The 54,733-nt window shown below is 69.5% G+C and carries 54 protein-coding genes (1 of these 54 only partly in view); 21 read left to right on the plus strand and 33 right to left on the minus strand.

Annotation, left to right across the window (positions count from 1 at the left end):
* Positions 1-160: 160 nt before the first annotated feature.
* The 4 genes from rplM to mdtD all read left to right on the plus strand — a co-directional run bounded on the left by rplM (position 161) and on the right by mdtD (position 3,076).
* A complete protein-coding gene (gene rplM / locus FHY06_RS27705; protein ID WP_019656360.1) occupies positions 161-592 on the plus strand; it encodes a 50S ribosomal protein L13 in 432 nt (143 codons plus the stop codon).
* 12 nt (positions 593-604) lie between these two features.
* Complete coding sequence (gene rpsI / locus FHY06_RS27710; protein ID WP_019656359.1) at positions 605-997, plus strand: 30S ribosomal protein S9; 393 nt, start codon at positions 605-607, stop codon at positions 995-997.
* Positions 998-1,186: 189 nt separating this feature from the next.
* Positions 1,187-1,552 (plus strand): iron-sulfur cluster insertion protein ErpA, encoded by a 366-nt coding sequence (gene erpA / locus FHY06_RS27715; protein WP_019656358.1) that lies wholly within the window; start codon positions 1,187-1,189, stop codon positions 1,550-1,552.
* Positions 1,553-1,651: 99 nt separating this feature from the next.
* Positions 1,652-3,076 (plus strand): multidrug transporter subunit MdtD, encoded by a 1,425-nt coding sequence (mdtD, locus tag FHY06_RS27720; RefSeq protein ID WP_019656357.1) that lies wholly within the window; start codon positions 1,652-1,654, stop codon positions 3,074-3,076.
* Between the two features lie 7 nt (positions 3,077-3,083).
* Here the strand turns inward: mdtD and FHY06_RS27725 are convergent, their stop codons facing one another.
* Both FHY06_RS27725 and FHY06_RS27730 read right to left on the minus strand, forming a co-directional pair.
* Positions 3,084-4,211 (minus strand): anhydro-N-acetylmuramic acid kinase, encoded by a 1,128-nt coding sequence (locus FHY06_RS27725; RefSeq protein ID WP_184607006.1) that lies wholly within the window; start codon positions 4,209-4,211, stop codon positions 3,084-3,086.
* Positions 4,212-4,221: 10 nt separating this feature from the next.
* Positions 4,222-5,568 carry a M23 family metallopeptidase gene (locus FHY06_RS27730; RefSeq protein ID WP_126184777.1) on the minus strand — a complete coding sequence of 449 codons (1,347 nt, stop codon included), beginning with the start codon at positions 5,566-5,568 and terminating at the stop codon, positions 4,222-4,224.
* 185 nt (positions 5,569-5,753) lie between these two features.
* Between FHY06_RS27730 and tyrS the strand changes: the two genes are divergently transcribed.
* Positions 5,754-6,962, plus strand: coding sequence for a tyrosine--tRNA ligase (gene tyrS / locus FHY06_RS27735; protein ID WP_184607007.1), 1,209 nt, complete (start codon positions 5,754-5,756; stop codon positions 6,960-6,962).
* Positions 6,963-7,006: 44 nt separating this feature from the next.
* Here the strand turns inward: tyrS and FHY06_RS27740 are convergent, their stop codons facing one another.
* The gene (locus FHY06_RS27740; protein ID WP_051127628.1) at positions 7,007-7,630 is read right to left on the minus strand and encodes an OmpA family protein; all 624 of its coding nucleotides are present in this window, start codon (positions 7,628-7,630) and stop codon (positions 7,007-7,009) included.
* A gap of 5 nt (positions 7,631-7,635) precedes the next feature.
* Positions 7,636-8,178, minus strand: coding sequence for a FecR family protein (locus tag FHY06_RS27745; protein ID WP_240650067.1), 543 nt, complete (start codon positions 8,176-8,178; stop codon positions 7,636-7,638).
* Positions 8,179-8,333: 155 nt separating this feature from the next.
* On the opposite strand from FHY06_RS27745, the gene FHY06_RS27750 reads away from it, so the two are divergent.
* On the plus strand, positions 8,334-9,251 hold the full coding sequence (locus FHY06_RS27750; RefSeq protein ID WP_132753450.1) for a cation diffusion facilitator family transporter: 918 nt from the start codon (positions 8,334-8,336) through the stop codon (positions 9,249-9,251).
* Complete coding sequence (dtd, locus tag FHY06_RS27755; RefSeq protein WP_126184774.1) at positions 9,248-9,691, plus strand: D-aminoacyl-tRNA deacylase; 444 nt, start codon at positions 9,248-9,250, stop codon at positions 9,689-9,691. The genes FHY06_RS27750 and dtd overlap by 4 nt, the downstream gene beginning before the upstream one ends.
* A gap of 18 nt (positions 9,692-9,709) precedes the next feature.
* Here the strand turns inward: dtd and ybeY are convergent, their stop codons facing one another.
* Entirely contained in the window at positions 9,710-10,177 is a 468-nt protein-coding gene (gene ybeY, locus FHY06_RS27760) for an rRNA maturation RNase YbeY (RefSeq protein ID WP_019656349.1), read from the minus strand.
* A 1-nt stretch (position 10,178) separates the two neighbouring features.
* Positions 10,179-11,126 (minus strand): PhoH family protein, encoded by a 948-nt coding sequence (locus FHY06_RS27765; RefSeq protein ID WP_019656348.1) that lies wholly within the window; start codon positions 11,124-11,126, stop codon positions 10,179-10,181.
* A gap of 168 nt (positions 11,127-11,294) precedes the next feature.
* Here FHY06_RS27765 and ruvA point away from each other — a divergent pair, with 168 nt between their 5' ends.
* Positions 11,295-11,867 carry a Holliday junction branch migration protein RuvA gene (gene ruvA / locus FHY06_RS27770; protein ID WP_019656347.1) on the plus strand — a complete coding sequence of 191 codons (573 nt, stop codon included), beginning with the start codon at positions 11,295-11,297 and terminating at the stop codon, positions 11,865-11,867.
* Positions 11,868-11,891: 24 nt separating this feature from the next.
* Here the strand turns inward: ruvA and FHY06_RS27775 are convergent, their stop codons facing one another.
* The 8 genes from FHY06_RS27775 to FHY06_RS27810 all read right to left on the minus strand — a co-directional run bounded on the left by FHY06_RS27775 (position 11,892) and on the right by FHY06_RS27810 (position 21,455).
* Positions 11,892-12,890 carry a Bug family tripartite tricarboxylate transporter substrate binding protein gene (locus tag FHY06_RS27775; protein WP_184607009.1) on the minus strand — a complete coding sequence of 333 codons (999 nt, stop codon included), beginning with the start codon at positions 12,888-12,890 and terminating at the stop codon, positions 11,892-11,894.
* A 24-nt stretch (positions 12,891-12,914) separates the two neighbouring features.
* A complete protein-coding gene (locus FHY06_RS27780; protein ID WP_184607010.1) occupies positions 12,915-14,192 on the minus strand; it encodes an alkyl sulfatase dimerization domain-containing protein in 1,278 nt (425 codons plus the stop codon).
* Complete coding sequence (locus FHY06_RS27785; RefSeq protein WP_184607011.1) at positions 14,189-15,532, minus strand: DUF1254 domain-containing protein; 1,344 nt, start codon at positions 15,530-15,532, stop codon at positions 14,189-14,191. Before FHY06_RS27785 ends, FHY06_RS27780 begins: the two co-directional genes overlap by 4 nt.
* Positions 15,533-15,534: 2 nt before the next feature.
* The gene (locus FHY06_RS27790; protein ID WP_260310727.1) at positions 15,535-16,923 is read right to left on the minus strand and encodes a DUF1254 domain-containing protein; all 1,389 of its coding nucleotides are present in this window, start codon (positions 16,921-16,923) and stop codon (positions 15,535-15,537) included.
* A 35-nt stretch (positions 16,924-16,958) separates the two neighbouring features.
* A complete protein-coding gene (locus FHY06_RS27795; RefSeq protein ID WP_409327472.1) occupies positions 16,959-17,942 on the minus strand; it encodes a Bug family tripartite tricarboxylate transporter substrate binding protein in 984 nt (327 codons plus the stop codon).
* Between the two features lie 22 nt (positions 17,943-17,964).
* Positions 17,965-20,076 carry an acetate--CoA ligase family protein gene (locus FHY06_RS27800; protein WP_184607013.1) on the minus strand — a complete coding sequence of 704 codons (2,112 nt, stop codon included), beginning with the start codon at positions 20,074-20,076 and terminating at the stop codon, positions 17,965-17,967.
* Positions 20,077-20,099: 23 nt separating this feature from the next.
* Positions 20,100-21,164 carry a porin gene (locus FHY06_RS27805; RefSeq protein WP_020723221.1) on the minus strand — a complete coding sequence of 355 codons (1,065 nt, stop codon included), beginning with the start codon at positions 21,162-21,164 and terminating at the stop codon, positions 20,100-20,102.
* A 135-nt stretch (positions 21,165-21,299) separates the two neighbouring features.
* A complete protein-coding gene (locus tag FHY06_RS27810) occupies positions 21,300-21,455 on the minus strand; it encodes a hypothetical protein (RefSeq protein WP_019656339.1) in 156 nt (51 codons plus the stop codon).
* Between FHY06_RS27810 and FHY06_RS27815 the strand changes: the two genes are divergently transcribed.
* A complete protein-coding gene (locus FHY06_RS27815; protein ID WP_126184766.1) occupies positions 21,454-22,065 on the plus strand; it encodes a Crp/Fnr family transcriptional regulator in 612 nt (203 codons plus the stop codon). The genes FHY06_RS27810 and FHY06_RS27815 overlap by 2 nt on opposite strands.
* A 20-nt stretch (positions 22,066-22,085) precedes the next feature.
* Here the strand turns inward: FHY06_RS27815 and FHY06_RS27820 are convergent, their stop codons facing one another.
* The 7 genes from FHY06_RS27820 to FHY06_RS27850 all read right to left on the minus strand — a co-directional run bounded on the left by FHY06_RS27820 (position 22,086) and on the right by FHY06_RS27850 (position 28,644).
* Positions 22,086-22,679, minus strand: a complete 594-nt coding sequence (locus FHY06_RS27820; RefSeq protein WP_184607014.1) for a YdeI/OmpD-associated family protein — start codon at positions 22,677-22,679, stop codon at positions 22,086-22,088.
* Complete coding sequence (locus FHY06_RS27825) at positions 22,676-23,632, minus strand: phosphatidate cytidylyltransferase (RefSeq protein ID WP_184607016.1); 957 nt, start codon at positions 23,630-23,632, stop codon at positions 22,676-22,678. The genes FHY06_RS27820 and FHY06_RS27825 overlap by 4 nt, the downstream gene beginning before the upstream one ends.
* Complete coding sequence (locus tag FHY06_RS27830) at positions 23,629-24,354, minus strand: lysophospholipid acyltransferase family protein (protein ID WP_019656335.1); 726 nt, start codon at positions 24,352-24,354, stop codon at positions 23,629-23,631. Before FHY06_RS27830 ends, FHY06_RS27825 begins: the two co-directional genes overlap by 4 nt.
* A gap of 124 nt (positions 24,355-24,478) precedes the next feature.
* Positions 24,479-24,925 (minus strand): hypothetical protein, encoded by a 447-nt coding sequence (locus tag FHY06_RS27835; RefSeq protein ID WP_019656334.1) that lies wholly within the window; start codon positions 24,923-24,925, stop codon positions 24,479-24,481.
* Positions 24,915-26,258, minus strand: a complete 1,344-nt coding sequence (locus tag FHY06_RS27840) for a phosphatase PAP2/dual specificity phosphatase family protein (RefSeq protein ID WP_184607017.1) — start codon at positions 26,256-26,258, stop codon at positions 24,915-24,917. The genes FHY06_RS27835 and FHY06_RS27840 overlap by 11 nt, the downstream gene beginning before the upstream one ends.
* The gene (locus FHY06_RS27845) at positions 26,255-28,021 is read right to left on the minus strand and encodes a bifunctional alpha/beta hydrolase/class I SAM-dependent methyltransferase (RefSeq protein ID WP_184607018.1); all 1,767 of its coding nucleotides are present in this window, start codon (positions 28,019-28,021) and stop codon (positions 26,255-26,257) included. Before FHY06_RS27845 ends, FHY06_RS27840 begins: the two co-directional genes overlap by 4 nt.
* Complete coding sequence (locus FHY06_RS27850) at positions 28,018-28,644, minus strand: CDP-alcohol phosphatidyltransferase family protein (RefSeq protein ID WP_184607019.1); 627 nt, start codon at positions 28,642-28,644, stop codon at positions 28,018-28,020. Before FHY06_RS27850 ends, FHY06_RS27845 begins: the two co-directional genes overlap by 4 nt.
* Before the next feature lie 169 nt (positions 28,645-28,813).
* On the opposite strand from FHY06_RS27850, the gene ruvB reads away from it, so the two are divergent.
* Together ruvB and dmeF are read left to right on the plus strand one after the other, a co-directional pair.
* On the plus strand, positions 28,814-29,878 hold the full coding sequence (gene ruvB / locus FHY06_RS27855) for a Holliday junction branch migration DNA helicase RuvB (protein WP_019656330.1): 1,065 nt from the start codon (positions 28,814-28,816) through the stop codon (positions 29,876-29,878).
* 5 nt (positions 29,879-29,883) lie between these two features.
* Positions 29,884-30,858 carry a CDF family Co(II)/Ni(II) efflux transporter DmeF gene (gene dmeF / locus FHY06_RS27860; RefSeq protein WP_132753472.1) on the plus strand — a complete coding sequence of 325 codons (975 nt, stop codon included), beginning with the start codon at positions 29,884-29,886 and terminating at the stop codon, positions 30,856-30,858.
* Positions 30,859-31,107: 249 nt separating this feature from the next.
* Here the strand turns inward: dmeF and FHY06_RS27865 are convergent, their stop codons facing one another.
* Entirely contained in the window at positions 31,108-32,856 is a 1,749-nt protein-coding gene (locus FHY06_RS27865; protein WP_184607021.1) for a lysoplasmalogenase family protein, read from the minus strand.
* Positions 32,857-32,950: 94 nt separating this feature from the next.
* On the opposite strand from FHY06_RS27865, the gene FHY06_RS27870 reads away from it, so the two are divergent.
* Complete coding sequence (locus FHY06_RS27870) at positions 32,951-33,820, plus strand: UDP-2,3-diacylglucosamine diphosphatase (protein ID WP_019656327.1); 870 nt, start codon at positions 32,951-32,953, stop codon at positions 33,818-33,820.
* A 31-nt stretch (positions 33,821-33,851) separates the two neighbouring features.
* On the opposite strand, the gene FHY06_RS27875 is transcribed toward FHY06_RS27870, so the two are convergent.
* On the minus strand, positions 33,852-34,097 hold the full coding sequence (locus tag FHY06_RS27875; RefSeq protein ID WP_126184758.1) for a hypothetical protein: 246 nt from the start codon (positions 34,095-34,097) through the stop codon (positions 33,852-33,854).
* Between the two features lie 250 nt (positions 34,098-34,347).
* Between FHY06_RS27875 and FHY06_RS27880 the strand changes: the two genes are divergently transcribed.
* The 5 genes from FHY06_RS27880 to FHY06_RS27900 all read left to right on the plus strand — a co-directional run bounded on the left by FHY06_RS27880 (position 34,348) and on the right by FHY06_RS27900 (position 40,666).
* Entirely contained in the window at positions 34,348-35,544 is a 1,197-nt protein-coding gene (locus FHY06_RS27880) for an acyl-CoA dehydrogenase family protein (RefSeq protein ID WP_184607022.1), read from the plus strand.
* A 10-nt stretch (positions 35,545-35,554) separates the two neighbouring features.
* A complete protein-coding gene (locus FHY06_RS27885; protein WP_184607024.1) occupies positions 35,555-36,697 on the plus strand; it encodes an acyl-CoA dehydrogenase family protein in 1,143 nt (380 codons plus the stop codon).
* A gap of 73 nt (positions 36,698-36,770) precedes the next feature.
* A complete protein-coding gene (locus FHY06_RS27890; protein WP_184607025.1) occupies positions 36,771-37,883 on the plus strand; it encodes a CaiB/BaiF CoA transferase family protein in 1,113 nt (370 codons plus the stop codon).
* A gap of 31 nt (positions 37,884-37,914) precedes the next feature.
* On the plus strand, positions 37,915-39,474 hold the full coding sequence (locus tag FHY06_RS27895) for a long-chain-fatty-acid--CoA ligase (protein WP_132753486.1): 1,560 nt from the start codon (positions 37,915-37,917) through the stop codon (positions 39,472-39,474).
* A gap of 43 nt (positions 39,475-39,517) precedes the next feature.
* Positions 39,518-40,666 carry an acyl-CoA dehydrogenase family protein gene (locus FHY06_RS27900; RefSeq protein WP_126184753.1) on the plus strand — a complete coding sequence of 383 codons (1,149 nt, stop codon included), beginning with the start codon at positions 39,518-39,520 and terminating at the stop codon, positions 40,664-40,666.
* A gap of 21 nt (positions 40,667-40,687) precedes the next feature.
* Here FHY06_RS27900 and FHY06_RS27905 read toward each other — a convergent pair whose 3' ends face one another.
* The 4 genes from FHY06_RS27905 to FHY06_RS27920 all read right to left on the minus strand — a co-directional run bounded on the left by FHY06_RS27905 (position 40,688) and on the right by FHY06_RS27920 (position 45,953).
* A complete protein-coding gene (locus FHY06_RS27905) occupies positions 40,688-41,065 on the minus strand; it encodes a hypothetical protein (protein ID WP_019656320.1) in 378 nt (125 codons plus the stop codon).
* Between the two features lie 73 nt (positions 41,066-41,138).
* On the minus strand, positions 41,139-41,945 hold the full coding sequence (locus FHY06_RS27910) for an AP2 domain-containing protein (RefSeq protein WP_260310728.1): 807 nt from the start codon (positions 41,943-41,945) through the stop codon (positions 41,139-41,141).
* 254 nt (positions 41,946-42,199) lie between these two features.
* A complete protein-coding gene (locus tag FHY06_RS27915) occupies positions 42,200-43,051 on the minus strand; it encodes an AP2 domain-containing protein (protein WP_260310729.1) in 852 nt (283 codons plus the stop codon).
* A gap of 220 nt (positions 43,052-43,271) precedes the next feature.
* The gene (locus FHY06_RS27920; RefSeq protein ID WP_184607026.1) at positions 43,272-45,953 is read right to left on the minus strand and encodes a winged helix-turn-helix domain-containing protein; all 2,682 of its coding nucleotides are present in this window, start codon (positions 45,951-45,953) and stop codon (positions 43,272-43,274) included.
* A gap of 102 nt (positions 45,954-46,055) precedes the next feature.
* Here FHY06_RS27920 and FHY06_RS27925 point away from each other — a divergent pair, with 102 nt between their 5' ends.
* The 3 genes from FHY06_RS27925 (at position 46,056) to FHY06_RS27935 (ending at position 49,306) form a co-directional block, all read left to right on the plus strand.
* Entirely contained in the window at positions 46,056-46,838 is a 783-nt protein-coding gene (locus FHY06_RS27925) for an SDR family NAD(P)-dependent oxidoreductase (RefSeq protein ID WP_019656316.1), read from the plus strand.
* Between the two features lie 48 nt (positions 46,839-46,886).
* Positions 46,887-48,065 (plus strand): acetyl-CoA C-acetyltransferase, encoded by a 1,179-nt coding sequence (locus FHY06_RS27930; RefSeq protein ID WP_184607028.1) that lies wholly within the window; start codon positions 46,887-46,889, stop codon positions 48,063-48,065.
* Between the two features lie 71 nt (positions 48,066-48,136).
* Positions 48,137-49,306 carry a GGDEF domain-containing protein gene (locus FHY06_RS27935; RefSeq protein WP_126184750.1) on the plus strand — a complete coding sequence of 390 codons (1,170 nt, stop codon included), beginning with the start codon at positions 48,137-48,139 and terminating at the stop codon, positions 49,304-49,306.
* Positions 49,307-49,339: 33 nt separating this feature from the next.
* Here FHY06_RS27935 and FHY06_RS27940 read toward each other — a convergent pair whose 3' ends face one another.
* The 6 genes from FHY06_RS27940 to FHY06_RS27965 form a co-directional block, all read right to left on the minus strand.
* The gene (locus FHY06_RS27940; protein ID WP_184607029.1) at positions 49,340-49,690 is read right to left on the minus strand and encodes a hypothetical protein; all 351 of its coding nucleotides are present in this window, start codon (positions 49,688-49,690) and stop codon (positions 49,340-49,342) included.
* 29 nt (positions 49,691-49,719) lie between these two features.
* The gene (locus FHY06_RS27945) at positions 49,720-50,559 is read right to left on the minus strand and encodes a dienelactone hydrolase family protein (RefSeq protein ID WP_184607030.1); all 840 of its coding nucleotides are present in this window, start codon (positions 50,557-50,559) and stop codon (positions 49,720-49,722) included.
* A gap of 51 nt (positions 50,560-50,610) precedes the next feature.
* Positions 50,611-51,528 (minus strand): DMT family transporter, encoded by a 918-nt coding sequence (locus FHY06_RS27950; protein ID WP_184607031.1) that lies wholly within the window; start codon positions 51,526-51,528, stop codon positions 50,611-50,613.
* A 56-nt stretch (positions 51,529-51,584) separates the two neighbouring features.
* Positions 51,585-52,349 (minus strand): helix-turn-helix domain-containing protein, encoded by a 765-nt coding sequence (locus FHY06_RS27955; RefSeq protein ID WP_184607032.1) that lies wholly within the window; start codon positions 52,347-52,349, stop codon positions 51,585-51,587.
* A gap of 37 nt (positions 52,350-52,386) precedes the next feature.
* Complete coding sequence (locus FHY06_RS27960; RefSeq protein ID WP_184607034.1) at positions 52,387-52,656, minus strand: hypothetical protein; 270 nt, start codon at positions 52,654-52,656, stop codon at positions 52,387-52,389.
* A gap of 138 nt (positions 52,657-52,794) precedes the next feature.
* Positions 52,795-53,466 (minus strand): nitroreductase, encoded by a 672-nt coding sequence (locus tag FHY06_RS27965; RefSeq protein ID WP_184607035.1) that lies wholly within the window; start codon positions 53,464-53,466, stop codon positions 52,795-52,797.
* A 120-nt stretch (positions 53,467-53,586) separates the two neighbouring features.
* Between FHY06_RS27965 and FHY06_RS27970 the strand changes: the two genes are divergently transcribed.
* Positions 53,587-54,733, plus strand: partial view of a long-chain-fatty-acid--CoA ligase gene (locus FHY06_RS27970; protein WP_184607037.1) — the 5' portion only. It continues 494 nt past the right edge of the window; only the first 1,147 of its 1,641 coding nucleotides appear in the window; it begins with the start codon at positions 53,587-53,589; its stop codon lies beyond the right edge, outside the window.

Consider the following 54,733-nt stretch of genomic DNA (forward strand, 5'->3'; position numbering starts at 1 on the left):
ATGAATTTGCCTGCGCGGGGCCATTCTTCGTATAATCGTGGGCTTCGCAGCGTTTTTGTGGCCCCGCGGCGAAGACTTCGAAACCCACCTAAGAGATTCCCGTCAGAGGAACGCCGACCGTGGAAAAGGGCCCGCCAAACCTTCTTGCAAGAGAAAACTCATGACCAAAACGTTCAGCGCCAAGCCCGCTGACGTGACGCACGAGTGGTTTGTGATTGACGCGACCGACAAGGTCCTCGGACGAGTAGCCAGCGAAGTTGCTCTCCGTCTGCGCGGCAAACACAAGGCCATTTATACGCCTCACGTCGACACCGGTGACTTCATCGTCATCATCAACGCATCGCAACTGCGCGTCACCGGCGCCAAGTCGATCGACAAGGTGTACTACCGTCACTCGGGCTACCCGGGCGGTATCACGGCGACCAACTTCCGCGACATGCAATCCAAGCATCCGGGCCGCGCCCTGGAAAAGGCCGTCAAGGGCATGCTGCCCAAGGGTCCGCTCGGTTACGCGATGATCAAGAAACTCAAGGTGTACGGTGGTGCTGAGCACCCGCACGCCGCCCAGCAGCCCAAGACGCTGGAAATCTAAGGAGCCTTGAGAATGATTGGTGAATGGAACAACGGCACCGGCCGTCGCAAATCGAGCGTCGCCCGCGTGTTTCTGAAAAAGGGCTCGGGCAAGATCACGGTCAACGGCAAGGACATCCAGGATTTCTTCGGCCGTGAAACCTCGATCATGATCGCGAAGCAACCCCTCGCGCTGACCAACAACCTCGAAACCTTCGACGTGATGGTCAACGTGCACGGCGGCGGCGAATCCGGCCAGGCCGGCGCGACCCGCCACGGCATCACCCGCGCGCTGATCGACTACGACGCAGGTCTGAAGTCGGTGCTGAGCCAGGCTGGCTACGTGACCCGCGACGCTCGTGAAGTCGAGCGTAAGAAGGTCGGTCTGCACTCCGCCCGTCGCCGCAAGCAGTTCAGCAAGCGCTGATCCGCTTCCTGCAAGCGAACAAGAAGCCGCCTTCGGGCGGCTTTTTCATTGGAGGCCCTGGTGCCAGGTTGCTCCGACCCCACTTGCAATGGGGTGCGAGCCGGCCATGGCCTGCCGAGATCGCCTCATTGCAGTAGGATTCGTACCATTGGCCGCACATCCGGCCCCCTCCCAAGGAGTTATCAGTCCATGAGCGCCGTAGCCGAAAACATCCAGACCCAGATGCCCGAGCCGATCATCTTCACCGACAGCGCGGCAGCCAAGGTGGCCGACCTGATCGCCGAAGAAGGCAACCCCGACCTCAAGCTGCGCGTGTTCGTGCAGGGCGGCGGCTGCTCCGGCTTCCAGTACGGCTTCACCTTCGATGAGATCACCAACGAAGACGACACCACCATGACCAAGAACGGTGTGTCGCTGCTGATCGACGCGATGAGCTACCAGTACCTGGTCGGCGCCGAGATCGACTACAAGGAAGACCTGCAGGGCGCCCAGTTCGTGATCAAGAACCCGAACGCCACCAGCACCTGCGGCTGCGGCTCGAGCTTCTCGGCCTGATCCGCCGGATGCCGTTGAACCCCCAGCCCGCCTGAAGAAGAAAGCCGCCTCCGGGCGGCTTTTTCGTTCCCGTCCTTCTTTCTGCCCAGCCTGCCCCCCATGACTTCCGAGGCCGAAGCCACCGAACATCCCGTCCGCAAGAGCCTGCTGTGGCTCGTCGCCGTCGGCTTCTTCATGCAGACGCTCGACGCCACCATCATCAACACGGCGCTGCCGGCGATGGCCGCGAGCCTCGGCGAAAGCCCGCTGCGCATGCAGTCGGTGGTGGTGGCCTATGCGCTCACCATGGCGATGCTGATTCCCGCCTCGGGCTGGATCGCCGACCGCTTCGGCACGCGGCGGGTGTTCTTCTCGGCCATCGTGCTGTTCGCGCTGGGTTCGGTGCTGTGCGCGCTTTCGCACAGCCTGGGCCAGCTGGTGGCGGCGCGCGTGCTGCAGGGCCTCGGCGGGGCGCTGCTGCTGCCCGTGGGCCGGCTGTCGCTGCTGCGGACGGTGCCGCGCGGGGAATTCCTCCAGGCGATGAGCTTCGTGGCCATCCCGGGGCTCATCGGGCCGCTGCTGGGGCCGACGCTGGGCGGGTGGCTGGTGCAGTACGCCTCCTGGCACTGGATCTTCCTGATCAACGTGCCCGTGGGCCTGCTCGGGTGCATCGCCACCCTCAAATACATGCCCGATCTGCGCGGCGTGACGCTCAAGCGCTTCGACAGCGTGGGCTATGCGATGCTGGCCTTCGGCATGGTGGCGATCTCGCTCGCGCTGGACGGCGTGGGCCTGCGCCAGGGCGGCGTGCTGGTCGTGCTGATCTTCGGCTTCGCGAGCATTGCCGGCTACTGGCTGCGGGCCTCGCGCACCCCCGAGCCGCTCTTCGCGCCTTCGCTCTTCCGCGTGCCCACGCTCAGCATCGGGCTGATCGGCAATCTGTTCTCGCGGCTGGGCAGCAGCTGCATGCCCTTCCTGGTGCCGCTGCTGCTGCAGGTGTCGATGGGCTACTCGCCCGTGCACGCCGGGCTGATGATGCTGCCGATCGCCCTGGCCGGCATGGCCATGAAGCGCGTCGCCACCCCGCTGATCAGGCGCAACGGCTACCGCAAGGTGCTGGTGATCAACACCATCCTCGTGGGCTGCACCATGGCCAGCTTCGGGCTCACGGCGCCGGGCCAGCCGATGGCGCTGCACGTGCTGCAGCTGCTGGCATTCGGGGCGGTCAATTCGCTGCAGTTCACGGCCATGAACACCATCACGCTGAAGGACATGGACGGCAGCATGGCCAGCAGCGGCAACAGCCTGCTGTCGATGGTGCAGATGCTGGCGATGAGCATGGGCGTGGCAGCCGCCGGTGCGGTGCTGGCGGGCTACAACGGCGTCTTCGGCACCGACACGCCGGCCCACACGCTGGACGCCTTCCAGGCGACCTTTGCGACCATGGGGCTCATCACGATCGCTTCTGCCTTGATCTTCTGGCATCTGCCGTCGGAAGTGCGCGCGCCGCACCCGGCGCAGCCGGAGGTTTCCGGCCAGGGCTGACCCGGCCTCAGGCCGGGTAGATCGCGCCCAGCACCCGCGCGCTGCGCGCGCCGGTCACGCTGGCGAGATTGCCGGGCTCGCGACGCACGGTGGCGCGGGCAAGCCAGGCGAAGGCGGCGGCCTCGACCTGCAGCGGCGGCAGACCGTGGTCTGTGGAGGCCTCGACCGCAACGCCCGGCAGCAGGGCGCGCAGCCGGTCGAGCAGGTGGCCGTTCAGTGCGCCGCCGCCGCAGACGATCAGCAGTCTGCTATCTTTTCCGTAGCTCTTGAGGTCCGCTGCGCAGGCGTGTGCGGTCAGCTCGGCCAGGGTCGCCTGGACGTCTTCCGGGGCCATGGCAGTGGTGCCGAGCTGCGCCGCCAGCCACGCGGGGTTGAACAGGTCGCGGCCGGTGCTCTTGGGTGGCGTCCGGGCGAAATACGGATCCGCCAGAAGCTGCGCGAGCAGCTCGGGCAGCACCTTTCCGCTGGCCGCCCACTGGCCGCCGCTGTCGAAAGGCTGCCCTTGATGAGCCTGGCACCAGTGGTCCATCAGCGCGTTGCCGGGGCCGCAGTCGAAGCCCAGGACGCTGACCGTACCCTCTGGCCTGTTGGTGGCCGGCAGCAGGCTCAGGTTGGAGATGCCGCCGATGTTCAGTACCGCGACCGTCTCGTCGGGCCTGGCGAAGAGCGCGCGGTGGAAGGCCGGCACCAGCGGCGCGCCCTGGCCGCCGGCCGCGAGGTCACGGCTGCGGAAGTCGGCCACCACGTCGATGCCGGTCAGCTCGGCCAGCAGCGAGGGGTTGTTGATCTGGAGCGTGTAGCCGACCTCGTCGAACTCGAGCGGCCGGTGCCGCACGGTCTGGCCGTGCGCGCCGATGGCGGTGACTGCGCCGGCGTCGGTGCCGCTGTCGGCCAGCAACTGGGCCACGACACCCGCGTAGGCGCGGGCCAGCCCGTTTCCGGCCAGTGCGGCGCGGTGGAGTTCGTTGTCGCCCGGTGTGTTCAGCGCCAGCAGCTCGGCGCGCAGTGCCACCGGAAACGGGGCGGTCGCGTAGGACCGCACCGCGATGCGCCCGCCTGAAAAGTCGGCGAGCACGCCATCGACGCCGTCGAGCGAGGTGCCCGACATGAGGCCGATGAAAAGCTCGGCCGCCATCGCCGCGGAATCAGTCGGCGCTGGCCTGGATGACGGAGAAGGCCGCAGCCAGTTCGGTGCGCGCGCCGGAAGCGACGCGTTCGAAGGCCGGACGCATGGCGGCGGTGATCGGCGCGCCGCCTTCCTGTGCGATGGAGGTCGGGTCCTGGTAGACGCCGCCCACGCGGAATTCGAAGTGCAGGTGCGGGCCGGTCGCCCAGCCGGTGGAACCCACCGCGCCGATGGCCTGGCCCTGGCTCACCGCCTGGCCGGCCTTGACGTCGATGCGGCTCAGGTGCGCATACGCCGTCTGCTGGTTGTTGCGGTGGTTGATGATGACGATGTTGCCGTAGCCGTTCTGCGTGCCGGCGAAATCGACCGTGCCGTCGCCGACGGTGCGCACCGAGGTGCCGGTGGGCGCTGCGTAGTCGATACCGTTGTGCTGGCGCCAGCTGTTCAGGATCGGGTGCATGCGCATCGCGAAGCCGCTGGACACGCGCGAGAACTCGACCGGCGTCGCCAGGTAGGCCTTGCGCAGGCTGTCGCCGTTCGGGCGGTAGTAGCTGCCCTTCTGGCCCGCGCCCGGGGGCTGGAACCAGACCGCCTGGTGGATCTTGCCGTTGTTCTCGAACTCGGCCGACAGCACGCGGCCGCTGCGCAGCGCCTGCCCGTCGGCCTCGAAGGTCTCGTACACCACGGCGAAGCGGTCGCCCTTGCGCAGGTTGCGCACGTCGACGTCGCCCGCGAAGATGTCCGCGAGCTGGCTGGCCACGGCGTCGGGAATGCGCGAGTCGTCGGTGGCGGCGAACAGCGAAGTGCGGATGGTGCCGCTGGCCAGGCGCGTGCCCGGGGTCAGCGAGTCGCGCTCGGTCACGCCTGAGAAGCCGGTGGGCGTGCGCTCGATGACGAAGCGCTTGAAGCCGCCGTCGCCGTCGGGAATCCAGCGGGCGCTGAGCTTCTTGAGCTGGTTCTCCTGCGTGGCCTCGGCCGTCACGGTGCGGCCGGCGCGCGAGAAGAGCGCGTTGCGGGCCTCGACGCTGCCGCGCACGAAGGCGGTGGCGGCCGGGTCGGAGATGCCCAGGCGCTTCAGGAGCGCATCGGCGGTGTCGCTGGAGCGGGTGACGTCGGTGCGAAAGAGGGTGAAGCTGAAGTTCTCGAGCGATTCGCTCTGGTCGGCGAACGAGACCGGCGCCGTGGCTTCGAGAATCTGGTGGACGGGGAGGTCGGATGCGTCCGGACCGAGCGATGCCACCGCGAGGGTGCCGGCGCTCAGCAGCACGGTGGCGATGGCCGCGGTGATCTGCCTTGGGTACGTCCGGAATGTATAGGCCACGCGAGAAGCGAGAAGCTCCTCGGCGGCAAGAATGCCGTTGATCAAACTATGAATTCCAGCTCAGGTTCTGCAGGTCCGTGCTGCAAGGCCCAGTCACGTTCAGGGCGGCAGGAGACGGTGCGGAAAGAAGCGCCGCTTAGAATCCGGCGCTTGAAAAGTCGGGCTGAGTATAGCTTCGGCCCCCCGAAAATCAGCAAAAAAAGCCCGTAAAGGCCGATTCTGTTACATCCATGAGCCTCTCGAATAGTGTAGGACGCGCGCTCGAAATCTCCCTCCGGGGCGCCGACGAGCTGCTGCCGCAGGACGAATGGGTGCGCAAGCTCCAGCGGTCCGAAGCCACCGGAACCCCGCTGCGCATCAAGCTGGGCCTGGACCCGACCGCGCCGGACATCCACATCGGCCATACCGTGGTGCTCAACAAGATGCGCCAGCTGCAGGACCTGGGCCACCGGGTGATCTTCCTGATCGGCGACTTCACCACCACCATCGGCGACCCCTCCGGCCGCAACAGCACCCGCCCGCCGCTCACCCGCGAGCAGATCGAGGCCAACGCCCAGACCTACTACAAGCAGGCCAGCCTGGTGCTCGATCCCGAGAAGACCGAGATCCGCTACAACTCCGAATGGAGCGACCCCCTGGGCGCCCGCGGCATGATCCAGCTGGCCGCCAAGTACACGGTCGCCCGGATGATGGAGCGCGACGACTTCAACAAGCGCTTCAAGGCCGGCCAGTCGATCTCGGTGCACGAATTCCTCTACCCGCTGATGCAGGGCTACGACTCGGTCGCCCTCAAGAGCGACCTGGAACTGGGCGGCACCGACCAGAAGTTCAACCTGCTCGTCGGCCGCCATCTCCAGCAGGAATACGGCCAGGAACCGCAGTGCATCCTCACCATGCCGCTGCTGGAAGGGCTCGACGGCGTCGAGAAGATGTCCAAGAGCAAGAACAACTACATCGGCATCAGCGAAGACGCCAACACCATGTTCGCCAAGGTGCTGTCGATTTCCGACGACCTGATGTGGCGCTGGTACACGCTGCTGAGCTTCCAGTCGCTCGAGCAGATCGCGGCGTTGAAGGCCGAGGTCGAGGGCGGACGCAACCCGAAGGACGCCAAGGTCGCGCTGGCCAAGGAAATCACCACCCGCTTCCACAGCGCAGCGGCGGCCGATGCGGCCGAGCAGGACTTCATCAACCGCAGCAAGGGCGGCGTGCCGGAGGAGATTCCGGAGGTGTCGCTGTCGGGGGCGCCGCTGGGCATTGCCCAGGTGCTCAAGCAGGCGAACCTGGCGGCTTCGGCTGGAGAAGGCAACCGCCTGATCGACGGCGGCGGCGTGCGGATCGATTCCGCCGTGGTCAGCGACAAGGCGCTGAAGCTGCCCGCGGGCAGCTACGTGGTGCAGGTCGGCAAGCGCAAGTTCGCGCGCGTGACGCTGAGCTGAACCGGAACGGGCCCCCGCGGGGCCTGCTCCGCATCCTTATTTATCTACCGGACCTCGATGGTCACGCGCCGGTTGCGCGGCTCGTCCACCTCGTCGGCGGTCTGGACGGCCAGGTCGCGTTCGCCGCGGCCCACGGCCTCGATGCGGTTGGCCGGGAACTGGCGCTCGACGAAGAGCTGGGCCACTTCCTGCGCGCGGCGGCGCGAGAGCTCGTCGTTCTGCGGACCGCTTCCCTTGGTGTCGGTGTGGCCGGTGACCACGATGTCGCCGCCGCTGCGCGCCAGCGCTGCCGCCAGCGCCTCGCTCATGATCTGCTGCGAAGCCGGCGTCAGCGTGGTTCCGCCGAGCTCGAAGTAGACCGTGTAGCGCTGCGGCGGAGGCGGGCGCATGTCGAACAGCGGCTTGTTCTCCGCCTGCACCTTGGCCGGATCGACGTTGTCGACCACGGGGGCGCCCTTGGCGCCGACCGCGGCCGTGGCGCGCTGGTAGGGCGTGGAGAGCACTTCCTCGCCGTCCTTGGCGCGGACCACCACCGCCGAGGGCTTGCCGTCGGCCTGCGGCAGCAGCACCACCCGCGTGCCGGGCGTGGAGCAAGCGGCCAGCAGGGCGGCGGCCAACGTGGCTGCGAGAAGGGAGGGGAAACGGGAGGATGGGAGTTTCTTCGGCATCTTGATCATGGCTGGCCGTCGGCTTGCACGATGAAGTCGGTGCCGCGGATGCCGATGGTGGCAGTCTGCGTCTCGACCCGCACCGCGTCGGGGTTGGTCTTGCCGATGAGGCCGGTGATCATGCGCATGGAGCCGCGCAGCAGCGAGAGCAGGATGCCGCCGTCGCGCGTGGTGCCGTCGAAATGGAATTCCTTGAGATCGAGGCGCGTGGAGGGCCCGACCACCAGCGTCGTGTCGTCGCGCAGCACCAGGGAGGCCGAGGAGTCGGGGCCGGTCACGATGCGGTCCACCGCGCCCACCGCGTCGCCTGCGCTGGCCGTGCGGGCTGCGCCGGCGCCGTTGAGCAGCTGGACGCTGCCGCGCACCGACTTCACGAAGCCGGCCTGGAGATCGGGCTTGGCGGCAGGCACTGGCGCGGGAGCCGCTTCCGCAGCTGCCGGCGCGGGTGCTGGAGCGGTCGCAGGAGCGGCCGGCGGCGTCTGGGCCTGCGCCAGCGCGGCGTATCCCGCGATGGCGATGCCGCCGAGGACGGTCACGAGGTTTTTCATCATCTGGCTCTCTGTGCTAAGAGTTGCGCAACGTTAGTCAAACATTATTAATGCGAAGGCGTTACATATGGACACGAGGCCGATAATTCAGGCTGTTTCTGCGCCCTTTTACCGCTTTTCGCCCTGCTTCCTGCACTGTTCACGGTGGTTTTCGAATGATGTTTACCCCTAAGGCGCTGCTTCGCGCGTCGGTTGCCGTGGCTTTGATCACGATCGTGCTCAAGGGCCTGGCCGGCTACATGACGAATTCCATGGGCCTGATCTCGGACGCCATGGAGTCCTTCGTGAATCTCGCGAGCGCCGTCTTCGCGCTCGCGATGGTGACCATCGCCGAGCGGCCGGCCGACGACGACCACCCCTACGGCCACCACAAGGCCGAGTACTTCTCCTCGGGTTTCGAGGGCATCCTGATCGTCGGGGCGGCCATCGCCATCCTCTGGGTCTCGGTGCAGCGGCTGCTGTCGCCCCAGCCGCTGGAGCAGCTGGGCTGGGGCCTGGCGCTGTCGGTGATCAGCTCGGGCTTCAACGCGGGGCTGGCCCTGCTGCTGTTCCGCGCGGCGCGCGCCCACCGCTCGATCGCGCTGGAGGCCGACGGCCGCCACCTGATGGCCGACGTCTGGACGTCCGCCGCCGTGCTGATCGGCATCGTCGGCGTGATGGTCACCGGCTGGCTCTGGCTCGATCCGATCCTGGCCATCGGCGTCGCGCTGAACATCGCGCGCGAGGGCGTCAAGCTGGTGTGGCGCTCCTCGCAGGGGCTGATGGACGAGGCGGTCGACTCCGAAACCCTCGGCACCGTGCGCGCCACCATCGATGCCTTCGCCGCCCGCGTGCCCGAAGGCCGGCGGCTGCGCTTCGACGACATGGTCACGCGCAGCGCCGGCCAGCGCCGCTTCGCCGACCTGCACATGCACGTGCCCGGCGACTGGACGCTGCAGCACGCCGCCGGCATGCGCGACGAGCTCGAGCAGGCGCTGATGGACGCCGTGCCCGGCCTGCGCGTCACCATCCAGCTGTTGCCCTTGACCATGGAAGCCCGCGCCACCCAGGCCGGCGAACATCACCCCCTATGAAAGCCGTTCTCCAGCGCGTCGCGAATGCCCGCGTCGACATTTCCGGCCGCACCGTCGGCGCCATCGATGCAGGCCTGCTCGTGCTGCTGTGCGCCGAGCGCGGCGACGTCGACGCGCTCGCCGACCGCATGCTCGCCAAGATCCTCAAGCTGCGCATCTTCGCCGACGAGGCCGGCAAGATGAACCGCAGCGTGCAGGACATCGGCGGCGGCCTGCTCGTGGTGAGCCAGTTCACGCTGGCGGCCGATGCGAGCGCAGGCAACCGCCCCAGCTTCACCCAGGCCGCGCCGCCCGACGAAGGGCGGCGCCTCTACGAATACTTCGTGGCGCAGGCCCGCGCCGCGCATCCGGTGGTGGCCACCGGCGAGTTCGGCGCCGACATGCAGGTGCACCTGCTCAACGACGGGCCGGTCACGATCCCGCTGCAGATGACGGCGTAGCGGCGGCCGGCCGCCCGGCTATTTGCCGTAGGGGTTGCGCACGCCCAGCCCCGCGAGGATCTCTATCTCGTACGCCTCCATCTCGTCGGCGTCGGCCTCGCTGGTCTCGTGGTCCCAGCCCTGGGCGTGCAGCGTGCCGTGCACCAGCAGGTGCGCGTAGTGGTCGGCCAGCGTCTTGCGGTTTTCCTTCGCCTCGCGCGCGACCACCGGCGCGCACAGCACCAGGTCGGCCATCACGACGGGGCCCTGCGCATAGTCGAAGGTGAGCACGTTGGTCGCATAGTCCTTGCCGCGGAACTCGCGGTTCAGGCGCTGGCCTTCGTCGGCATCGACGATGCGCACCGTGATCTCGCCGTCGATGTCGAGCGCATGGCGTATCCAGCGCGTCACGCTGTGGCGCGGCAGCGCGGCGCGGTGGCGCTCCACGCCCTTGAAGCGGCCGAACTGCAGCGACAGCGAAAGCGCCGGGAGCTTCGATGCCGCCATCTCAGTGGCTCCCCGCGCGCTTGCGCTGGCCGTCGTAGGCATCGACGATCTTCGCCACCAGCGGGTGGCGCACCACGTCCGCGCTCGTGAAGTGCGTCATGGCGATGCCGTTCACGCGCTTGAGCACGCGCTCGGCGTCGATCAGGCCGCTCAGCTGGTTCTTGGGCAGGTCGATCTGGCTCACGTCGCCCGTCACCACCGCGCGCGCGCCGAAGCCGATGCGCGTGAGGAACATCTTCATCTGCTCCGGCGTGGTGTTCTGCGCCTCGTCGAGGATCACGAAGGCATTGTTCAGCGTGCGCCCGCGCATGAAGGCCAGCGGCGCGATCTCCAGCGCATTGCGCTCGAAGGCCTTCTGCACCTTCTCGAAGCCCATCAGGTCGTAGAGCGCGTCGTACAGCGGGCGCAGGTACGGGTCGACCTTCTGCGTCAGGTCGCCCGGCAGGAAGCCCAGACGCTCGCCTGCTTCCACCGCCGGGCGCGTCAGCACGATGCGCTGCACCGCGGCGCGCTCCAGCGCGTCTACCGCGCAGGCCACTGCCAGATACGTCTTGCCGGTGCCGGCCGGGCCGATGCCGAAGGTGATGTCGTGCTTCGCGATGTTGTCGAGGTAGATCGCCTGCGTGGGCGTGCGCGGCCGCAGGTCGCCGCGGCGGGTGACGAGCATCGCCGCATCGTCGTCGCCGTCGAGCATCCCGCCGTCGCCGGCCAGCGTGAGCTGCACCACGGCCGCGTCGATCGGCCGCTGCGCGATCTCGTAGAGCGCCTGCAGAACGTCCATGGCGCGCTGCGCGGGGGCCTTGTGGCCCTCGACCTTGAACTGCTCGTGGCGGTGCGCGATCTTCACGTCCAGCGCCTCCTCGATGCGGCGCAGGTGGGCGTCCAGCGGGCCGCACAGGTGGCTCAGGCGCGAGTTGTTCAGTGGGGTGAAGGTGTGTCGCAGAATCACGCGGTATCCATTTCCATCTAATCGGCAGCCCATGCAAGACCAGCCACGCTCGAAAAAACGCAATCCAGGGCGGGAAACACCGCGGAACCGGCTTTGCCGGGCCGCCGGTGTTGCCCTGTTGAGGGGGAAAGCGGCTACACGGAGTGAGCAAGCAACGGGGGGAAGCCAATGATAGGCAAACTGACCGGCACCCTGGCCGAGCGCAATCCGCCGCAGGTCGTTGTCGACTGCAACGGCGTTGGCTACGAGGTCGACGTGCCGATGAGCACGTTCTACAACCTGCCGAACGTCGGCACCAAGGTGTCGCTGCTCACGCACTTCGTCGTGCGCGAGGACGCGCAGATTCTCTACGGCTTCGGCACTGCCGAGGAGCGCGCGGCCTTCCGCCAGCTCATCAAGATCACCGGCGTGGGTCCGCGCACCGCGCTGGGCCTGCTTTCGGGCATGAGCGTGGGCGAACTCTCGCAGGCGATCACCACGCAGGAGCTGGGCCGGCTGGTGAAGATCCCCGGCATCGGCAAGAAGACGGCCGAGCGGCTGCTGCTGGAGCTCAAGGGCAAGCTCGGCGCCGACATCGGCCTGCCGGCGCACGCCGCCTCCGACGCGCAGGCCGACATCCTGCAGGCGCTGGTCGCCCTGGGCTACAGCGACAAGGAAGCCGCGCTCGCGCTCAAGGCGCTGCCCAAGGACGTGGCGGTGAGCGAAGGCATCAAGCTGGCGCTGAAGTCGCTGGCCAAGTGAGGCCGGCGGCGGCGGCGCTTCTTTTCACTCCAGCGTCAGTCCGATGTCCTTCACCAGCAGGTTCCAGTCGTGCAGGTCCTTCTGGATGGTGGCGGCGAACTGCTCGGGCGTGTTCTGCGGCAGGTCGGTGAAGTTGAGTTCGCGCAGGCGCTGCACCACCGCCGGGTCCTTCAGCAGCTGATTCACGGCGAGGTTGAGCTTCTTGACGATGGCCGGCGGCGTCTTCGCGGGCGCCAGCAGGCCGTACCACGAATAGTTCGCGAAGGGGTAGCCGGCCTCCGTCATCGTCGGCACGTCGGGCAGCATCGGGATGCGCGAGGGTCCGCTGTTGGCCAGCGCCTTCAGCCGGCCCGCGCGCACCAGCTCCACCGTGGACGACATGTCGGCGAAGGCCGCATCCACCTGCCCGCCCATCAGGTCCTGCACGCACGGACCGCTGCCCTTGTAGGGCACGTGCGTCATCGACAGGCCCGCCTGCTTCCTGAGGCTTTCCATCGCGAGGTGGCCGCCCGAGCCGTTGCCCCACGAGCAGTAGTTGAGCTTGCCGGGGCGCGCCTTGGCGTAAGCGACGAATTCCTTGAGCGTCTTCACCGGCAGGTCCGGCCGCACCAGCAGCAGGTTGCCGCCGCGCCCGATCTGCGCCACGGGCGCGAAGTCCTTCACCGGGTCGTAGGGCAGCTTCCTGTAGAGGCTGGGGTTCACCACCATCGCCGCGGCGTAGGTGAACAGCAGCTTGTAGCCGTCGGGCGTGGCGCGCGCCGCGAGCTCGGTGCCGAGGATGCCGTTGGCGCCCGGGCGGTTGTCGATGATGAAGGGCTGCTTCATCGACTTGGAGAGCGCGTCGGCGATCAGCCGCGAGATGGTGTCGGTGCCGCCCGCCGCCGCCGTGGGAACGATCAGCGTCACCGGCTTGTCGGGATAGGCATCGGCATTGCCCTGTGCATGGACGGCCATCGCCGCCCACGCCGCGAGCGCGCCCACGGCCAGCGAGCGCAGGCGGTGCCGGAGGAGTGTGGTTGTCATGTGTTGTCTCCTGTCGTCTGTTTTTCAGTGGATGCCGAAGCGCGCCTGCGTTCCCTGCTCGATCATGTCCGCGCCCACGCGATACAGGTTGCGCGAGACGTAACTCGGCACCTGCCGTGCACGCTCGCGCAGCCATTCGGCCTTCAGCGAGCGCGCCTCCACGATCTCGGGCGCGTCGCCCTCGGCGATGGCCAGCAGGTCGATGACGTGCAGTGCGAGCTGCCAGCGGCCTTCCTTCGCGAGGGCGCATGCACGCGCGATCACGCCGCGCTTGTCGGTGATGGCCTCGGCCACGGCCCGGCCGACGGCCTCGGGCGCCTCGGGGTGCAGCGAGGTCGGGTTGCGGTCCCACCAGCCGTTCTCCGAGCGGTAGATGTCGCGCACGATGTAGCCGGGGTCGCCGTACGTCGGCTTCATCCACTCGACGTCGAACAGCTCGTCGGGAAAGCGGATGCGCGCGAGCACGCCGCGCTCGTTGTGCCCCTCGTTCATCAGCCGCACGACCTCGGCGCGCAGCCAGCGCAGCGCACGCGCGGTGTGGGTGAGCACGTGCCGCACCTGCTCCTCGCCTTCGAGCGTGGCGCCGAACTCGCGCACCGCCTTGCGCGCGCCGAGCGCCGCGAGCGCTTCGAGCGTGTCGGCCCAGCGCACCGTGTCGCGCATCGTGCGAAAGGGCGTGCCGATGTTGGGAATCGAATCGATCAGCGCTGCACCGCCGTAAAGCACGCGCTGCGACGGGCTCCACAGCGCGATCGCGTCGTCGGTTTCCGATGGTGCCCAGCGCAGCTCGACATGGCTGTCGCCCTGGCCGATCTGCAGCCGGTCGTCGAAGGTTTCCGTGGGCGCGTGCATGGTGAGCCGGCGGTCGAAGAAGCCCGCCGGCCGGTTGAACTGGATCTCCGCCATGCGGTGCTGCAGCGCCTCGGTCTCGCGGTAGCGGGCCTGGCGCCGCAGCACGTTGCGGTGCGCGATGACGCGCGGCGGCGCATCACCGCGCTGCTCGGCATGCGCGAGCCACATCGGCACGCCGGAGTTGTAGCCCACGTGCCCGTGGCTGTAGCAGAGCGCATGCAGCGGCGCGTTGCTGAGCTTGCGCACCGCGTCGATCATTCCCTGCGTCACCGGGCCGCCAGGCCCGGCATCGATCACCACGAGGCCGGCGTCCGTCTCGGCCACGAAGGACTGCCCCTGGCCGCGCAGGATGTGCAGGCCCGGCGCCACCGTCTCGGTGCCGGTGCCGACGATGAGGAAAGGCTTCTCCTGTCCGACGCCGTTCGTGTTGTTCGTATCGTTCGTGTTCATGCGGCCTCCCCGGTACGCACCAGCGCCGGCAGCGCATAGCGGCCGTCCAGCATTTCCTCGCGCGGCACGTAGGCGCGCAGGCACAGATAGAAGTCGCCCGCGGGCGCCGGCAGCCAGTTCGCCTGCGCGGCTTCGTCGTCCGGGCGCGCATGCTGGATGTGCAGCGTGAGCCCGCCGTCCAAGTCGCGTCGCAGCCCGCGCGTGCGGTCGCCGATGGCGTAGCGGTCGATGGGGTTGTCCACCAGCATGTAGTCGCGGCTGTCGTACATCGTGAGCGACCAGAAGGCATCGACCGGCGGCAGCGCGCCGGGCGCGAAGCGCAGCGTGTAGCGGCCGCTGCCGTCGAGCTTGCGCCCGGATGCGTCGTGCCACGCCAGCGGGTAGGTCGCCTCGCGGCTCTCGAGCATGCCGATGTACTTGAGCGCCACCAGCGCGCGCGCCAGGTGGTCGTCGCCGAAGCTGCCTTCGACCAGCGGCATCTGCACCCAGCCGGTGGAAGAGGTGGCGCCCGACTGCGCATGGCGCAGGCGCGGCAGCACGGCGTCGAGCGCTTTCTGCAGCACGGCGAGCTGCGCCTCGTCGGGTTCGCCGGTACCGAGGCCCAGCCCGAGCCGCGTGAAGCGTGCCAGCAGCCCGGCATCGCGCGCCGGCGGCGGGTTCTCGCGCAGTGCGCGGTTCACCTGCGCCGCGAAGTGTTCGGCGCTCAGCGGCGCCTTCGGATCGCAGGCCGGGTCGAAATGCTTCGGCATCGACGAGGCCTTGCCGGCCCGCCAGTCGCCGAGCGTGCGCACGACGAAGCCGTCCTGCAGCGCATTCACGGCCGGCACGTCGCCGGGTCCGTCGACCAGGATGCGGCCGATCACCCACAGCCAGCGCGTCGGCGCCTCGATGTGCGAGCCGGGCTGCGCGAATGCGGCCGGCACTTCCCCGCGCCAGCCCGGCGGCGTGACGAGGAAGGAGCGCGCCGCCGTTCCGGTGAGCCGCTGGCCGATGTGCGCGAAGGGGTTCGTGTAGAAGTCCAGCAGGCCCAGCACGTAGTAGCGCCCGGCCGTGTCGGGCACGTCGATCACCAGCGGGCCTTCGCCCAGGTCGAGCCAGGCGTTGGTGTAGAGCGTGTCGTTGTTCGGCGTCACCACGCGGCTCTTGCCTGCGCCCAGCAGCTGGCGCGCGTGGGTGAACACGTTGCACCAGCGATGCGGCCTGGGTGCTTCTCCCGCGGTGTCGGAGCGCTGCGGCGAGGTGGCCGCGCGCATGCGGCTCATCTCGTAGAGCGGGAAGGCGTAGACGACGGCCTCCTCGGCCAGCGTGCGCAGTCCGTCGTCGATGGTCGTGGTCTGCATCCTCAGGCCTCCCGTGCCCGCAGGGCGGGAATGCGCCAGCTCTGCACGCCCTCGCGCGGGTAGTACATGCGAAGGATCAGATAGAAGCGGCCGGCCGGCGCGGGCAGCCAGTTGGACGCGTCGGCCGGGCGCACATGGCCGAACTCGATCTCCAGGCTGCCGTCGGCTGCGCGCTTCAGGCCGGGCGTGCGGTCGCCGATGGCGTGGCGCCTGATCTCGTTGGGGTAGAGGAAGCGGTCGGCGTCGTAGAGCGTCACCGACCAGAAGGCGTCCGCGGGCGGCATGTCGTCGGCCTCGAAGCGCATCGTGTAGCTGCGCTGGCCGTCCAGCGGCTCCTGCCTCTCGTCGTAGTGCGCGGCCGCGTACACCGCCTCGCTGGTGGCCAGCGCGCCCAGCCCCAGGTAGGCGGTGCGGGCGCGGCCGAGAAACTCGTTGCCGTAGCGGCCGGTGGAAGGCGTCATCGACCAGGGCTTGGGCCGCCGGTTGCGGCCCACGGCGCCGACCAGCTGCACGCCTTCGGCGAAGCCCTCGATCAGGCCTTCGCGGGTGGGCTCGTCCAGCGTGTCCCATGAGAACGCGGCGTCCGGCCGCAGCCCGGCCTGGCCGAACCACGCGACCAGCGCGCGGTCTTCCACGCGGCCCGGCGCCTCGGCGAGCTCCCGGCACATGTTGGTGAAGAAGCGCGGCGCCACCTGCGCGGCCGGCTCGCCGTTCTCGAAGGCCGCGGCCATCGCGTCGACCGCAGGGCCGTCCCAGTGCTCGACGGCGGACGGCCGACCCTGCAGCACAGTGCCGGGCGCGGGCGCCAGCCCGATCTCGGACTGCAGCGTGCGTGCGGCGGGCCAGTCGCTCTCGTCGCCCACGAGGATGCGGCCGATCAGCCAGACGAGATCGGTCGGGCAACGCACCACGCGGTGGCCCGCGAGCGATTCCGGCACAGTGCCGCCCGGCCCGACGAGCACCACCGTCTCGCCCTCCGGGTTGCAGTTGCGCGGCCCCAGGTTCTCGAAGTTCTCGGTGTAGGCGTCGTACAGCGGCAGCACGAAGTAGCGGCCCGGATGGCGCGACGATGCGGGCACCGTCAGCAGCATCGGCCCATGGGCCAGGTGCACCCACGCGATGGTGTAGAGCAGGTCGTTGGCCGGCGTCACCACGTCGCGGTCTTCATGGGTGGAGGGGCGCGGCGCGTGATGCAGCGTGTTCAGCGGCGCACGCACGTCCGATCCGTGCGAGGCGCCGGCGCGGCGCTCGGCCTGGGGCGCGGTCTGCATGGCGCAGGTGCGGTAGGTCTCGGTGAGCGGGTAGCCGTAGACGAAGGCGGCCAGGCCGATGGAGCGGGCCAGCGCCTTGCGCGCGAGGACAACGGCGAGATTGGGATCGGGAGCGTTCATGTCGGATGTCTCTTTGCTGGAGTTCATGGATCGGTTCAATCGAGCTTCACACCCGTGGCCTGCGTCAGGCGCAGCGTCACGGGGAGGAATGCCCTGTAGGCAGCGGTGGCCTCGGCCGGCAGGTTGCCCACCGGTTCGGCGCCCAGCTCCTCGATGCGGCGGCTGACCTCGGGCTGGCGGGTCACCGCGCTGACTTCGCGTCCCAGCCGTTCGACGATCGCATCGGGCGTCTTCGCGGGCGCCATCAGCGAGGTCGGGCCGGTGAGCGCATAGACCTCGTCGGCGTAGCCCTGCTCGGCGAAGGTCGGCACGTCGGGCAGCGCCTTGGCGCGGCGCGGTCCGGCAACGGCCAGTGCGCGCAGCTTGCCGGCCGCGATGTACGGCTGCAGCGTGGTGACCGAGCCCACGGTCATGTTGATGACGCCGCTGATCAGGTCCACCGCCATCGGGCTCTCGCCCTTGTAGGGCACGTGCAGCGTCTGCAGGCCGTAGGTCTTGTCCATGTAGACCTGGATCTGGTGCGGCTGCGTGCCCGGGCCCCACGAGCCCATCGTGTACTTGCCGGGCGCGGCCTTCACCGCGGCGATCAGGCTCTTGAAGTCCTTCGCCGGCACCGAGGGGTGCACGGCCAGCACGGTGCGCGTGGTGGCGATGTCCGAGACCATGCGCAGGTCGGTGCGCGGGTCGTAGGGCAGCTTGCTGTAGAGCACCATGTTCGCGGTGACGGGGCCCGGCACCGTCAGCAGCAGCGTGTAGCCGTCGGGCGCGCTCTTGGCGACGTAGTCGGTGCCGATGATCCCGCCCGCGCCGCTGCGGTTCTCGACCACCACCGGCTGGCCCAGCCGCTTCGACAGCCCCTCTGCCACGATGCGCGCGAGGATGTCGGTGGAACCGCCCGCCTGGTACTGCACGACGATGCGCAGCGGCTTCGACGGAAAGGGCGCCTCGGCCTGCGCACCGCCGGCCGCGAGCGCGATGGCTGCGCCGAGCATGGCAAGTTGTCTCTTCGATGTCGTCATGCGGTGTGTCTCCCGTTGTTGTTCATGCGGCGCGCCCGACCACCAGCGCATCGACCGCCACGCAGCCGCCATCGGCCCGCGGCCGCGCGATCAGCGGGTTGATCTCCGCGCTGTCGAGCGAGTCGCCGGCGCGCAGCGCGAAGCCGGCTAGCGCGCACAGCGCATCGGCGATCGAGTCGAGATCCACCGGCGCACGGCCGCGCGCGCCGTCGAGGATCGCGAAGGCGCGCAGCTCGCGCACCATGGCCAGCGCGTCGCCGCGCGTGATCGGCAGCGCGCGCAGCGACACGTCGCGCAGCGTCTCGACGTGGATGCCGCCCAGGCCGAACATCAGCACCGGGCCGAACACCGGGTCGCGGTGCACGCCTGCGATGCATTCGACGCCGCCTGCCAGCATGCGCGCCACCAGTGCGCCGTCGAGCCGTGCGTCGGGCCGTGCGGTGAGTGCCCGATCGCGCGTGCGCTCGAAGGCCGCCTTTGCCTGCGCCGCGCCGCGCAGCCCGAGCGCCACCCCGCCGACGTCCGACTTGTGCGGGATGTCCGCGCTCACGATCTTCACCACCACCGCGTCGCCGATGGCCTCGGCGGCGGCTGCCGCCTCGTCGGCGCTGCGCACCACGCGGTGCTCGACGACAGGCACGCCGGCTTCGGCGAGCAGCGCCAGCGCGTCGGGCTCGGGCATGGTGCCGGGGGACAGCTTCAGCGGATTCGAGGCGAGAGCCGGGACCGCCGAAGGCGGCGCACCGGTCTTCAATCCGGCCAGCGCGGCGATGGTGCGGATGCCGTCCGACGGATCGGCGAACACCAGGCAGCGCATCGCTTCCAGCTCGGCGCGGCGCTCCGGCGCCAGCAGCGTGCTGATGGCGAGCAGCGTGTCGGGATAGGCCGCGCGCAGCGAGCCCACCAGTTCGCGCAGCACGGGCCAGAACGCGTCCGACGCGCCGGCAGCCGCAAGGAAGCCCATCCACGAGGCGAAGCCGCGGTCGTCGAGCATCACGCGTGCGCTGCGCTCCAGCAGGCTCATGTCGTTCGTGACCTGGCCGGTGATGTCGACCGGATTGCGCGGCGCCGCGAAAGGCACCCAGCTGCGCAGGGTGTCCTGTGCGGCGTCGCTCAGCGGCTGTACGTCCAGGCCCTGCGCCGAGGCCTCGTCGGCCATCAGCGCGCCCACGCCTCCCGAGAGCGTGAACAGGCCGATCGAGCGGTCGCGCGGGCGGCCGGCCACGGCCGCGCTGTGGGCCAGGTCGAAGAACTCGGTGAGGTTGCGCGCGCGCAGCACGCCGTACTGCCGGAACACCGCGTCGTACACCGCGTCGTCGCCGGCCAGTGCCGCGGTGTGCGAGGCCGCGGCCTGCGCGCCCAGCGCGGTGCTGCCGACCTTGACCATCACCACCGGCTTGCCGTTCGCCTGCGCGAGGGCCAGCGCGGCGCGCAGCCGCGGACCGTCGCGGCAGCCTTCCATGTAGCCCATGATCACGTCGGTGGCCGGGTCCTGCGCGAGCCAGGCCAGGCAGTCGGCGAACTGCACGTCGGCCTCGTTGCCGGTGGTGGCCCACAGCGACAGGCCCACGCCGCGCGCCCGCGCCATCGAGTAGGCGTACGCGCCGAACGCGCCCGACTGGCTCACCAGCCCGATGCGCCCCGCGCTCACGCGGCCCACGCCGGGCGCCGGCGAGAAGGTCGCGTAGACATTGCGCGCGATGTTCATGAAGCCCAGGCAGTTCGGGCCGACGAGCCGCACGCCGGCCGCGCGCGCCTTGTCGCCGAGCCGGGCCTGCGCGGCCAACCCATCGGCGCCGGTCTCGGCGAAGCCAGAAGAGAACAGCACCACGCCCTTCACCTTCGCGGCGATGGCATCGTCGAGCGCGCCGTCGACCAGCGCGGCCGGCACGGCGAGGATGGCCAGGTCCACCGGTCGGCCGATGGCGCTCAGGGTGGGCCAGGCCTGCAGGTCCTGGATGCGGTCGGCCTTGGGGTTGACCGGATAGAGCGCGCCGTCGAAGCCGAAGCGGCGCTGGTAGTCGACCGGTATGCCACCGATCTTCTGCGGGCTGGAAGAGGCGCCGACCACCGCGATGGAGCGCGGCGCGAACAGGGCCGAGAGCGATTCGGCCTGGGAGCTGAAGAAATCCATGGGTCGATGCGGGAAGAGCGGTTTCAGAAGTTGTGGCGGATGCCGGCGGCGAGCACGCGCACGCCGTTGCCGCTGTCGGGCGCGACGGTGATGGTCGCGAGCGAGGCCGAGGCGCCGTTGCGGTTGAGCAACCGCAGCCAGCGCGCGTAGAGCACGGTGCGCTTGCTCAGGTAGTAGTCGTAGCCCAGCGTCCAGGCCAGCTGCGAGCGGCTGGAGTCGTCCACCTTGCGCTGCATGGCCTCGAACATCAGGTTCGAGGCGGGCGTCACGTTGTAGGTGACGCCCAGGCTCGCGAGCTTCGCCGTGGGTACGCGCGGCAGGTTCGAGCTGTTGCGCACGTAGTTGGCGTAGAACTGCAGCCCGATGTCCGGCAGCTCGTAGGCGCCGCTCAGCGCCTGGTAGGTGGTGGCGGCCGGCTGGGCCACGGGCGCGGCGGCTGAGCCGGAGCGCGCGCGCTGGAACGCATAGGCGATGTAGTAGGGCTTGCGCGACCAGCCGAGGCTGCCGCCGTAGAAGTTGCCGCTCTGGTGGCTGGGCGCGCTCGATTCCCCGGGGGCGTAGGCGATGTCGGCGAAGAAGTCGCTGCTGGCCGGCGTGCGGTAGCGGACCATGTTGCTCGCGCGGGCCGCGAAGGGCGTGAGGCCCGGCTGCGCGTCGGTGGCGGCCACCAGGTTGATCGGCGAGAACACCGAGTTCACGCCGTACGGGTCGGCCTTGAACAGCGTGTAGAACATCGGCGTGTACATGCGCCCCGCGTCGATCTGCCCCCACGGCCCCGACAGGCCGACGAAGGACTGCCGGCTGAACGACATGGCCGGCCCGGGCAGCGTGCCGTTGCCGGTGTCGGGCGCGAAGCCGCTTTCGAGCGTGAAGTGCGCGCTGAGTCCGCCGCCGAGGTCTTCGGTGCCGCGAAAGCCCAGGCGCGAGGCGGTCTGGCCGCCGTCTTCCAGCCGTTTCGACGAGGTGATGCCCGACTTGGCAAAGGCCATGTAGAGGTCGACCGTGCCGTAGATGGTCACGCTGCTCTGCGCCGGCGTGAGCGAGGAATAGGCCGCCAGCGCAAGGCCGGCGGCTGCTGTCTTCTTCATGTGCTGCTTGTCTCCGGTAGGGCTTGCCGCATGCGGGTGCATGGCGGTGCCGCTTGTGTGCTTGTGGATGTCCGGTGCTTACGATAGAAATGACGCCCTCCCGAATCTGTCAACGCTTTGACAGATTCATGAACATCACGGCAGGGAGAACCCGCTGACCCGATCGCCTCGCTCGACCCCCAGGAACGCCGAAGAGAGCGCCGCGCTCATCGAGCGCGCGCTGCGCTGGAACGAGCTGTTCTCGCGCTGGCCCGACGCGCGCCGCGCCGAGCTCATGAAGTCCGCGCGCATGGAGCGCTACAGCCGCCGCACGCAGGTGCTCGCGCACGACCGCCATCGGCGCGAGCTGCTGGTGGTGGTGTCGGGCTGCCTCGAGATCAGCAGCATGAGCACCCACGGGCGCAAGTACGTCAATGCGCTGCTGGGGCCGGGCCAGGTGGCGCCGCTGGTGCGCCTGCTCGAGGACGTGCCGCTGCCCTACGACTACCACGCGCACGAGGACTCGGTGATCATCCACCTGCCCAGCGATGCCGTGATCGCGGTGCTCGACGCCGAACCGGTGCTGTGGCGCGACGTGGCCAAGCTCGGCCTGCAGCGCCAGCGGCTGAGCATCGTGCTGCTGCAGAACCAGATGCTCAACTCGATCCACGGGCGCGTGGCCGCGACGCTGATGAGCCTGGTCCACTTCTACAACGGGCAGGGACCTGGAACGGGAGAGAGCGACGGCGGCCCGCTGGTGCGCCTGTCGCAGAACGACCTGGCGGCCATGCTCGGCCTCTCGCGCCAGACCATCAACAAGGAACTGGGGCGCCTGGTGGAAGAGGGCGCCATCGACATGCGCTACAAGCGCATCCGCATCGTCGATGCCGAACGGCTGGCGCGCATCGCGGCCGGCACCTGAGCGGAAAACTCAGCAGGGGCTCAGGGGTAGATCTTCTCGCCCCTGGCCAGCATCTCCACGAACTGTGCGATGCGGCGTGCGCGGGTCTCGGGCTTCTTGGCGCCCTGCGTGCGGAACAGGATCGCGAAGCGGTTGCGCGAGTCGAGCGTGGCGAAGAACTTCGCGGCCTTCCTGTCGGCATCGAGCGCGGCCTGCAGGTCGGGCGGCACGGTGGCCTTGGCGACACCCTCGTAGGCCGCGTCCCAGCGGCCGTCGGCCTTCGCGCGTTCGATCTCGGCATGGCCGGCCGGCTGCATGCGGCCTTCGTCGATGAGCTTCGTCACCTTGTCGCGGTTGACCTGCGACCAGATGCTGCGCCGGGTGCGCGGCGTGAAGCGCTGCATGAAGTAGTGCTCGTCCTGGCTCTTGCGCTGGCCGTCGATCCAGCCCCAGCACAGGGCTTCCTCCACAGCGGCGGGATAGTCGATGGAGGCGATGCCGCTGTCTTTCTTTGCGATGCGAAGCCACACGCCGGCGGCGCTGGCATGGTGGCGCTTGAGCCAGCGCGCCCACGAGGCCGCGGTGGTGCACTCCACCGGTGTGTCGTGCACGATGCGCTCTTCCGTCTTGCTCAAGGCACCCACCAGTAGCGCAGCGCGTGGAAGTAGATCGGCGCCGCGAAGATCACCGAATCGAGCCGGTCGAGCATGCCGCCATGGCCCTCGATCATCGAACCCCAGTCCTTCACGCCGCGGTCACGCTTGATGGCCGACATCACCAGCCCGCCGAAGAAGCCCATGAGGCAGATGGTGAGCGACATCAGCGCCGCCTGCCACGGGTTGAAGGGCGTGGCCCAGTAGAGCGCGGCACCCAGCGCGGTGGCGCTCGCGACGCCGCCGACCAGGCCTTCCCAGGTCTTGGAGGGTGAGAGTTCGGGCGCCACCTTGCGCTTGCCCAAGAGCTTGCCCCACACGTACTGCAGCACGTCGCTGCCCTGCACCACGATCACCAGGAAGGCGATCAGCAGCAGGTTGCGGCCCTCGAAGCCCGGGATCTGCAGCGTGAGCAGCGCGGGCACGTGGCTGATGCAGAACACGCACACCATCAGGCCCCACTGGATCTTCGAGGTGCGCTCCAGGAAGCGCCGCGTGTCGCCGCTCACCGCCGCCAGAATGGGCAGCAGCAGGAAGGCATACACCGGGATGTAGATGGCGTAGAGCCCGTACCAGTCGATCCAGATCAGGAAGTACTGTCCCGGCAGCGCGAGGTAGAAGGCCAGTGCGATCGGTGCATGGTCGCCGCGGCGCGTGTAGGCGAGGCTGATGAACTCGCGCAGCGCGTAGAACGAGATCAGGTAGAACAGCACGATCACGCCGCCCTTGCCGAAGGCGAAGGCGATGCCGATCACCGCCACCATCACCCACCACGCGTTGACGCGCGAGTTGAGGTTGTCGATCACCGAGTGCGGCTGGCCGTGCGCCACCTTCCACTTGAGCAGCGCGCCGATGACCGATGCCAGCACCAGCACGCCGGCCACGCCGCCGAAGAGCTTGAGCGTGGTCCACGCGAAGGGAGAGAGCTCGATCATGCTGCGGCCCCTCCGTTGCCGTTCTGGCTGCCGGCCGTGCCGTTCTCCTCGATGCGGTCGTACTCGGGCCGCAGGTCCAGCATCGCCGTGCGGGCCCGGGCGATGAAGCTGTTCTTGTCTTCGCCCTCGGCCAGCGAGATCGGCGCGCCGAAGCGCACCGTGCAGGCCAGCGGGATCGGCACCAGCGTGCCCTTGGGCAGCACGCGCTTGAGGTTCTCGATCCATACGGGCACCAGCCGCACGTTGGGGCAGGCGCGCGCCAGGTGGAAGAGGCCGCTCTTGAGCGGCAGCAGGATCTCGTCGCCGGTGTTGCGCGTGCCTTCCGGGAACATGATGAGCGAGTCGCCGGCGTCCAGCGCCTGCTTCATCTGCTCGACCGGGTTCTCGCCCTGGCCCGAGCCGTCGCGGCGGATCATCAGCGCGTTGAACACATCGATGCCGATGAACTGCCGCAGCTTCGAGGCCATCCAGTAGTCCTGTCCGGCCACCGGCCGCGTGAGCGCGCGCAGGTCGGGCGGCAGCGTAGCCCACAGCAGCACGAAGTCGCCGTGGCTCGTGTGATTGGCGAAGTAAAGCGTCTGCTCGGCCTTGGGCGTGGAGCCCGACCAGATGGCGCGCACGCCGGTCAGCAGCCCGGCCGCGCCGATGATGAGCTTGCCCGCGACGATGGCGAGGCCGCGCCGCAGCACGGTGCTTTCGGGCTTGTCCGTGCTGTCGCTCAAAGCGTCGCCTCCGGGGTGAACGGCTGGTTTGGTGTGCACCGCGGAACCGGCTTTGCCGGGCCGCCGGTGCGGCCCCCGGCGAGGGGGGAGGAGGCCACACGCAGTGGGCAAGCCTGGGGGAGAGTCATGACAAGTCCTGTGTCATCAAGGCTAGTAGGAACATGGCGCTCTGGCAGGCCACCACGATGGCGTGGCGCTGCATGAGCTGGCGGGTGCCCTGCACGCGGTCGTCGAGCGGGCGGGGCGCATGCTGCGAAGCCGGCGGCTCGCGCAGCCCGAGGGAGGCGAGCGCGCGGTCGAGTGCGTCGAGCGAGGCGACGGTGTTGCGAGCGAGGCCGTCGAACAGCGCCTCGTCGAAGCGCAGCCGGAACGCGAAGTAGCGCTCCAGCGCGCCGAGGATGACGACCGCGCCGAAGCCCATGGTGGCGGTGGTGGAGAGCGAGCGCAGCGTCAGCGCGAGCACCAGTGCCGAGATGCAGGTGAGCGCGAAGCCCCAGAGGGCCAGAAGCGCCACGGCGCGCAGCAGCGCCGCGAGCGCGGCGCAGGTGGTTCTGTCGTTGTCATCGGTCATGGGGCGGCACCTCCTGCAAGGGCTCGAACGGCTCCAGGGAGACCCGCCACGCATCCCGCAGCACGATCTGCGGCCGTGCCCGGCGCACCGCGTCCTCGGCCTGGGCGACGCCGCCGGCCGCCCCGTAGCGGCCCAGCCAGGCGATCACCGCCGCCGCGCTGCGCGAGAAGCCGAGCGCGCAGCAGACCCACACTGTGGCACCGTCCGCGCTCCTGCGCCGGCCTTCGATGACGACGGCCGCGCGCTGCAGGCGCACGGTGGGCGGCACCGTCAGGTCGAGCACCGGCACGCAGCGCGCGTGCGGCACGCCGGCGGGCATCTGCAGCTCGGCGCACAGGCTCACCAGCCGGGGCCGGCCGGCGGCCAGCCACTCGGCATGCGTCGGCCGCCGGCCCAGCCGCAGGCCCGGCACCACCTCGACCGAGGCCGGCAGGCTGCGCGTCCAGAGCCAGGCATTGACGGCGGCGCCGAGCCGGTAGGGCGCCAGCATCCAGCGCGCCGCCCAGCCCATGCGGCCGCGGCCATCCATCTGGAAGCCGCGCGCGCCGAAGCCCGCGTAGTTCAGCGCCACCAGAGCCAGCGAGGCAGCCGGCCACGCGAGCCACAGCGCGATGCCGCCGCCGTAGAGCGCCGCCGCCAGGAACAGTGCCGCACCCACCGTGTAGAAGCCGGCCAGCTTCCAGCGCTGCGGGTCGCGCGTGGTACGCCATGCGCGCGGCATCGACACCACGCGCTCCAGCGGCCACAGCCACACGCAGAACAGGCCCAGCAGCGCACCGGTCGGGATGTCGATGAAATGGTGCTGCCAGGTCGTGAGCACCGAGGCGCATATGGCGAAGGCCCACACATGCAGCACCAGCCGAGCCCACAGCGGCCGGATGAACTGCCGGTACCAGTCCCACAGGATCACCGCCAGCGCAATGTGCAGCGAGGGCGCCTGGTTGAAGGGCTGGTCGAAGCCCCGCAGCGCGTTGAACAGGAAGGCCGGCGCGCCGTCGACCGGCGGCTGTCCGAAGCTGAAGTGCAGCGGCCACAGCACGAAGCAGGTGCAGGCGACGAGCGTCGCCGTCAGCAGCCGCAGCGCATGCCGGTCGAGCGCGTGCCTGCTGCGCGCGAGGAAGAGCGACAGCGCGTAGAAGGCGTTGATCGTCCAGTACGGGAAGATGGTCCACGGCCAGAACGGCACGTGCCGCTCCCACTCGAAGGCCATCGACGGCACATTGGCGCGCGTGGTGGCCCACCAGTTCGCGAAGCCGTAGGTCGCGTAGAACAGCGGTCCTAGCAGCACCAGCCAGGCGGCGGCGCGCTTCCAGGGCCGTGGGGTGCTCGTCATTGCGTGACGCGCACCGCCAGCGACACCGTGAAGATGCCCCACTCGTCCACCCGCTGGTCGATCTTGCGGAAGCCGGCTTCCTCCACCAGCTGGTCCATCTCGTACTGAGTGCGGCGGCGCATCACCCAGGCCTCGCCCTGGCGGTGGCTGGTGAGGGCGCGCGCGATCATCTCGAGCTGCGGGTGCCAGGGCTGGCCGGTGTAGACCAGGTAGCCGCGGTCTTCCACCGCGTCGCCCACGCCCGCGAGCGAGCGGCGCACCATCTCGTTGTCGGGGAAGAGCTCGTACAGGCCCGACACCACGGCCAGCGTGGGCCGTGGCGTGACGCTGGCCAGGCTCATGCGGTCGAAGGCGTCGGCCTGCACGAACTGGGCGACGTCTTCCAGGCCCTTCTCGGCGATGAGCGCGCGGCCGTCGCGCACGTTGATGTCGCTGTAGTCGCGCAGCAGGATCGAGCTCGCCTTGACGGGGCTCGCCAGCACCGCGTCGAGCACGTAGCGGCCGTGGCCGGCGGCGATGTCCATCACGCGCACCTCGCGGTGCATCTCGGCCAGCCGCTCCATCGCGATGCGCAGCAGCTCCTCGACGTGGATCTTGCGCTGGCGGATGCCGCGCCAGCCGATCGACCCCAGGTAGGTCTTGTCGATGGAGCGGCCGATGAACGAGCTGCCCTGCGGATGGTTGCGGTAGACGTAGTCGAGCGTGCTGCCGGAGTCGAAGCCCGTTTCGTGGCCGAGCCTGATGCCTTCCGACATGGTGCCGCCCAGCTTCAGCCCGGCGCGGGTGATGGCCCAGTAGGCGCCGCGCGGCGACAGGGGCGAGAGCGGCTCGGCCAGCGCGCGCGACTCCTCGGCCGTCTCGCCGCTGAGGTGCGCCTCGCGGCGGTCGACCGGCACGGCGGGCTCGTCGAAGCGCTGCAGGATGAATTCGCGGATCTGCGCCACGGCCGGCGCCCGGTCCTTCTCGCCCAGCGTGTCGTGGAAGAAGCCCGGCAGCTCGACCTTGGTCTTGACCGCACTGCCCAGTCGCTCGAAGAACTGGTGCTGCGGCTTGTGGTGCACCACCCAGTCGGCGCCCGAGATGAGCAGCTGCACCGGCAGCGTGATCGCGTTGGCGTCGGCCACCACGCGCTCGGCCGCCTCGTACAGGCCCAGCAGGATGTTGACCGCGATCGGCCGGCTGATGAGCGGATCGCTCTCGTAGCTGGCGATGCGCTCGGGGTCGTGCGTGAGGAACTTCGCCTTCACGTAGCTGTTGACGAAGAAGAGCCCGCGCAGCTTGTGCATCAGCGCCAGGCCCGGCCGCGCGAAGGGCACGTAGAGCTTGACCTTGAAGGCCGGCGAGGCGAGCGTGAGGCCGCGCACCTTGGGCGCGTAGTCGTGCGCCCAGGTGGCGATCAGCACCGCGCCCACGCTCTGCGCGACCACGTGGATGTCGTGCTCGGGCACGCCGTGCACGGCGCCGATGTGCTGCACGAAGGTCTGCACGTCGCGCACCGAGGTGCCGAAGCTGGGGCTGTAGCCGCGCTGGCCGGGCGAGCGGCCGTGGCCGCGGGCGTCCCAGGCGTAGAAGTCGAAGTCGGGCAGGTCGAGCTCGTCGACCAGGTGCGCCATGCGCGCGCCGTGCTCGTGGCCGCGGTGGAACAGCAGCACGGCGCCGCGCCGTGCGGCGCCGATGGCGGGCCAGCGGCGGTAGAAGAGCGATTCGCCGTCGTGCGTCTGGAAGTGGAGTTCTTCGGCGATGCGAGGAGTCGTGTTTGTCATTGAGTCCCTGTTGAATTCTTGTCGTCTGCCTCCGCCAGTGCCCGGCGGATGCGGTTGATGGTGGTCCAGGCCACGAGCGCGGCCAGCAGCGGCATCAGCCAGGCCGTCCAGCCCGGCAGCGGCCCGCCCAGCGCCACGTACAGGCCGAGCGCGCCGAAAACGAAGGCCCGGTCGCTCTTGCCCAGCGGGCCGTCGTAGCGGCGCGAGGCGCCGACCGTGGGGCCCAGCGCGCCGGCGAATTCGCTCAGCCCGGCCAGCACGATCACGGCGCCGACCCAGAAGCCGCCGAAGGGCTGCACCAGCGCGAAGGGCAGGTACAGCGCCGCGTCGGAGACCACGTCGGTCAGTTCGTTGAGGAAGGCGCCGAGCCTGCTTTGCTGGTTGTGCTCGCGCGCCAGCATGCCGTCGATGGCGTTGAAGGCCATGCGCAGGAACATCCACAGCGGGATGAGCCCGAAGGCCGCCAGCGAGGGCGCCGCGAAGAAGAGCCAGAGTCCGAGCGCCACCGATACCGCGCATGCCGCCAGCGTCACCTGGTTGGCGGTGACGCCCATCGCATGCAGGCGGACCACCAGCGGCCGCAGCAGTGCCTGGAAACGCGGCTTCAGTTCGTAGATCGACACGTGCTGGCTTCCCCTCGTTCGTTATATGGCCGAAGCATTCTGCCAGTGAAGGACGGCCCCCCACGCTCGGCACTGCGTGTCCTCGCTGCCCCCCGAGGGGGCGCTCGCTTGCTTGGGGCGGCCCGGCGCGGCGCTCGGGACTAAACTCGTCGGCGCACACTTCCAGCAAATGACCATCCAGACAGACGACTTCGCGCCCGCCCCCCAACGCGTGGTGTCCGCGGCCCCCGCATCGCCCAACGAGGAGGCGATCGAACGGGCCCTGCGCCCCAAGCTGCTCGACGAGTACGTCGGCCAGGCCAAGGTGCGCGAGCAGCTCGAGATCTTCATCGGCGCCGCGCGCAAGCGGAAGGAAGCCCTCGACCACGTGCTGCTTTTCGGCCCGCCGGGCCTGGGCAAGACCACGCTGTCGCACATCGTCGCGGCCGAACTCGGCGTCAACCTGCGCCAGACTTCCGGCCCCGTGCTCGAGAAGCCCAAGGACCTGGCGGCGCTGCTGACCAACCTGGAGCCGAACGACGTGCTCTTCATCGACGAGATCCACCGGCTGAGCCCGGTCGTCGAGGAAATCCTGTATCCGGCGCTGGAGGACTACCAGATCGACATCATGATCGGCGAGGGCCCCGCGGCGCGCAGCATCAAGCTCGACCTGCAGCCCTTCACGCTGGTGGGCGCCACCACCCGCGCCGGCATGCTGACCAACCCGCTGCGCGACCGCTTCGGCATCGTCGCGCGGCTGGAGTTCTACACGCCCGAGGAGCTCGCGCTGATCGTGCACCGCAGCGCCGGCCTGCTGAAGGTGGAGGCCGATGCGGCCGGCGGCTTCGAGATCGCCCGCCGCTCGCGCGGCACGCCCCGCATCGCCAACCGCCTGCTGCGCCGCGTGCGCGACTACGCCGAGGTCAAGGGCAACGGCCGCATCACCGAAGACATCGCGCATCGCGCGCTGGCCATGCTCGACGTCGATCCGCAGGGCTTCGACCTGATGGACCGCAAGCTGCTGGAGGCCGTCATCCACCGCTTCGACGGCGGCCCGGTCGGCCTGGACAACGTGGCCGCCAGCATCGGCGAGGAGCGCGACACCATCGAGGACGTGATCGAGCCCTACCTGATCCAGCAGGGCTACCTGCAGCGCACGCCGCGCGGACGCATCGCCACGCTGGCCGCCTACCGCCACCTGGGCGTGGCCCCGCCCTCCGGCCGTGCCGACGGCCCCGATCTCTTTGGAGCCTGATTCCCATGCACACCCATGACCTGAGCGCCTGGCAGCACGACCACCATTTCGGCGCCGACACCTCTTCCGCCGAGCGCAGCACGCGCCTGGTGATGTGGATCACCTTCGCGATGATGGTCGTCGAGATCGGCGCCGGATGGTGGTTCAACTCGATGGCGCTGCTGGCCGACGGCTGGCACATGAGCTCGCACGCGCTGGCCATCGGCCTGAGCGCCTTCGCCTATGCCGCCGCGCGCCGCTATGCGCGCGACCCGCGCTTCGCCTTCGGCACCTGGAAGATCGAGGTGCTGGGCGGCTTCGCGAGCGCGCTGGCGCTGCTGGGCGTGGCGGCGCTGATGGTGGTGGGCTCGCTGGAGCGGCTGTGGTCGCCCTCGGCCATCCATTACCCCGAGGCCATCGCCGTGGCGGTGCTGGGGCTGGTGGTCAACCTGGTCTGTGCGCGGCTGCTGGGCGGGGCGCATCACCATCACGGGCACGACCATGGACATGCACACGACGACCATCACCATGGGCACGGCCATCACGATCACCACGGCCATGGCCACGACCTGAACCTGCGTTCGGCCTACCTGCACGTCGTGGCCGACGCCGCCACCTCGGTGCTCGCCATCGCGGCGCTGCTGGGCGGCTGGTTCTACGGCTGGGCCTGGCTCGACCCGGCGATGGGCATCGTCGGCGCGGTGCTGGTGGCGGCCTGGGCCAAGGGGCTGCTGAAGGAGACCGGCAAGGTGCTGCTCGACCGCGAGATGGACCACCCCGTCACCGCGGAAATCAAGGAAGGCGTCGAGACCCTGCTGGCCGATTCCGAGACCCGCGTGGCCGACCTGCACGTGTGGCGCGTGGGCCGCGACGCCTACGCCTGCGCGCTCACCGTGGTGACCCACTCGCCGACGCTCACCGCCGACCAGGTGCGGGCCTGCTTCTCGATGCACGAGGAGATCCGCCACTCGACGGTGGAAATCCAGCGCTGCGTGGATTAGGTTCTTCCTCCTTCCCCCGCTGGGGCAAGGCTGGGATGGGGGCACGACGGCGCGACCATTCCAACGCCGCCTGCCCCACCCCAACCCTCCCCCAGCGGGGGAGGGAGCGAGCCGAAGTCAATTGACCTGGGCGCCCTGTTCTTTCTCCTTCCCCCTTTGGGGGAAGGTTGGGATGGGGGCACGACAGCGTGCCCATTCCAACGCCGCCTGCCCCCACCCCGGCCCTCCCCCGGAAGGGGACGGAGCAAGTCAAATCGAGGCGCTGCGCCTCGCGTGCCGCACGATCAACACCTGCGCCGCGTAGTACGTCGCCAGCACCCACAGCTGCGGCAGCGGCAGCGGCATCACGAACCGGTTGATCGCCAGCAGCGAGTCGCTCAGCATGAAGAAGCAGGCACCCACCGCCACCCATGGCGCCGATGGGTCGGTCCGGCGCAGCACCGCCGCGCGCCCGATGGCCTGCGCCGCCATGCAGGCGATCACCACCACATAGGCGCCGACCGGAATCCGCAGCGCCGCCGGCAGCCCGCCATGCCAGAGGAAGGCGTACATCGCCGCGCCGACCAGCAGCGTGGCCGCCAGCGCCCCGGGGCGCGGGAACAGTCCCACGCCGATGCGGAACAGCGCGATGTAGGCGAGGTGGGCCAGCAGGAAGCACACGAGGCCGGGCACGAACATCCCGGCCGGCCCCATCAGCAGCACGTCGCCTGCCAGCGAAGCGACCAGGCCCGCCACCAGCAGGCCGTCGAAGCCGGTGACCGGGCCGGCCGCGAGCGCCCGCCGGGCCGCGAGGAAGATCGCGATCGACAGGGCCAGCGGCTTGAAGACGTGGTGCAGCCAGCCGATGCCCAGTGCCGCGCTGGCCGTGGCCAGGGCTGCGGTCTCGATCAGCAGCACCTCGGTGACCGTCAGCCGCCCCTGCAGCACGCCGCCGATCGCCCACAGCATGGCCGTCAGCGCGGCCAGCCAGACTCCGGAATGCGACAGCGGCATGAGGTCGGAGAACCACAGGAAGACCACAGCGCACCCGACCAGCAGCAGGAACTGGATGCCCGCGAACCACTGCACGCCCGCGCTCACCGCCGGCTCGTAGCGCGTCACCTTCGCGATGTCGAAGGCCGGCTTGGGAAAGCGCGCCGCCACGTCCGCCGGCCGCCAGCCCGGCGGCTTGAGCCACACGCGCAGCTTGTCGGCCCAGCTGCGCGCGTGCCATGAATCCTTCGCGAGCGCCCAGTAGACCTCGGCGTTGGCCCACAGCGGGTCCCAGCTGCGCAGCCCGCCGCGCGTGCCGTAGATGCAGCGCTCGTCCTCCTCGCGGAAGGTGCCGAAGATGCGGTCCCACACGATCAGGACGCCGCCGTAGTTGCGGTCGAGGTACTTGTCGTTCACCGCGTGGTGCACGCGGTGGTTCGAGGGCGAGCAGAACCAGCGGTCGAACCAGCCCAGCCTGCCCACCTGCTCGGTGTGCACCCAGAACTGGTAGAGCAGGTCGACGAGCGCCACCACGCCGAACACCAGCGGCGGCACGCCGGCCACCGCCATCGGCAGGTAGAAGATCCAGCCCAGCAGCGCGCCGCTGGAGGTCTGGCGCAGCGCGGTCGAGAGGTTGTAGTGCTGGCTCTGGTGGTGCACCACGTGCGCAGCCCACAGCACGGCCGACTCGTGGCCCATGCGGTGCAGCCAGTAGTAGCAGAAGTCGTAGAACACGAGCGCCAGCAGCCAGCCGTACCAGGTGGTCCAGAACTGCCGGGCCGCTTCCTGCGGAAAGAGCGAGATCGCCGAGTACACGGCCGTGTAGATGCCGATGCGCAGCAGGCCGGTGAGCACCGCGCTGACCTGGCTGAGCATGCCCAGCCCGACGCTGTTGATGGCGTCGGCGAGGCGGTAGGTGTCCTGCCCGGTGCCGCGGCGGGCGCGGGCGCGGCCGACCGCGAACTCGACCCCCATCAGCAGGAAGAAGACGGGTGTCGCAAGAACGATGATCTGGCCAGGTCGCATCGCGCGATTGTGGCGTTGCTGCACTGCCACAAGTCACCGGGATGTCACGGGGTCGCCATCGTACGGTCACCCGGCGGTGGGAGCCTACCGGGCCATGCAACGCGACGACGCTTTCCTTCGCGCATGGCGCGACACCGCGGCCCGGGCACTCGACCCGGAGGACGACGATCGCGGGCGTCCGCCGCTGCACTTCCGCACCCTCTGGATCTCCGACCTGCACCTGGGCACCCCCGGCTGCCAGGCCCGGGCCCTGCTCGATTTCCTCAAGCACACAGAGTGCGAGACGCTGTTCCTGGTCGGCGACATCATCGACGGCTGGCAGCTCAAGCGGCACTGGTACTGGCCGCAGGCGCACAACGACGTGATCCAGAAGCTGCTGCGCAAGGCGCGCAAGGGCACGCGCGTGATCTTCATCCCGGGCAACCACGACGAGTTCGCCCGCAAGTACCTGCACCACAACTTCGGCGGCATCGACGTGGCCGACGAATGGATCCACGAGACGGCCGACGGCCGCAAGCTCTGGATCATCCACGGCGACCTGTTCGACGGCGTGATCCAGTGCGCCAAGTGGCTGGCCTACGTGGGCGACTCGCTCTACGAGTTCACGCTCAAGCTCAACCGCCACCTCAATTCGCTGCGCGCGCGCATGGGGCTGCCTTACTGGTCGCTTTCCAAGTACCTCAAGGGCAAGGTGAAGCGCGCCGTGAGCTACGTGGGCGACTTCGAAGTGGCCGTGGCGCGCGAGGCCAGCAAGCGCGGCGCGCAGGGTGTGGTCTGCGGCCACATCCACCATGCCGAGATGCGCGACATCGACGGCATCCTCTACTGCAACGACGGCGACTGGGTCGAGAGCCTCACGGCGCTGGCCGAGCATGCCGACGGCACGCTCGAAATCATCGACTGGGCCAGGCACATGCCCGTGCCGTCGAAGGCGACGCCGCAGCGCGAGGCCGTCGCCGCCTGAAGCGCGGAAAAAAGAGGCAGGGCTGCCGCGCTTAGCCTCTGCGGTCGCGCCCGGTCGTGCTCGTCGCCCGGTCAAGCTGCTCGCGCCAGGCGTCGTAGTGCTTCAGCATGCTCCTGCCCAGCTCGTCCATCCACAGCCACCAGGCCAGCGCGAGGTTCTCGGGGCCGTCGGAATCGGGTGGATCGAGGGCAGGCGTGGCGCCGGGCTGTTCCGGCAGCTCGTAGTCGCACAGGCGCTCGACGCTGCTGTGCGGAAAGCCGGGAATGACAGTGCTCACTGCAGTGCTCCTTCGAGGGCGGCTCTTTCTTCTCTGCCCCACGGAACAGCTCCCCGCGAACGATTGAAGCAGCAACCGATGGCCCGCCGTATCGGACTATCCCGCATGCAAACCAGGTTCCACGGAAATCCGTGAGCCTCCGCAGTGCATGCATGGGTCGCGCCGCCACGTTCGTCCGATCCGACGATGTCGGCCGGCCCGGACGGCATCACACTCGGTCAGGGCATTCCCGAAGGAGACGACGAACACCATGGCCTGGGCACTCACGACCGCGGAGGCCGCGTTCCGCGACGAGGTCAGAGACTTCCTCGCGCGCGAGCTGACGCCCGAGCTGCGCGCCGCCGGCCGGCGCAGCTCCGGCATCTTCAGCGACCATGAATACGGCAACCGCTGGCACCGCATCCTCGCCGGGCGCGGCTGGAGCGTGCCGCACTGGCCGGTGGAGCACGGCGGCACCGGCTGGACGCCGATGCAGCACTACATCTTCTCGGCCGAGCTGGCGGCCGCCGACGCCCCGCCGCGCGCCCCGATGGGCCCGGGCATGGTCGCGCCGGTGATCATCGCCTTCGGCACCGAGGCGCAGAAGAAGGCCTGGCTGCCCGGCATCCGCTCGGGCGAGGACTACTGGTGCCAGGGCTACTCCGAGCCGCAGTCGGGCTCCGACCTGGCCTCGCTGCAGTGCAAGGCCGTGCGCGATGGAGACCACTACGTCATCAACGGCACCAAGATCTGGACCACCCACGCCCAGTACGCCAACCGCATGTTCTGCCTGGTGCGCACCGCCTCGGGCGGCAAGCCGCAGCAGGGCATCAGCTTCCTGTGCTTCGACATCCCGGCGCCGGGCATCACCATCCGGCCGATCATCAGCATCTCGGGCGACCACGAGCTCAACCAGGTGTTCTTCGACGACGTGCGCGTGCCGGCCGAAGGGCTCATCGGCGAGGAGAACCAGGGCTGGGCCATCGCCAAGTACCTGCTGCAGCACGAGCGCGGCGGTGCGTGGGCGCCGATGCTGCGCGCACGCCTGCGCCGCCTGCAGCAAGCCGCGGACGCAGCCTTCGCGGCGGCGGGCGACGCGCAGGAGGCCGACGACATGGCCCTGCGCCTGGCCGGAGCCGAATGCGCCATCGACGCGCTCGAGGCCACCGAGCTGCAATCGCTGCGCGCCCAGGCCCGCGGCGAGCCGCACGGCATCCGCCCTTCGATGGGCAAGGTGCTGGGCTCCGAACTGCGCCAGCGGCTGACCGAGCTCGGCGTCGAAATCGCCGCCCACTACGCAGCCGCCGACCTTCCGCTGGACGACCAGCTGCAGGGAGGCGAACTGCCAGTTCCGGAGGACGCAGTGTTCTCGATGTCGGCCTACCTCAACGACCGCGCGGCTTCGATCTACGCGGGGTCCAACGAGGTGCAGCGCAACATCGTCGCGGCCCATTTGCTGGCGAACTGAGGGCTGTGCCATGAACGCCACCACCGAACGCGACGACACCCTGGCGATGCTGCGCGACAGCCTCGCGCGCTATCTCGACGACAACCACGGCTTCGAGCAGCGCCTGTATGCGCTGCGCAAGGCCGACGACGCGCCGCCGCCCTTCTGGCAGGGCCTTGCCGGCGAACTCGGCCTGCTGGGCGCGGCGCTGCCCGAACCGCAGGGCGGCCTCGGCGGCGGCATGCCCGCGCATCTCGCCGTGATGGAAACGCTGGGTGGCGCACTCGCCGCCGAGCCCTACCTGTCGACCATGGTCATCGGCGCCGGCCTGCTGCAGCGCAACCCGGGCGTGCAGGCCGATGCGCTGCTCGCTCGCACGGTCGCGGGCGCGGCCGTGCTCGCATTCGCCCATGGCGAGCCGCAGAGCCGGCACGACCGCGCCGATGTGCGGACCGAAGCCGTGCGCGATGCCGACGGCTCCTTCCGCCTGAACGGACGCAAGGCCGTGGTGCACGCCGCGCCATGGGCCAGCCACCTGCTCGTGAGCGCGCGAGGCGGCGCCGGTCTCTCGCTCTTCGTCGTTCCGAAGAACACGCCCGGCCTGCGCCTGCGTGCCTACCCGACGCGCGACGGCGGCCGTGCGGCGGAGATCGCATTCGACGACCTGCGCCTGCCGGCCGACGCATTGCTGAGCGAGGAGGGCGGCGCGCTGCCGCAGATCGAACGGGCGCTCGACGAGGCCACGCTCGCCGTGTGCGCCGAATCGGTCGGCGTCATGCGCCGCCTGATGCGCGACACGCTCGACTACGTGCGGCAGCGCAAGCAGTTCGGCGTGCCGATCGCGAACTTCCAGGTGCTTCAGCACCGGCTGGCCGACATGCACATGGCGCTGGAACAGGCCGCGGCGCTCACGGCCAGCGTCGGCGAAGCCATCGACGGCGCCTCGCCCGGCGAACGCGCACGCGCCGTCTCGTCCGCCAAGGTGGCCGCCGCCAGGGCCTGCAGGGCGGTCGGGCAGGGGGCGGTGCAGCTGCATGGCGGCATGGGCATGACCGAAGAGCTGGCAGTGGGCCACTACGTGCGCCGCGCCACGCTCATCGAGGGCCAGTTCGGACCGCCTTCGTGGCACCTGCGCCGCGTCGCGAAGCTGCGCGCCGTGGCGGCGCTGGCATAGCGCATTCGTCGCTTTCGACGATGCGGCGCCAGGGGGGCGGCGCCAAGATGCCTCCACACACAGGAGACAGACCATGGCAGGTCCACTGCAAGGCCTTCGGGTGATCGAGATGGCGGGCATCGGCCCCGGCCCGTTCTGCGCGATGCTGTTCGCCGACATGGGCGCGGAGGTGATCCGCATCGAGCGCCCCGGCACGCGCACCGCGCCGCACGACATCCTCGCGCGCGGGCGCAGCACGCTGCAGGTCGACCTGCGCGCGGAAGGCGCCGCGCAATCGGTGCTCGACGCCATCGCCAGGGCCGACGTGCTCATCGAGGGCTTCCGCCCCGGCGTGATGGAGCGCCTGGGCCTCGGCCCCGCCGAATGCCACGCGCGCAACCCGCGGCTGGTTTACGGCCGCATGACCGGCTGGGGCCAGCACGGGCCGCTTGCGCATGCGGCGGGGCACGACATCAACTACATCGCCATCAGCGGCGCGCTGCACGCCATCGGCCGCGCGGGCGAGCCGCCGGTGCCGCCGCTGAACTACGTGGGCGACTTCGGCGGCGGCGCGATGCTGCTGGCATTCGGCATCCTCGCCGCGCTGCACGAGGCCAAGGGCTCGGGCCAGGGCCAGGTGGTCGATGCCGCCATGACCGACGGCGCGGCGCTGCTGTCGGCCATGATGTACGGCTTCAGGTCGGCCGGACAGTGGAGCAGCCAGCGCGGCGAGAACATGCTCGACGGCGGCGCGCACTTCTACGACACCTACGCCTGCGCCGACGGCAAGTACGTGGCCGTGGGCGCCATCGAGCCGCAGTTCTACGCGCTCTTGCGCGAGCGCTGCGGCATCGCCGACGACACCGCCTTCGACGCGCAGATGGACGCCGACCGCTGGCCGATGCTCAAGCTGCGCATGGCCGACGTGTTCCGCACCCGCACGCGCGACGAGTGGTGCGTGCTGCTCGAGGGCAGCGACGCCTGCTTCGCGCCCGTGCTCGACTGGGACGAGGCCCCGGAGCACCCGCACAACGTGGCGCGCGGCACCTTCGCCAACGTGGGCGGCGTGGTGCAGCCCGCGCCCGCGCCGCGATTCAGCCGCACTGCGCCGATGGTGCCGCAGGCCACGGCCGGCGAAGACGGCCCCGCCGTGCTGCGCCGCTGGGGCGTGGCGGCGAAAGCCATCGCGCCGCTGTGCGGGGCTTGAACAGAGAAAACAAGAACGGAGACAGCCACCCATGTTCCTCACCCAACCCCTGCACAAGGGCCGGCGCGAGAAGCCGAAGGGCACCGCCATCGTCTGCGGCGCCACGCGGCTGGACTTCGCCACCCTCGCCGACCGCGTCGCGCGCCTGGGCGCGGTGCTGAAGCGACTGGGCATGGCGAGCGGCGACCGCGTCGGCATGATGAGCCTCAACTCGCACCGCTTCGTCGAATACTTCTTCGGCACCTGGTGGGGCGGCGGCGTGATCAATCCGGTGAACATCCGCTGGAACCCGAAGGAGGTCGCCTATTCGCTGGACGACTGCGACACCCGCATCCTGCTGGTGGACGACCTGTTCGTGCCGATGGTGCCGGCGCTGCGCCAGCTCTCGGCCTCGCTGCGCACCGTGGTCTATTGCGGCGACGGCGCGGTGCCCGAGGGCATGGTGGGCTACGAGGCGCTGCTGGGCGAGGCGCAGCCCATCGAAGACGCGCCGCACGCGCCCGACGAACTCGCCGCCATCATGTACACCGGCGGCACCACCGGGCAGCCCAAGGGCGTGATGCTCACGCACGGCAACCTGTGCATCAACGCGCTGAGCACCGTGGCGGCGCTGCCGCGCGATGCGCAGAACGCGGTGGCCCTCGTCGCTGCGCCCATGTTCCACGTGGCCGGCTGCGGCGCCACCATCCAGAACATGCTGCGGCTCACGCCCACGCACGTGCTGCCGATGTTCGACGAGCTGGCCGTGCTGCAGGCGGTGCAGTCCGCGCGCATCACCGAGATGTTCATGGTGCCGACCATGATCAAGCGCGTGATCGAGCATCCGCGCTTCGCGGAGTTCGACCTGTCGAGCCTGCGGCTGCTGTTCTACGGCGCTGCGCCCATCGACGCCGCGCTGCTCGACCAGGCGATGCGCGCCGTTCCGGGCGCCGCCTTCGCGCAGGTCTACGGCATGACGGAGCTGTCGCCCGTGGTCACGGCGCTGTCGCCGCATTGCCACCTGCCCGGCCCCGATCGCGACCGCCTGCTGCGCTCCGCCGGCACGCCGGTGCCCATCGCCGAAGTACGCATCGTCGACGGCGAAGACAACGAACTGCCGCCCGGCCAGGTCGGCGAGATCGTCGCGCGCGGCCCGATGGTCATGAAGGGCTACTGGAACAAGCCCGAGCAGACCGAGGCCGCGCTGCGCGGCGGATGGATGCACACCGGCGACGGCGGCTATATGGACGACGAAGGCTTCGTCTACGTGGTCGACCGCATGAAGGACATGATCGTCAGCGGCGGCGAGAACGTGTATTCGGCCGAGGTCGAGAACGCCATCGCGAAGATGCCGCAGGTGCTGATGTCCGCGGTGATCGGCGTGCCGGACGACCAGTGGGGCGAGCGCGTGCACGCGGTGATCGTGCGGCGCGAGGGCATGGCGCTGGAGGCCGAGGCCGTCATCGCCCACTGCCGCGAGCACATCGCGAATTACAAGTGCCCGCGCAGCGTGGAGTTCCGCGACGCGCTGCCGCTGTCGGCGGCCGGCAAGCTGCAGAAGTTCCAGCTGCGCGAGCCCTTCTGGGCCGGCAGGCAACGGCGCGTGGGCTGAGCCGCGGGATCCGGCAGAAACAAGGAAAGCAAAGGAAGACAACATGGCCATCGATTTCCGCCGCTCCTGGAGCGACGAAGACCTGGAGCTGTACCGCGACAACGTGGTGCGATTCATCGAGACCGAAGTGCTGCCGCACGACGAGGAGGCCCGCAAGCGCGGCCACGTGGGCCACGAGGTGTGGCGCAAGGCCGGCGCGCTCGGCCTGCTCTGCGCCGACATTCCCGAGGAGTACGGCGGCGCCGGCGGCGACTTCCGCCACGAGGCCGTTTTCTACGAGGAGATGTCGCGCCGCGCGCTGACCGGCATGGCGACCTCGGTGCACAGCATCGTGGCGCACTACTTCCTCAACCACGGCACCGAGGCGCAGAAGCGCCACTACCTGCCGCGCATGGCGCGCGGCGAGCTGGTCGGCGCCATCGCCATGACCGAGCCGGGCGCGGGCTCCGACCTGCAGGGCGTGCGCACCCGCGCCGAGAAGAAGGAGGGCGGCTACGTCGTCAACGGCTCCAAGACCTTCATCACCAACGGCTTCCTGGCCGGCGTGGTGCTGGTGGTGTGCAAGACCGACCCGACCCAGGGTGCCAAGGGCACCTCGATCCTCATCGTGGAGACCGAGGGCTGCAAGGGCTTCCGCGTGGGCCGCGTGCTCGACAAGATCGGCATGAAGGCGCAGGACACCTCCGAGCTCTTCTTCGACGACGTGCGCGTGGGCGCCGACGCGCTGCTCGGCGGCGCGGAGGGGCAGGGCTTCTTCCAGCTCATGAGCGACCTGCCCTATGAGCGCACCATCATCGGCCTGAGCGCGCTGGCCACCATGGAGGGCGCCTACCAGGCCACGCTCGACTACGTACGCGACCGCAAGGCCTTCGGCAAGCCCGTCGCCGAGTTCCAGAACACGAAGTTCAAGCTCGCCGAGATCGCCACGCAGATCAAGGTGGGCCGCGCCTTCATCGACCGCTGCATCGAGGACCTGGTGGCCGGCAGGCTCGACACCGCCACCGCCTCCATGGCCAAGCTCTGGGGCTCGGAGGCGCAGGGCCGCGTGATCGACGAGTGCCTGCAGCTCTTCGGCGGCTACGGCTTCATGAACGAATACATGGTGGCGCGCATGTACGCCGATGCCCGGGTGCAGCGCATCTACGGCGGCACCAACGAGATCATGAAGGAGGTGATCGCCCGGGCCCTGTGAGACCCGGCTCTCCGGGCACGCTCAGGACAGCCGCCTGATCTGCGCCCGAGCGATCTCGCGGTGGGGGTAGGAGGGCGACAGCCCGATGAACTGCGTGTACTTCTCGCGCGCGGCCTCGGGGTTGCCCGCGTCCTCCAGCTCCAGCGCCTCCATCGTGTACTGGGTGAAGAGCAGGTTGGCATCGCTCTCGCGCGAGTCGGCCGCCAGCGACCTGGGCTGCAGCTCGGGCTGCGCGGCGTAGAGCTGCCGCTGCACCTCGATCACCTCGATCAGCGCGCGGCCGATGCGCTGGATGTTCTCGTCCACGGGGCCGAGATCGGTGCTGCGCACTTCCGCCGCGGCCTGGTCCATCAGGTGCGACGCGACGCGCAGCAGCTGGTGCAGGTGCTTGTGATTCATGGGCGGGCCGCTCCGCGCGGACGGCCGCCCCCTGGCCTCGCGGCGCGCGCGAGGCCTGTTCCTTGCAATGGACTCATCCGTTGTTCCGCCTCGTGCCGGTCGTCGCGCGGACGCCGGCCTCGGCTTTTCCTCTCTGATGTCGTTCTTCTTCCCCGGCCGCAAGCTGCTTCAGGGCGAGCTGGTTCGCGCGTTCGGCGATGGCCATGTTCTTCGCCGCCTCGGCGCCGTACGTCTTCACCGAGAAGGCCTTGCTCACGCTGCCCTTGCCGGCGGTGTAGGTGATGGCGAGCCAGTAGCCCGGGTGGCTGGGGTTGGGCGCCTTGAAATGCACGCCGCTCACGCCGCTGGTGTTGTTGCGCCGGGTGATCTCCGACTTCGAGCGCTTGGGTTCGCGCGGCCCGGCAGGGTGGGCCGACAGCCCCATGCGGATCGCCTCCTCGGCCGGGTGAATGCGCGCCAGCCCGGTCATGCGCTTGAGCTGCTGCGCGCGCTCCTGGATCGCGAGCGCCTGCGCGTCGTCGCCCAGCTCGGCGACGGAGAAATCGGTGCGCAGTATCTCGTCGGGCGCGATGTAGGTCTTGGCCATCCAGGCGCGCACCCGGCCGCTGGGCGCGAGGTGGTGGAACACGCCGGTCACGCCGGTGCTGTTGTTGGCGCGGGGTTTCTCGGCCCGCGCACTGCGCGGCAGCGGCGGCACGCTGCGCACGATGTGGTCGCGCCAGTCCTGCGCGTGAAGCAGCGCCTGTTCCGCGCCGCCGTAGCTGGCCTTGCCGAACAGCCTGTGATGGCGGACGCCGTTGCGGACGATGGAGACTTCGAAACCCCAGGACCTGGCGTAGATGCCATACATGGCTGCCGGGTTCGGTACACCTTTGGGCATTCTCGATGTGATGCTGCTGCTTGCGTACTCAGCATCGCCGATGCTGATTCCGATGGGCTCCCCGGCTCGCGCGTCGCCGTCGCCATTGCCGTGGCGATCGGGCGCGCATTTTTCGCAGCTATTCTGGCCGAAGCGCCGCCATGAATCCGTCCGGGCGGCGGAGGCGGTCGGAAAAATATCCCCGGCGGCCCGCGCCGGGCACGGATATCCGCCGGCCGCCGCGCGAACGGCGCCGGGCGCGGACATCCACGGAATCACTGCGCCGGCCTCGCCTCGGCGGCGGCCATGCCGTGCAGCAGGGAGGAAGCCCGGGAGGGCTGGTCGGTCAGGAAGGGGATGGAGATCGCCGGCACCTTTGCCGCGGCGCTGCTTTCCTGCTGCATGAACGCGTGCTTCTGCTCCAGCTGGCGCTGGCGTTCCTCGATGGCCAGCTGCTTCGCCTTCTCGGCGCCGTGCTCCTTGATGGAGAAGGCCTTGCTCACGCTGCCCCGGCCGGCCGTGTAGGTGATGGCGAGCCAGTAGCCCGGATGGCCCGGATTCGGCGCCTTGAAATGCACGCCGCTCACACCGCTCGAATTGGTGCTGCGCTTGATCTCGGACTTCGAGCGCTTGGGCACCAGCGTCTCGGCCGGAGAGGCCGGCGGGCTCGTCCGGATGGACTCCTCGGCCGGATGCAGCCTGGCCAGGCCGTCCATGCGTTCGAGCTGCCGCGCCCGCTCCTCGATGGCCAGCGCCTGCGCCGCCTCGCCCACCGTGTTCACGGGAAAGTCGGTGCGCAGGATCTCGTCCTGCCCGATGTAGGTCTTGGCGACCCAGGCCCGCACCTTGCCGCCCGGCGCGACCTGGCAGAACACGCCCGACACGCCGGTGGTGTTGTTGACGCGCAGCTTCTCGGCGCGCGTGCGCCGAGGCACCGGCGGCACGCTGCGCACCACGCCGTCGCGCCATTCCTGCGCCTGGCGCAGCGCCTGGGCGTCGCCGCCGTAGCTGGCGCGGCCGAACTGCTGGAAATAGCGCTTTCCGTTTCGCACGATCGACACCTCGTAGCCCCAGCTGCGGGGGTAGATGCCGTACATGGCTGCGGAGTTGGGGATTCCTTTGGGCATGGTGCTTCGGCTCGAGTCCGCTCTCTGGTTCTTGCATGGCTTTCCCGCCGGGCGCGGGGGGGCGGCGCCGGGCGAGGATTCCCATGCGCCGCGATGCGCCTTGCGCTATCGCGGCAGTTGGAACACAGAGGGAAATGCTAGGGAAGCAGGCACCGGTGGGGTATCACCGGAATCCGTAGTTCAGGGGGTAGGCGGCGCCGGAATGAGGCCGGATGTAAGGCTATCGGATGACACCCAGCCTGCGCGCGATCGCCACCGCCTGCGTCCGGCTCTTCGCGTCCAGCTTCATGTTGATGTTGCGCAGGTGCGTGCGCACCGTGCTGTCGGAAACGAAGAGCTTCTCGGCCATCGCGCTGTTCGAGTAGCCCTCGGCCAGCAGCTGGAGCACGCGGATCTCCTTGCGCGTGAGCGGCTCCTTCATCGCCTCGCCGCCGGGGGGAGCCTCCGACTCGGCCGGCGCCGGCATCGGCCCCACGGCCTGCAGCAGCCGCTGCAGGTGGTCCGCCAGGATCGGGTCGCCGGCGCCGCCTTCCTGCATCGCGGCGGCGCTGCGGTGCACCAGCGTGCCCACGGCCGGGCCCTCGTCGAGGATCAGCCGCATGAAGCCCTCCTGGCTCGCGGACTGCAGCACGCCGGCGAACTCCTCGGTGGCGGCGGCCGGGTCGCCGGCGCGCTGCAGGGCCAGCGCACGCAGCACCCTGAGCTTGAGCGCGCGCCGGTTGCGGGCCGCGGCGAGCGCGGCGTGCAGTTCGGCGTCGAGCACGGACAGCGCCGCGCTCGCGTCGCCGAAGGCGATCTCCCAGCGCGCCTTGGCCAGCGCCAGGTAGTCGAGGTCGTGGGCCGGCAGGCGCTGGCGGCGCTCGCGGTCCCACAGGGCGGGGTCGTCGGCGCGCAGCAGCTCGTCGTGCGAGGCGGGGCCGTTGCCCTGCAGCAGCAGCATGCGCGAGCGCTCCAGCTTGGCGCCGGCCACCACGCGCGGCAGCTGGCGCTGGTGGCCCAGGTACTCGAGCTCGGTGAGCGCCTGGAAGGCCGCGTCGATGTCGCCCGCGTGGAAGGCCAGCCGCGAGCGCATCGCGTGGCTCAGGATCATGTGGTCGGGCAGGCCCACGTCGCGCGCCAGCGGCAGGTACACGTTCAGCAGGCGCTCGGCCTGCACGAGCTGGTTGGTCTCGTACACGGCGCCCGCGTAGAGCACGCCGGCCCATGCGTTGCCGTGGCTGTGGTTGTACGACACCGCATGCGTGGAATCGACCGCCATGCGCAGCCGCGCGGTGGCCTGCCGCAGCCGGCCTTCGTGCAGGTCGAACAGGCCCGCCAGCGACTCGGTGTACATGCGGTTGAAGGCGCTGTTGCCCTGCTCGCGTCGGGCCGCGTCGAGCAGCCGCTGCGCCTCGTGCTGGTCGCCGCGCACCGCGAGGATGTGCGCCATGGCGTTGAGCAGCACGCTGTCGGCGAAGGCCAGGCCGGTGGGCAGGCGCGCCAGGCTCTGGCGGCCGGCCTCGTAGGCCTCGTCGTGGCGGTCCTGCATGGCCAGCAGCAGCGGCACCAGGGTGTGGGCGCTCGCGCGCACCTCGGCGATGGGGCTGTCGAGGCAGCCCGATTCGTCGAGCTGCCGCATCGCGTCCCACGGGCCGTGGGTGAAGCAGGTGGCCCACAGCGAGATCGGCTGCAGGAACGGATGCCCGCGCAGCTGGTGCTCGGGAATGGCCGAGAACCAGCGCGCCAGCATGCGCATGCGGCCCTCTTCGAGGAACTGCGCGGCGTGATGGTCGAGCAGGTTCAGCGCATGCGGATGGTCGCCGCCCTCGATCGCATGGTCGATGGCCGGCACCGGGCGGCCGTGCGATTCGTACCAGCCCGAGGCCGCGAGGTGCAGCCGCGCGGGCTCGCCGGGCATCTCGCGCGCGAGCTGCGCGCGCAGGAAGTCGGCGAAGAGGCTGTGGTAGCGCCACGCATCGCCATCGCCGCTCACCGGCGTGAGGAACAGGTTCGACGCGGCCAGCTGCTCGAGGATGGCCGCGCAGTCCACGCGCGGGCACAGCGCCTGGCACACCGATGCGTCGAGCTGCCTCAGGATGCTGGTGCGCAGCAGGAAGTCGCGGATCTCCTTCGGCTGGTGCGCGAGCACGTCCTCGGCGAGGTACTCGGCCACCGCGCGGTCGGAGCCCGAGAAGCGCTCGACAAAAGCAGTGGCGGTGGCGCCCGCCGAGCCCGCGCCGTGGCGCTCCAGCGCCATCGATGCGAGCCAGATCGCCGCCACCCAGCCCTCGGTCTTGCGGTGCAGCAGCGAGAGCATCTCGGCCGGCAGCGACTGGCGCAGGCCGAAGAAGGCGCCGGTCTCCTCCAGGCTGAAGCGCAGCCGGTCGGTGTCAATCTCGGTGAGCTGCCCGCGCGCGCGCAGCCGGCCCAGGCCCAGGTCGGGCAGGCTGCGCGAGCCGATCACGATCTGCCCGCGGCGCGGCAGGTGTTCGACGATCTCGCGCACCAGCCCCAGCACGGCCGGCTCCTGCACCCGCTCGAAGTCGTCGAGGAAGAGCGTGAAGGGCGACTCGTGCGCCGCCAGCGCGGCCACCGCATCGAAGGGGTTGTTGCCGCCGTTGCCGCGCGGGTCTTCCACGCCCAGGCGCTGCACGGCCTCGGCCAGGCAGTCGAGGAAGCGCGAGACGTCGTTGTCGGCGCGGTCCAGCGTGAGCCATGCGGTGGCGATGCCCCGGGCCTCCATGCGCTCGCGGATCTGCGCCATGGCGGTGGTCTTGCCGAAGCCGGCCGGCGCGCGCACGAGCACCAGCTTCACGGCCGCCGAGGCGACCTCTTCCCCGATCGCGGTGCGCGGCACCTGCGTGGCGACGAAGGCCGGGGGATTGAGCTTTGTTTCGAGGATCCGGGGGGTGGACGGCTGCATGCGGCGCTGAAATCCCGTCGTTTCCGACGATGTGTGCGGCCGATTCTGCTTCCTAAACTGGACGGGGACAAACCGTTCAAGACACCTCAAGGACACCAGCAGATGCAACTCGATTCCAGCATTGCCGCCGTGGTCACCGGCGGCGCCTCGGGCCTGGGCGCCGCCACCGCGCGCCGGCTCGCGGGCCACGGCGTGAAAGTCGCGCTCTTCGACCTCAACGCCGAGCAGGGCGAGGCGCTGGCCAAGGAACTCGGCGGCATCTTCTGCAAGGTCGACGTCACGTCGGAGGAACAGGTTGACGCCGCCTTCGCCAAGGCCCGCGCGGCGCACGGCCAGGAGCGCGTGCTCGTCAACTGCGCCGGCACCGGCAACGCGGTGAAGACCGCGAGCCGCGACAAGGCCACCGGCGAGATCAAGCACTTTCCGCTCGCGAATTTCGACCGCATCATCCAGATCAACCTGGTGGGCACCTTCCGCTGCATCGCCAAGTCGGCCGCCGGCATGCTCACGCTCGACATGCTGGAAGACGGCGAGCGCGGCGCCATCGTCAACACCGCCTCGGTGGCCGCGCAGGACGGGCAGATGGGCCAGGCGGCCTACACGGCCTCGAAGGCCGGCATCGTCGGCATGACGCTGCCCATCGCGCGCGACCTCATGAGCGAGGGCATCCGCGTCAACACCATCCTGCCGGGCATCTTCGACACGCCGCTGCTGCAGGGCGCGCCCGACAACGTGAAGGCCGCGCTGGCGGCCTCGGTGCCGTTCCCGAAGCGGCTGGGCAACCCGGCGGAATACGCGACGCTGGCCGAACTGATGATCACCAACGGCTACTTCAACGGCGAAAGCGTGCGGCTCGACGGGGCCATCCGCATGGCGCCGCGCTGACACGCCACCCCGACCCGCACAGATAGACAGAAACACAGGAGAACTCCCATGCCCGAAGCCTTCATCGTCGCCGCCGCCCGCACCGCCGGTGGCCGCCGCAACGGCCGCCTCGCCGGCTGGCACCCGGCCGATCTCGCAGCACAGGTGCTGAACGCGCTGGTGGACCGCACCGGCGCCGACCCGGCGCTGGTCGAAGACGTCATCATGGGCTGCGTCGACCAGGCCGGCGAGCAGTCTTCCAACATCGCGCGCAACGCGGTGCTGGCCTCGAAGCTGCCCGAATCGGTGCCGGCCACCTCGGTCGACCGGCAGTGCGGCTCGTCGCAACAGGCGCTGCACTTCGCGGCGCAGGCCGTGATGTCGGGCACCATGGACATCGTCATCGCTGCCGGGGCGGAGAGCATGACGCGCGTGCCCATGGGCATGCCCGTCACGCTGCCGCTGAAGAACGGGCTGGGCTTCTACGTGAGCCCGCTCATGGCCAAGCGCTACCCCGACGTGCAGTTCAGCCAGTTCACCGGCGCCGAGATGATCGCGAGGAACTACGGCATCGAGAAGGACGAGCTCGACCGCTATGCACTGGAAAGCCACCGGCGCGCCATCGCCGCCACCAGGGCCGGCCATTTCGAGCAGGAGATCGTGCCCGTGTCGGTGCGCATGGCCGACGGCACCGAGCCCGGCGAGCAGCACACCGTGGACGAAGGCATCCGCTTCGACGCCACGCTGGAGAGCATCGCCGCCGTGAAGCTCATCGCCGAGGGCGGGCGCTGCACCGCGGCCACCGCCAGCCAGATCTGCGACGGCGCCAGCGGCCTGATGGTGGTGAACGAGCGCGGCCTGAAGACGCTGGGCGTGGAGCCGCTCGCGCGCATCCATCACATGAGCGTGATGGGGCACGACCCGGTGATCATGCTGGAGGCCCCGCTGCCGGCCACGCAGCGCGCGCTGAAGAAGGCGGGCATGAAGATCTCCGACATCGACCTGTACGAGGTCAACGAAGCCTTCGCGCCGGTGCCGCTGGCCTGGCTGCAGACGCTGGACGCCGACCCGGCGCGGCTCAACGTGAACGGCGGCGCGATCGCGCTGGGCCATCCGCTGGGCGCGTCGGGCACCAAGCTCATGACCACGCTCGTGCACGCGCTCGGCCAGCGCGGCAAGCGCTACGGCCTGCAGACCATGTGCGAGGGCGGCGGCATGGCCAACGTGACCATCGTCGAGCGGCTCTGACGCGTCGGCAGGCCAGGCGCGGGAGGCCGCCTGCGGGGCGGGGAATGCCGATGCCAACATAATCGGGGTCCATGGGCGCCTCGCCATCCATCCTCGATCCCCGTTCCATCATCCTGCTTGCGGGAGTGATGGGTGTCATGATGGCCCTCGTGGTCTTCTTCATGCAGCGCAGCTATCCGCGCAGCATCCAGGGGCTGGGCGACTGGGCGAAGGCCCCGCTGGTCGCGTTCGTGAGCACCATGCTCTTCGCGGCGCGCGGGTACTTTCCCGACTTCCTCACGATCGTGGTCGCCAACTTCGTGCTGTACCAGGCCTGCATCCTGTACTACGCCGGCAGCCAGAAATTCCTGTTCGGCCGCAGCGACACCCGCAGCTGGACGGTGCTGAACTGCGTCCTGACGGCGGCGCTGTTCTGGTTCGGCATCGTGAAGCCCGACTTCGAGATGCGCCTGCTGTTCGTCACCCTGGCGGTGGCGGCGCTGTTCTTCCGGCACGCGCAGCTCTACATGCGGCATGCGGGCGAAGTGTTCGGCAAGCGGCTGATGACCGGGCTGCTGCTGGCGCAGGCGCTGGTGGCGGCGCTTCGCTTCGTGTCGGTGGTGGCCGGGATGGCGGGCAACGGGCTCATGGAGGGCTCGTGGATCCAGTCGATCTACATCAGCATGTACTCGTTCACCGTGCTGCTGCTGTCCATCGCCGTCATCCTGATGGCCACAGACCGCGTGCACACCGAGTTCGAATACCTCGCCACGCGCGACCCACTGACAGGCGCGCTCAACCGCCGCGCCGTGCTCGAGGCCAGCGAGCGCGCCTTCTCCTCAGGCGAGCGTGGCGGCGCGCTGCTGATGGTGGACCTGGACCACTTCAAGGATATCAACGACCGCTTCGGCCACCAGATGGGCGACGCCGTGCTGCGCGAGGCGGTGCGCCGCATGCAGCGCGCCATCGGCGACAAGGGCGTTCTCGGCCGCTACGGCGGCGAGGAGTTCGTCGTGCTGCTGCCCGAGGCCGGCCAGTCCGAGGCGATGGCGATCGCGGCGCGCCTGAGGCACGCCATCGGCGAGCCCTTCCCGGCGGACTCGAGCATGGCCGTCGTCGGCTCTATGGCCGTGAGCATCGGCGTGGCGGCCGGCGCGAGCAGCGCAGGCGGCTCCAGCATCGACGACATGCTGGCGCTGGCGGATGCGGCGCTCTACCGCGCGAAGGCGATGGGGCGGGATCGGGTGATTGCTGCGGCGTGAGCGATTCGGCTGGCGGGATGTGCGCGGGGAGCTTCATCCACCGGCGTCGGCATCGACGCGCTCGGCGTTGCATCTTGCACAGTAGCGGGCCGCAGGCGTACGAAGCGGCGTGTCGCATACGTGGCACGGTGGGCCGTAGAGGCTCAGGCGGTGATGCAGGATCGCATTCGGATTGGTTTCCCTGAAGCCCGTGATGCGTTCGTACGCCGCCACCGTCAGGTAGCCGAGGCCGCGCTCCCGGGCTTCGGCGAGGCTGCAGCCGGTTTCCTCGCGGTATCGATTCATCTGCGCGATGTAGCTCATGGGATGCGCAACCTGCCACTCTTCCTCCGTGAGCATCGGCATGTCGGTCTGGCAGCGCCAGCAGTAGAGGGGGCGTGGCATGGGGTGGGTTCAGGCGGAGATCATGGCGCTCATTGCCCCAGGTAGGTTTCGACCGCCGGCCCCCACAGGTCCTGTCGCACGATCAGCATGTGGCCGTTCACGCCGGGAGCCAGCGTGTAGACCTCGAAGCTGCCCTGACCCCCCGCGGCCGTGAACGCTTCGAAATTCATCCGGCTGTGGGCGATCGCGTAGAAACTGTCCTTCTCGCCGTACAGCCAGAGCGTGGGGCGGGTAAACGCCGCGCCACGCCTGAAGCTCACGGGATTGATCGCGTCGGCCGATCTGTTGGGGCACTGGTCGCTCATCCATCCGCCGACGAAGTTGATCGCACCACGGAACACGCCCGGCCGGGTGCCGGCATAGGCGATGGCGAGAATCCCGCCGCGCGAATGGCCGGCGATCTCCATGCGCCGGGTGTCCACGTCCGGATTCGCCTGCAGCCAAGCGACGGCTGAGTCGATGTCCGCAAGTGCGTGCTCGAAGCCGACCAATGACAGGCCCGGATCGCAGCTGTAGTGCTCGCGCTTCGGTGTGAAGCCCTCGTCGTAGAGCCCGTCCGACTGGCCGCGCCCGCGGCGCTGCGGAAATGCGACCAGCCAACCGCGCTGGGTGAACCATCCGGCGAGGCGCTCGGGTGCCCAGGTTTCCTTGAAGAGCGCCGGGTTGTTGCCGATGCCGGTGGAGCCGTGGTTGAACACCACGGTCGGAAAGGGGCCGGAGCCTCCGGGCTTGTAGATCACCATCTCCAGCGTGACCGGTGCACCGCCCTCGACGAACGGCGTGGGCACGCGGACCGTGCTGCGTTCCTGCGCCCAGCAGGAAGCGGCTGCGAAAACGAGCGAGGCGGCAAGAGCGAAGAGCTTTTTCATTGCGCGGGCATCCCTGACGATCTGCCGCATTCTGCCCGCGACCCCGAGCCGCTAACCCGCAGCGTGCGTTCCCCGCTTCGGACTCCACCTTGCCGCGCCGCTCGCCAGCACGATTCCCGGCACCACCAGCGACAGTGCCGCCAACGCCGCCCCAGTGACGGGCTCGTTCATCCAGGCCGCGGCGCCCAGCGTCGTCAACACCGGTACCAGCGCCGCCGACAGCGACGCACGCGGCGCGCCCAGCCGCACGACGGCGACCATGTAGACCACCAGCCCGAGCAGGCCGGCGACCACGCCCTGCGTCGTGGCCTGCAGCGCGACGTCGGGCCACGGGGCTGCCAGCAGCTTCGGCACGCCGGCGAAGGGCAGCACGAGCATCGACAAGAGCAGCGTCGACCAGCCGTTCACGAATGCCGCGCCCTGCCAAGGCGTGAGTCCGCAGTGCGCGAACGCGAGCGAGTGCGCGGCCCACAGCATGGCCGCGGCGAGGAAGAGCAGGTCGCCGCGCCAGCCGGTCGAGCTGGTGCCGCCGCGAAAGCTGTCTGCCGCGAACAGCGCCATGCCGATCGCGATGCAGGCCAGTCCGGCGAGCCTGATGCCTTCGATCCTCTGCCGCTTGTGCAGCCATGCGCCGATGGCCGTGAACAGCGGCAGGCTGCCCGCCATGAAGATGCCCATGTGGCTCGCGGGTGCCCATTGCGCACCCGCGAGCACCAGAAGGCCGAATGGCAGTCCACCGCCGACGACGAGCACCGCGAGCACGGGCAGCGATGCCTTCGGGGCGATACGCTTGCGGCCGAACCACAGCGGCATGAGCAGCAGTGCAGGAATGCCGTAGCGAAGCAGCGCGAGGTCGATCGGCCCGAGCGTGGTGGTCACGCCGTGCCGCGACACGAGCTGCCATGCGCTACCGATGAAGGAGGCGGCCAGCGCGGCAAGCAGGCCAGTGAGGAGGTTGCGATCCAGCATGGCGGCGAGTCTCGCGACCGCACCCGCTGGCGGCTATCAAATTCGTGCGCCGGCCGTCAGGCCAGAGCGCGCCGGGCTTCGCCCAGCGTCACGCCCACGTCGCGCCTGAATACCGCGCCCAGGTGGCTCTGGCTGCAGTAGCCGAGGTCGTGTGCGATGCCGGCGAGGTCGGTGTCGCCATCGGTCAGGCGCTCCAGGGCAGAGGCGATGCGCAGGTGCTGGCGGTATTGGTGAAGGCTCAGGCCCGTCTGAAGGCGGAAGCTGCGTGCAAGGTGGAAGGGGGAGCGCGAGACTGCGTCGGCAAGTTCGCGCAATGAAAGCCGTGCCTCGCGATCGGCGGTTTCCGCAAGCAGCTGCTTGGCGCTCGCGACCGCGCTGGTCAGCGGCATCTGCTGGTGCGATGCCTCGAGTTCGGCGACCAGCGATGCGATGGCCGTTGCTCCGCCGTCGCCCCTGCGCAGTTGGCGTTGCGCCAGGTGAACCCGGTACAGCGACTTCGGCGAGAGCCGGCAGAACGCAGGCGTTGAGTCGGGACGCGCCGGCCGGTGCCGGCTGACCACGACGCTTTGCCTAACTGCGCGCACCACTGGGCGCAGCTGATAGATCATGGCATCGACTAGGTGCATGGCGGTCAGTGCGTCGACCTGCCAGGTGCTGTCGCCCCAACGCACGTCGAGCACCGTACGACCTGCGGGGAAGATGATGCGGCGCGATTCGATCGTGTAGGGGCCGCTCCAGCCAAGCTCGTCCTTCGCATGCGAGCGCAGGTGCTCCACCGTGAAATCTTGTCCGGCATAGAGGAGCGTGCGGTCGTGAGGCATGGCTCAGCCATTTTGCGCGCCGGATGGCCGCTGGCGGTTACTTGTCTTTGCTGCTGCCGTCTTCGCCCCAGCGCCAGCGCGCGGGCTCACCTTTGAGCCAGCAGACCGCGACCAGCGCCACGGTCGGAATCGCGATGCCGAGCAAGAAGCGCAGCGGTTCGTGTTCGGGATGAAGGGCATACACCGCGGTCAGCACCAGCGCGGCGTAGATGGCGAGGACGACCCAGCCCTGCCAGCGGTGAGGGAGGCCCCAGCCCCAGCCGTAGCGCTTGGCGGGGAACCAGTAGGACTCTTCTTGTTCGCGCATCGGGTCTCTCCTTGCCGGGCGAGGCGGTTCTTCGGTCTCTTCTCGTGCCCGTGCGATCTCTCGCGAGCACGGCCGGGCGGATTCTGTCCGCCTCGCCTGAAGAGATCCTGAGCACCCTTCGCTCGAAGAACGGCGCGCTCAGATCCCCATGAACTCCGCCACCTCCGACAGCGCCGCGCGCTCGGTCACCAGCCCATCGAGCGGCCGGCTGCGGTCGGCGTAGCCGATGGCCATACCGGTGAAGAGCATGCGCTCGGGCGGCAGGCCGATGAAGCTGCCGATGGTCTGCGGGTAGATCGCCCAGCATTCCTGCGGGCAGCTGTCCAGGCCCTCGGCGCGCAGCAGCAGCATCACGTTCTGCAGCAGCATGCCCAGGTCGGACCATTGCGGCGGGCCCATGCGGCGGTCGACGCTGCAGAAGAGCGCGAGCGGCGCGCCGAAGAACTGGTAGTTGCGCGCGAACCATTCGCGGCGCGCGGCCTTGTCCTCGCGCGGAATGCCCAGGCGCGCGTACATCGCCTCGCCGACGGCGAAGCGGCGGTCGCGGTAGGGCGCGAGCAGTTCGCGCGGGTAGATGTCGTACTCGCTGCCTTCGCCGGCGGGCGCTTCCTTCACGCGCGTGCGCATGATGGCCTTGAGCTCGGCGAGCTTCTCGCCGCCGACCACGTGCAGGTGCCAGGGCTGCAGGTTGCCGCCCGAAGGTGCGCGCAGCGCCTGTTCGATCACACGGCGGATGACGTCGCCGGAGACGGGCGTGTCGAGAAACTCGCGCACCGAGCGGCGGGTGGCGATGGCGTCCTGAACGTTCATTCCAAAGTCCTCTTGAGGGGATGCTAGGGGCAACCCTCGGATGCGCTCAATCGTCCGTTCCGACGATGCCGCGCAGCGTGGCGCCTGCCTAGCATCCGCCCAGCGTACAGGAGACAAGACATGTTCGGATTGATGCAAGACCGCCCGCTGCTGATCTCGTCGCTCATCGACTATGCGGCCACCTTCCATCCGCACGCGGAGATCGTGGGCCGTACCGTCGAGGGGCCGGTGCATCGCACCGACTATGCGCAGATACAGCGCAGCGCCAAGCAGGTGGCCAATGCCTTGAAGACGCTGGGCATCGAGCCCGGCGACCGCGTCGGCACGCTCGCGTGGAACACATGGCGGCACCTCGCGCTGTACTTCGGCGTGTCGGGCTCGGGCGCGGTGCTGCACACGGTGAACCCGCGGCTCTTTCCGGAGCAGATCGACTACATCGTCAACCACGCGGAAGACAAGGTGCTGTTCTTCGACACCACCTTCGCGCCGCTGGTGGAGAAGCTCGCGCCTGCGCTGAAGTCGGTGCGCGCCTTCATCGCGATGACCGACCGCGCGCACATGCCGCCCGTCGACGTGCCCAACCTGCTCTGCTTCGACGAGCTCGTCGGTTCGCAGAGCGAGAAGTACGAGTGGCCCGAGTTCGATGAGCGCACCGCGTCGTCGCTCTGCTACACCTCGGGCACCACGGGCAACCCGAAGGGCGTGCTGTATTCGCATCGCTCGACCGTGCTGCACTCGCTGATGGAGTGCGCGCCCGACACCTTCGGCGTCAACTCGCAGATGACGCTGCTGCTCGCGGTGCCGATGTTCCACGCCAACGCATGGGGCATGCCGTACGCGGCGGCGATGACCGGCATGAAGCTGGTCATGCCCGGTCCGCACATGGACGGCCAGAGCCTCTACGAGCTGATGCGCGACGAGAAGGTCGGCTTCTCGCAGGCCGTGCCGACCATCTGGCTGATGCTGTTCCAGTACTTCGACGCGCACCCCGATATCGACACGCGCGCCATCGGCCTCAAGCGCATCGGCGTGGGAGGCGCGGCCACGCCGCGCAGCATGATCGAGCGCTTCGAGCGCGACTTCGGCGCCGACTTCGTGCAGGGCTGGGGCATGACCGAGACCAGCCCCATCGGCGTGATCGGCAACCTGCTGCCCAAGCACCTGTCGATGCCGAAGGAAGAACAGTTGCGCGTGAAGATGCGCCAGGGCCGCGGCGTGTGGGGCGTGGAGCTGAAGATCGTCGGTGACGACGGCCAGCGCCTGCCGC

Origin of the sequence: Variovorax atrisoli (assembly GCF_014195185.1) — a bacterium.
GTDB lineage: Bacteria > Pseudomonadota > Gammaproteobacteria > Burkholderiales > Burkholderiaceae_C > Variovorax > Variovorax atrisoli.

Coding starts and splice junctions, on each gene's coding strand:
- rplM (WP_019656360.1), top strand. CDS start 161: ATGACCAAAACGTTCAGCGCCAAGCCCGCTGACGTGACGCACGAGTGG.
- rpsI (WP_019656359.1), top strand. CDS start 605: ATGATTGGTGAATGGAACAACGGCACCGGCCGTCGCAAATCGAGCGTC.
- erpA (WP_019656358.1), top strand. CDS start 1,187: ATGAGCGCCGTAGCCGAAAACATCCAGACCCAGATGCCCGAGCCGATC.
- mdtD (WP_019656357.1), top strand. CDS start 1,652: ATGACTTCCGAGGCCGAAGCCACCGAACATCCCGTCCGCAAGAGCCTG.
- FHY06_RS27725 (WP_184607006.1), bottom strand. CDS start 4,211: ATGGCGGCCGAGCTTTTCATCGGCCTCATGTCGGGCACCTCGCTCGAC.
- tyrS (WP_184607007.1), top strand. CDS start 5,754: ATGAGCCTCTCGAATAGTGTAGGACGCGCGCTCGAAATCTCCCTCCGG.
- FHY06_RS27740 (WP_051127628.1), bottom strand. CDS start 7,630: ATGCCGAAGAAACTCCCATCCTCCCGTTTCCCCTCCCTTCTCGCAGCC.
- FHY06_RS27745 (WP_240650067.1), bottom strand. CDS start 8,178: ATGAAAAACCTCGTGACCGTCCTCGGCGGCATCGCCATCGCGGGATAC.
- FHY06_RS27750 (WP_132753450.1), top strand. CDS start 8,334: ATGATGTTTACCCCTAAGGCGCTGCTTCGCGCGTCGGTTGCCGTGGCT.
- dtd (WP_126184774.1), top strand. CDS start 9,248: ATGAAAGCCGTTCTCCAGCGCGTCGCGAATGCCCGCGTCGACATTTCC.
- ybeY (WP_019656349.1), bottom strand. CDS start 10,177: ATGGCGGCATCGAAGCTCCCGGCGCTTTCGCTGTCGCTGCAGTTCGGC.
- ruvA (WP_019656347.1), top strand. CDS start 11,295: ATGATAGGCAAACTGACCGGCACCCTGGCCGAGCGCAATCCGCCGCAG.
- FHY06_RS27775 (WP_184607009.1), bottom strand. CDS start 12,890: ATGACAACCACACTCCTCCGGCACCGCCTGCGCTCGCTGGCCGTGGGC.
- FHY06_RS27780 (WP_184607010.1), bottom strand. CDS start 14,192: ATGAACACGAACGATACGAACAACACGAACGGCGTCGGACAGGAGAAG.
- FHY06_RS27785 (WP_184607011.1), bottom strand. CDS start 15,532: ATGCAGACCACGACCATCGACGACGGACTGCGCACGCTGGCCGAGGAG.
- FHY06_RS27790 (WP_260310727.1), bottom strand. CDS start 16,923: ATGAACGCTCCCGATCCCAATCTCGCCGTTGTCCTCGCGCGCAAGGCG.
- FHY06_RS27795 (WP_409327472.1), bottom strand. CDS start 17,942: ATGACGACATCGAAGAGACAACTTGCCATGCTCGGCGCAGCCATCGCG.
- FHY06_RS27800 (WP_184607013.1), bottom strand. CDS start 20,076: ATGGATTTCTTCAGCTCCCAGGCCGAATCGCTCTCGGCCCTGTTCGCG.
- FHY06_RS27805 (WP_020723221.1), bottom strand. CDS start 21,164: ATGAAGAAGACAGCAGCCGCCGGCCTTGCGCTGGCGGCCTATTCCTCG.
- FHY06_RS27815 (WP_126184766.1), top strand. CDS start 21,454: ATGGAGCGCTACAGCCGCCGCACGCAGGTGCTCGCGCACGACCGCCAT.
- FHY06_RS27810 (WP_019656339.1), bottom strand. CDS start 21,455: ATGCGCGCGGACTTCATGAGCTCGGCGCGGCGCGCGTCGGGCCAGCGC.
- FHY06_RS27825 (WP_184607016.1), bottom strand. CDS start 23,632: ATGATCGAGCTCTCTCCCTTCGCGTGGACCACGCTCAAGCTCTTCGGC.
- FHY06_RS27835 (WP_019656334.1), bottom strand. CDS start 24,925: ATGACCGATGACAACGACAGAACCACCTGCGCCGCGCTCGCGGCGCTG.
- FHY06_RS27840 (WP_184607017.1), bottom strand. CDS start 26,258: ATGACGAGCACCCCACGGCCCTGGAAGCGCGCCGCCGCCTGGCTGGTG.
- FHY06_RS27845 (WP_184607018.1), bottom strand. CDS start 28,021: ATGACAAACACGACTCCTCGCATCGCCGAAGAACTCCACTTCCAGACG.
- ruvB (WP_019656330.1), top strand. CDS start 28,814: ATGACCATCCAGACAGACGACTTCGCGCCCGCCCCCCAACGCGTGGTG.
- dmeF (WP_132753472.1), top strand. CDS start 29,884: ATGCACACCCATGACCTGAGCGCCTGGCAGCACGACCACCATTTCGGC.
- FHY06_RS27865 (WP_184607021.1), bottom strand. CDS start 32,856: ATGCGACCTGGCCAGATCATCGTTCTTGCGACACCCGTCTTCTTCCTG.
- FHY06_RS27870 (WP_019656327.1), top strand. CDS start 32,951: ATGCAACGCGACGACGCTTTCCTTCGCGCATGGCGCGACACCGCGGCC.
- FHY06_RS27880 (WP_184607022.1), top strand. CDS start 34,348: ATGGCCTGGGCACTCACGACCGCGGAGGCCGCGTTCCGCGACGAGGTC.
- FHY06_RS27885 (WP_184607024.1), top strand. CDS start 35,555: ATGAACGCCACCACCGAACGCGACGACACCCTGGCGATGCTGCGCGAC.
- FHY06_RS27890 (WP_184607025.1), top strand. CDS start 36,771: ATGGCAGGTCCACTGCAAGGCCTTCGGGTGATCGAGATGGCGGGCATC.
- FHY06_RS27895 (WP_132753486.1), top strand. CDS start 37,915: ATGTTCCTCACCCAACCCCTGCACAAGGGCCGGCGCGAGAAGCCGAAG.
- FHY06_RS27900 (WP_126184753.1), top strand. CDS start 39,518: ATGGCCATCGATTTCCGCCGCTCCTGGAGCGACGAAGACCTGGAGCTG.
- FHY06_RS27905 (WP_019656320.1), bottom strand. CDS start 41,065: ATGAATCACAAGCACCTGCACCAGCTGCTGCGCGTCGCGTCGCACCTG.
- FHY06_RS27910 (WP_260310728.1), bottom strand. CDS start 41,945: ATGCCCAAAGGTGTACCGAACCCGGCAGCCATGTATGGCATCTACGCC.
- FHY06_RS27915 (WP_260310729.1), bottom strand. CDS start 43,051: ATGCCCAAAGGAATCCCCAACTCCGCAGCCATGTACGGCATCTACCCC.
- FHY06_RS27920 (WP_184607026.1), bottom strand. CDS start 45,953: ATGCAGCCGTCCACCCCCCGGATCCTCGAAACAAAGCTCAATCCCCCG.
- FHY06_RS27925 (WP_019656316.1), top strand. CDS start 46,056: ATGCAACTCGATTCCAGCATTGCCGCCGTGGTCACCGGCGGCGCCTCG.
- FHY06_RS27930 (WP_184607028.1), top strand. CDS start 46,887: ATGCCCGAAGCCTTCATCGTCGCCGCCGCCCGCACCGCCGGTGGCCGC.
- FHY06_RS27935 (WP_126184750.1), top strand. CDS start 48,137: ATGGGCGCCTCGCCATCCATCCTCGATCCCCGTTCCATCATCCTGCTT.
- FHY06_RS27940 (WP_184607029.1), bottom strand. CDS start 49,690: ATGCCACGCCCCCTCTACTGCTGGCGCTGCCAGACCGACATGCCGATG.
- FHY06_RS27945 (WP_184607030.1), bottom strand. CDS start 50,559: ATGAAAAAGCTCTTCGCTCTTGCCGCCTCGCTCGTTTTCGCAGCCGCT.
- FHY06_RS27950 (WP_184607031.1), bottom strand. CDS start 51,528: ATGCTGGATCGCAACCTCCTCACTGGCCTGCTTGCCGCGCTGGCCGCC.
- FHY06_RS27955 (WP_184607032.1), bottom strand. CDS start 52,349: ATGCCTCACGACCGCACGCTCCTCTATGCCGGACAAGATTTCACGGTG.
- FHY06_RS27960 (WP_184607034.1), bottom strand. CDS start 52,656: ATGCGCGAACAAGAAGAGTCCTACTGGTTCCCCGCCAAGCGCTACGGC.
- FHY06_RS27965 (WP_184607035.1), bottom strand. CDS start 53,466: ATGAACGTTCAGGACGCCATCGCCACCCGCCGCTCGGTGCGCGAGTTT.